The organism is Pseudomonas sp. IT-P395 (assembly GCF_949767675.1).
Lineage (GTDB): Bacteria > Pseudomonadota > Gammaproteobacteria > Pseudomonadales > Pseudomonadaceae > Aquipseudomonas.
In genome coordinates, this window is sequence record NZ_CATKPW010000022.1 from 112315 (window position 1) to 169985 (window position 57671).

Here is a 57671-nt window from a genome sequence, read left to right on the forward strand (position 1 = left end):
TGGTTGTCGGCCAACTGCCCAAGCATCAAGGAATCATCGCGTATGCGCGTTGCGATATTGGACGACGAACCCGCCGAACTGCGTCGGGTCGAGCAAACCCTGCAGCAAATGGCCGACGCTGGCGAGCAGCCGTGGTCGCTGCACAGCTTCGAGCGTGGTGAAGACCTGCTGCGACAGCTACGCCGGGAAACCTTCGACCTGCTGATCCTCGATTGGCAGTTGCCCGATCTCACGGGTCTGGCCCTGCTGCGCTGGACCCGCGAGCACATGGAGGCGCCACCGGCAGCGATCATGCTGACCAGTCGCGATGGCGAAAGCGATATCGTCCAGGCCTTGAACGCAGGCGCCGACGATTACGTGAGTAAACCGTTCCGTCCCAATGAACTGAAAGCACGCGTGGCGGCGGTATTGCGCCGGCACAGTCAACAGCGTCCAGCCGCTGCCGAAGTGCTGAGTTTCAATGACTTGGCGTTTGACGATGCGGAACTGACGGTCACCCGCGAGGGCAAGCCGATCGTCATGACCGAACGGGAATACCGTCTCGCGCGTTGCCTGTTCAGCAACCTCGGACGGCCATTGTCGCGGGACTACCTGTATGAACGGTTCTGGCCCCATGAGGAAATGGCTTCGTCGCGACCGTTGGACACGCATATCTATCGCCTGCGCAACAAGCTCGGACTGACGGCGGATCGTGGCTGGCAACTGCTGACAATTTATGGCTACGGCTATCGGTTGGAAAGTGTGGCGGCCGTCACCTGAACGGCTGAGCCGAAACTGTCAGGGGGCGCGTTATCCCCACCTGACAGTCCTGTTTCAGTTCAACACAACGTTCTTATACTTTGCTGCTCATCGTCAGACAGGAATGACTGTCGTGCTCAGTGGGCATCGGGAAACGTGGCTGATGAATGGAAGCGATATGGCGAGGAATGTTTGCCAGGGAATCCAGCGGCACCAGCCACCGTTTTGATGATTGCGCGAGATGTTCGGTCAGCTTGCCCAACAACTCGCCACTATTGCGCCAATGGTGCCAGTACAACGGCACATCGGTTGGCTTGTCGGGTATCAACTCGACCAGCAAGCCACGCTGCAGATGATCGAGAATCTGCAACTCCGGAACCAGACCCCAACCCAATCCGGCCTCTGTCAGTCGTATAAATCCTTCTGATGACGGACAGAAATGGTGCTCGAAACTTCCGAGCACGCCCAAGGCTGCGAGATAACGGTGCTGCAGAAAATCGTCGGGGCCAAACACCAGCGCCGGCGTGCGGGCAATCAACTGGGCATTGATACCGTTCGGAAAATGTCGGGCGATAAACTCCGGACTCGCCACTGCGCGGTAGCGCATGGCACCGAGCAACAGACTGCGCGCCCCCGCCATTGGCCGTTCAGTGGCACACACACAGGCCGCCACCTCACCAGCACGCATACGCCTGAGACTGACCGCTTGATCCTCGACGACCAGATCCAGCAACAAATTCTGCTCGGCGCAAAAATCGCCCACTGATCGCGCCCACCATGTCGCCAGGCTGTCAGCGTTCAGGGCGACACGCAGGCGTTCCGGGGACCCGTCTTCATCCAGAGAAGGCACATGACTCTGAAGATCACGCTCAAGTAACCGCACCTGCTGAACATGATAAAGCAGCCGCCGCCCTATCTCGGTTGGCACCGGTGGCGTCACGCGCACTAACACCGGACGGCCGACCCTGGCCTCCAATAGCTTGATTCGCTGTGACACTGCGGGTTGGGACAGACCAAGAACCTGGGCTGCTCGTTCGAAGCCTCCCTGTTCAATGACCGCAGAGAGAGCAGAAAGCAATTTGTAATCAAACATCCGTTTTCCTTATGGGTGATCAACAATATCTTTTTTACTTCGAAGCGGAATCTATTGAGAATCGATACTGCAGGCACAACCGTTAGATCCCTCACAGTTGTACTGCGCGCGATTGCTTGGCGTTATTGCCATTCATCAAACTTGATGTATTTCAGAAGCACCCGAGCTGAACAATTAAACATTCAAACCGGAGGTATTAGTTAACACCAGAGCCTGTAAAAGGTACACATAATGGAATGATTAAAAATCAACTCGATAGCTTGCCTAACGATTAGAAAATATCAGCGAAATTCTTGTTCAGTTCGACGGAGTGAGTTGTGCAGAGAACTACATTTACTAATGCCAATCGATTGGCATTGGCCGATATTCAGAGCAGGTCCAGCGATGTAACGTTTGCACTGAAATTTGCAATCTACTTAGCGCTGATTGTAACCGGTGGTTGTCTGGCACTGAGTGGTCATCCATGGGAAATCGCCATAGGCGTCATTCTTCTTGGATCAATGTTCGCCCATGGCGTGGAACTTCAACATCAAGTCCTGCACTCACAGGGATTCCGGAATAAAAAGCTTAACGAGCTGTTCGGCATACTGCTCGGTCTGCCAATGTTGGTTTCATTTGCTGATTACAAAGCCAGCCATATGCACCACCATCGTTACCTGGGCACTCCGGAAAATCGGGAGTTCTTTGATTACGGTGATCAATATGGTGAGTTATCCCTTCGTTCCATCAGCGCGCTATTAACCAGACTTTTGATGGTTTCGCACTACCCACGTTTTTTCAAAAATGTGTTCATTGCGTTTAGCTCGCAGTACCAAAACGTTTCCAGCAACGTTTCCAAACGGATCAAGCGAGATCATCTTTCGATGGTATTGATGATTGCGTTATTGGGTTTGGTCTCCTTTCAGTTCGGTTATGAAATCATCGTCTATCTGTGGATTATTCCGCTCATGTTTGTCGCGGCTCCGGTACACGCCCTGATTGAGATGCCAGAGCATTTCCGTTGCGCAACGGATTCGACAGACCCCTACGAAAACACCAGAACCATCAAAAGCAACGCATTCATGAACTGGTTCACCAACGGCAATAACTACCACGTTGAGCATCATCTGATGCCCGGATTGCCTATTGACCGTCTGCACGACCTGCACGAAAAAATTCATGAAAACTGCCGTTACCTGGAAGTCTCCTATAAAAGTTTTTACTTGGGACTGCTCCGCTCAATGCGCAAAAGCTGACCCGCGCAGCGCCTGTTGCAAGACTGAACGCTAACTCCGACGGGGCGTGGCACGTGCTCGCGTCTGGCGCCTGCTCGCCCCTGGTAAAGCAAAGGAACTGAAATGACTCTACAAGATCGTTCCACGGATCAGACGACTACGCCGCCGTCGACCATAAACTCGCTGTCGGAACAGACCGCGCTCAACTCGTTTTATCTTCGTGAACTGGCCGAACCAAGCGCTTACAAAATGGCGCCGATTCACCACGAATATACGCGCACCCATAGACTGGAAGATGAATGGAACGCCTACGAAGAAAGTCGTCTCGATAAAACCCGGTTGCCAAAGAACGCTGCCGAGTTTTTGAAGTGGTACACCCGCCTGCATTCGACTCATCGCGATGAGGTTTCAGCGTTTTTCACTTGGCTGGCTGAAGAGTCGACGCTTGAAGAACTAAGCTTTTACATCGCCATGGAAGAGCAGGTCGACGGTCGCTTCGATGACGTCATCGCCCTGGCACAATTGGGCATGACAGGCGATATGAAGTTGGCGCTTGCGGAAAACTACTGGGACGAAATGGGCCTGGGTACGCTATCCGAAATGCATACCGTGCTGTTCCGTAAATCCGCAGCAACACTGCACGAACTCATCGGCCCCCAGGCCCGCGTTCAACAAGCGCCGGCGGAGGCCCTGAAGAACGGCAATCTGCTGCTGATGTACGCATTACGGCGCCAGTATCACCCTCGTCTACTGGGCGCCCTGGCGATTCTTGAACACACTGCGCCCTACCGGTTCTCCCGAACAGTCAAGGCCATGCGTCGTCTGCACATGCCCGAAGACGTCATCTATTACCACGACATGCATATAAAGATTGATGCCAATCACGGCAAGCAACTTCTCTATCGCGTGCTGATGCCATTGGCGAAGTCATGCCCTGAAGCCATTGAAGAAATGTGTATCGGCTGCCTGATCCGATACAACGTAGCCGTCGACTATTACAAAAGCATCGAACTGGCTATGAAAAACAACAAAACGCTGTTGACGTGATACTTAGAGAACTCTTATGAAAAGCAATCTTGCCAATACTGAGCCACAGACTGTCTGGGCACTCAACAACAGCCGATTTGTTGCAGGGCACTCCGCTGAACTGCTGGGTGTGGATTTTTCCGAGATGCCCGAGTGGGCGCAATTTCAGGGTTATTGGGAAAACCTCGAACTTGATCGTTACATGAACGATGGTGGCATGTACCGCTATCGCCGTTTCGGTAAATTCAAGTGGTATGCGAACGGCAATCGCCTGGAGCAGCAGCCCCATGTACCGTATTCCCAACCGGAGTATTTCAATCCGCTGAACGGTGGCATCGACCGGCACTTCGCCCCCGTCACTGCGGAGATGGCCGACAATGAAGTGCTGAAGAAGCTTCTACTGAAACTCGCCAACACCTTCAGTGAAATCGAAGATGTCCAAGGCTGGAAGATCAACACCTATTTCAATCGTATCCTCGCCACTCCAGACATGACGGGATTGCCGGTACCCGAAGGCAAACATCGGGATGGGGTGAAATTCAGTTGCCTGTTCATGGCCGACAGAAGTGGTGTAGTCGGAGGCGAAACGACCCTGGTCGATATCATGCACCAGCAGCCTATTTATGTGGGCACGCTGGAGAAGCCTTGTCAGGCACTGTTGTTCAGGGATGACACGGTTTTTCACGATACGACAGCCATTCAGATCTGTAATGGAGCTGACAGCGGTTATCGCGATCTGCTGGTTATCGAGTTCCACTGACCGTTCTCGTCCAGTCTTATAAACGTGTCTGGGTGAGGGGGTTGCATGCACAAGGCTGAACGTATGGAGACGGCAGTGACGATCAGGGTTATGCAGAATTATGAATTGCCCATGACGCTGGCGTTGCTGTCGACTTTTTATCCGGATTTGAATAAAGGCCTGCTGTTAGAACGATTGGAAACTGTCGCCAAGTTGAATTGGCAGTGTGTTGGGGTATTCGCAGGAACCGAGTTGGTGGGCCTGACCGGCTATTGGCTGAATACCCGGATTTACTGCGGAAAATATTTATATATCGATCATTTCATCATCAAACCGGGAAACCGATCTCGTGGAGTGGGGGCACAACTGCTCAGCTACGTAAGAGCCTTGGCCGATCATTACCAGTGTGAACAGGTCTGCCTTGATACATTCGTTAGCAATTCGATGGCGCAGTCTTTCTGGACCCGACACGGTTTCTCAATCGTTGGTTTTCACTACGTCGCCAAATAAATACAAGGAGCGTTATATGCAAAATGAATATTCCCGCGAAGTCATTTACAGTCGAATGATCGGCTTGATCAGCCAGGAAGAACTGGCACTGTTAGCCAGCAAGACAATTGCAGTTCCAGGATGCGGCGGTGTCGGATATACCCACGCGGAGACACTGGTACGCATGGGCGTTGGCGGAATCAAAATTGCTGATTTCGATACCTTCGGACCAGAGAACTTCAACCGCCAATTTGGCGCAACGACTCATACAGTCGGACTGAAGAAGGCCGATGTCCTGCGTGAGCGTCTGTTGTCGATCAATCCGGCCTTGCGCATTGAACAGTACAACGGGGTGAGCGCTGAAACAGTCGATGACTTTTTGACCGGTGTGGACATGTTATGCGACGCCATGGACTACTTCGTGATTGAGCCGCGAATTCAGATGTACCAAAAGGCGCGGGAACTGGGTATCCCGGCGGTCGTTTCCTGCCCTATAGGCTTTGGCGGAACGTTGCATCACTTCCATCCGGATTCGATGTCATTCGAAGAATATTTTGCGTTGACGCCCGATATGACTGAGACGGAGAAACTGATCAATTTCGGTATGGGCCTCGACCCGCTGCATTTGCACCGTGCCTATCTGGAAGATCCGAAGCTTGATTTCGAGGAACGTAAAGTTGCCTCTCTAAGCTCTGCCTGTTTATTAGCTACAACCCTGACCTCGACGTTTACCCTGGCCAAGTTGTTGAATCGGGAAATGTTCTTTAAACCAGTACCTTATGTATATCAAATTGACTTCATGGCGGGAAAGTTCGAAGAGACATTGGTCAGTGACGGGGTAGCAGGACTAAAAAACAGTATTTCAAATAAACCTGAAAAACTGTTTGCATAAAAACGTCACCCTGCGCAGCACAGTAAAGGTGTGATAAAGTTTCAAAACACTCATTATCGTGAATTTTCGTGAACATGAAGCCACTTATTTTTATCGACGGGGAAGCCGGTACGACTGGACTTCAGATACATTCGCGTCTGAACGGTCGCACGGATATTGAGCTTTTGCAGTTGCCCTATGCCGATCGCAAGGACCCGGTAAAAAGGGCTGAAGCACTTAACACCTGTGATGTCGCGATTCTCTGCCTGCCGGACGATGCCGCTGTTGAGGCGGTGTCGTTCATCGAGAATCCAAAGGTACGTGTACTTGATCCCAGCTCTGCCCATCGCACCACACCAGGTTGGGTGTATGGTCTGCCGGAACTGACTGCAGGTCAGGCTGACATCATCACGACAGCCAAGCGTGTATCCAATCCTGGCTGCTACCCGACAGGCGCCATCGCGCTGTTGCGTCCGCTGACGGAAGCCGGTGTGGTACCCAAGGATTACCCGGTGAATGTGCATGCCATTTCCGGGTATTCCGGTTCGGGCAAATCACTGATCGACGCCTATGAAATCCCGGATCATCCGCAACACACGGACGCTCCATACCGCGGTTATGGCCTGAACCTTAACCACAAGCACGTCCCGGAGATGATGTCCGAGGCATTGCTGGATCATCGGCCGATCTTCACGCCTGGCTATGGCAAGTACCGCCAAGGCATCGTCTTGTACGTGCCGCTGCATTTGCGCTTGTTGCCCGCTGGCGCCTCGGTGCAACAGATCCACGCCTGCCTCAGCAACCATTACGCCAAATCCGAGTTCATCAAGGTGGTTCCGCTGGATCAGGTCAAGACCGTTACGCAACTGGACCCTGAATACCTGAATGACACCAATCGCCTGGACATCTATGTCTTCTCGGATGAGAAGTCAGGCCAGGTATTGCTTGCCGCGGTGTACGACAACCTCGGCAAGGGCGCATCAGGCGCCGCAGTACAGAACCTCAATTTGATGTTGAACGGTCAGGCCTGATTGCAGGCGAATCTCCCTGTCACCTGGCAAGGGCAATGGTGGCAGGGCAGATTCAAGCATTCACAGCTTACAGATGAGATGACATATTCATGCCTCCTCGCCGTTTAAAAAAATCATAGTTCACGGCATGTAACTTTAATAAAGCGCGTACTGACTTCTCGATAATTAATAGCCGTCTGATTACTGCAAAGTAACCTGGATGTTGGCGCTCGCCTGCAAACCCGTTCATAACTTCACTAGTAACTACACAACTTTTTAACAGCCTCTAGCCTTATTAAAGGATTAACAGTCAATGGCTATTCTCGCGCAGTTTGATCTGGTCAAACCAAAACATTTAAAATCTGATCCGCGCATGGACGGTTTTTATTCTTCTACCGCCTACGTAAATGGTCTAGCCGACGCGCATCCTGGTTTTATATGGCGGGAAGTTCAGGACAATCAACAGCTTCTCGATGAACTATGGGGAGAAGGGTATCTTTATACACTTTCGCTGTGGAAGAGCCCGGCGGCCTTGAAAGATTTCTTGTATAAAACACCGCACAACGACTTTCGTTTGAGAGGTGCGGAGTGGTTCCTGCCTATCAGCAAACCACGGGTTGTGATGTGGTGGGTGGATGAAGGTCATATTCCGACATTGTACGAAGCCCACCAGCGCTTGCAGTTGCTTTGGGAAATTGGACCTTCGCGCGAAGCGTTTGATTTGAAATCGAGTGAGTCTGCGATGGTTCTGAGTTGAACATTGCCTCGGCCCGCTGTAATGAATTCAGGGACCAGCGGTTTATTACTAAGAACACCCATAAAAAAGGCCCGCTGATGCGGGCCTTTTTTGTTTCGGCAACACACACCGAATTGCTTGCGCGGATCAGAAGTCCAGGTTGGACACGGCCAGCGCGTTACTCTCGATGAAGTCACGGCGAGGTTCGACCGCATCACCCATCAGGGTGTTGAAGATCTGGTCTGCGCCAATGGCGTCTTCGATGGTGACTTTCAGCATGCGGCGCACGCTTGGGTCCATGGTGGTTTCCCACAGCTGATCCGGGTTCATTTCGCCCAGACCTTTGTATCGCTGAATGGTGTGGCGCTTGGTGCTTTCAGCCATCAGCCAGTCCAAGGCTTCCTTGAACTCGGTGACCGCTTTCTTGCGTTCGCCACGCTGGATATACGCGCCTTCGTCGAGCAGGGTGCTCAGTTGAGCGCCGAGGGTGACGACGGTTTTGTAGTCGTTGCTGCCGAAGAAGTCGCGGTTGAAGGTGACGTAGTTCGACAGGCCGTGGGAGATCAGTTCGACCTCTGGCAGCCACACGCCACGTTCACGATCTTCACGCAGGCTGGCCTTGTAGACCAGACCGGATTTTTCCACGGTGCGCAGACGCGCTTCGTATTGGGCCAGCCACTCTTGCATCGCTGCGTGGTCGCCGAGCTTTTCCAGGCTTACGGCCGGCAGGTAGATGAAGTGCTCGGTCAGCTCCTGCGGGTACAGGCGCGACAGACGCTTGAGAGTCTTCATCACCATGCGGAAGTCGTTAACCAGACGTTCCAGCGCTTCACCGGAAATGCCCGGGGCTTCTTCGTTCAGGTGCAGGCTCGCATCTTCCAGGGCCGACTGCGTCATGTACTCTTCCATGGCGTCGTCGTCTTTGATGTATTGCTCTTGCTTGCCTTTCTTGACCTTGTACAGCGGCGGCTGGGCGATGTAGATGTAGCCGCGCTCGATCAGCTCCGGCAACTGACGGAAGAAGAAGGTCAGCAGCAGGGTACGGATGTGCGAACCGTCGACGTCAGCATCGGTCATGATGATGATGTTGTGATAACGCAGCTTGTCGATGTTGTATTCGTCGCGACCGATACCGCAGCCCAGTGCGGTGATCAAGGTGCCCACTTCCTGGGAAGAGATCATCTTGTCGAAACGCGCTTTCTCGACGTTGAGGATCTTACCCTTCAACGGCAGGATCGCCTGAGTCTTGCGGTTACGTCCCTGCTTGGCAGAGCCGCCCGCGGAGTCACCTTCCACCAGGTACAGTTCGGACAGCGCCGGGTCTTTTTCCTGGCAGTCAGCGAGCTTGCCTGGCAGACCGGCGATGTCCAGCGCGCCTTTGCGGCGGGTCATCTCACGGGCCTTGCGCGCGGCTTCACGGGCACGAGCGGCGTCGATCATCTTGCCGACGACCAGTTTCGCTTCGTTCGGGTTTTCCAGGAGGAAGTCGGAGAAGTACTTGCCCATTTCCTGTTCGACCGCGGTCTTCACTTCGGAAGAGACCAGCTTGTCTTTGGTCTGCGAGCTGAACTTCGGATCCGGCACTTTCACCGAGATGATCGCAGTCAGGCCTTCACGGGCATCGTCACCGGTGGTGGCGACTTTGTGCTTCTTCGCCAGACCTTCCTGCTCAATGTAGTTGTTCAGGTTACGCGTCAGTGCCGAACGGAAGCCCACCAGGTGGGTACCGCCGTCGCGCTGCGGAATGTTGTTGGTGAAGCACAACAGGTTCTCGTTGAAGCTGTCGTTCCACTGCAGGGCGATTTCCACGCCGATGCCGTCTTCACGCTGGATGTTGAAGTGGAACACCTGGTTGACCGCAGTCTTGTTGGTGTTCAGGTATTCAACGAACGCACGCAGGCCGCCTTCGTACTTGAACAGCTCTTCCTTGCCGCTGCGCTCATCCTTGAGGACGATGCCGACACCGGAGTTGAGGAAGGACAGTTCACGAATGCGCTTGGCCAGGATGTCCCAGCTGAAGTGAATGTTCTTGAAGGTTTCGCTGGAAGCCTTGAAGTGGATCTGGGTGCCGGTGGTTTCGCTGTCGCCAACGATGGCCATCGGTGCCTGAGGTACGCCGTGGACGTAGGTCTGTTCCCAGATCTTGCCGCTGCGGCGAACAGTCAGAACCAGCTCTTCGGACAGTGCGTTCACTACCGACACACCTACACCGTGCAGACCGCCGGATACCTTGTAGGAGTTGTCGTCGAACTTACCGCCAGCGTGGAGGACGGTCATGATGACCTCGGCCGCGGAAACGCCTTCCTCTTTGTGCACGTCTACCGGGATGCCACGGCCGTTGTCTTTAACGGTGATGGACTCATCCGGGTGGATGATGATGCTGATGTCGTCGCAGTGGCCGGCGAGGGCTTCGTCGATCGAGTTGTCGACCACCTCGAACACCATGTGGTGCAGACCGCTGCCATCGTCGGTGTCACCAATGTACATACCGGGACGTTTGCGTACGGCATCCAGGCCTTTCAGCACTTTAATGCTCGTTGAGTCGTACGTATTTTCTTCGCTCAATGCCTTCACTCCCGATGGTCGTGGGTCTGGGTGATACGGCCCTGTTCCACGTGGAACAGAGCGACTGGCGTTTCCGTCTGCCAGCCTTCCCTCAATAATTCGTGATCTACACAGGTGATGAACACCTGGCAGCGTAAGTCTTCCAGCAAGCGGCACAGCGCGCGACGGTGGCTCTCGTCCAGCTCGGACGGCAAGTCATCCACCAGATAAATACACTGACCGCGGCGGGCCTGGCTGACCAGATGCCCTTGGGCAATCCGCAGTGCACAGACCACCAACTTCTGCTGACCCCGGGACAAAATGTCCGCGGCGTTGTGTGCACCCAATCTAAGACGCAAATCAGCCCGTTGCGGTCCGGCCTGGGTATGACCCATTTGCTGATCCCGTTGCAGGGATCCGGCCAGTACGGCACTCAATTCCCGGTCTTTGTCCCAGCCTCGGTAATAGCTGAGCGTCAAACCTTCGAGCTCAACCAGTTCGCTCAAGGTTTGTTCAAAGACTGGTTTCAAGGCTTTGATGTAAGCGCGGCGGTATTCATCGATTTCAGCGCTGGCCTGGCACAGTTCCCTGTCCCAAACCGCTTGCGAAACGGCGTCAAGTGTACCATGCCGCAGCCAGGAGTTTCTCTGGCGCAAGGCCTTCTGCAAACGCTGCCAGGTGGCCATGAACCGCGGCTCGACGTGGAACACACCCCAATCGAGAAACTGCCGGCGAATCTTCGGCGCGCCTTCAAGCAGACGGAAGCTGTCGGGGTTGATCAACTGCAGCGGCAGGATCTCTGCCAGTTGCGCTGCGCTGCGGGCGTTCTGGCCGTCGATGCGTATCTGGAATTCGCCCTGACGGTCGCGCGAGATACCCAAAGCGCTATGCCCACCCTCGGCCAGTTCGACCTGACCGAACACGGTACAGGCGAGCTGCTCGTATTGGATGACCGGCAAAAGCCGCGTGCTACGAAACGAACGGGCAAGCCCCAGCAGATGAATGGCTTCCAGAACACTGGTTTTGCCGCTGCCGTTGGCGCCGTAAAGAATGTTGATGCGGGGGGAGGGGGAGAAGGTCACCGGGTGCAGATTGCGCACCGCGGTGACCGAAACACGACTTAAGGACATCCAGAGTCAGCTGATTACAGACGCATCGGCATGACAACGTAAGCCGAATCGTCGTTGTCCGACTCTTGCACCAGCGCACTGCTGTTGGAGTCGGACAGGATCAGGCGAACCTGCTCGGTGGTCATCACGCCCAGCACGTCGAGCAAGTAGCTCACGTTGAAGCCGATTTCCAGGGAGCCGCCGTTGTATTCAACGCCCACTTCTTCTTCCGCTTCTTCCTGCTCCGGGTTGTTGGCCTGGATCTTTAACTGACCGCTGGCCAGCTGCAGACGGATACCACGGTACTTCTCGTTGGACAGAATCGCGGTACGGCTGAACGCTTCGCGCAGCGCCTGACGATCGCCCAATACCAGCTTGTCGCCGCCCTTAGGCAACACGCGCTCGTAGTCCGGGAATTTGCCGTCGACCAGTTTCGAGGTGAAGGTGAATTCGCCGGTGGTCGCGCGGATGTGGTGCTGACCCAGCACGATGCTGACATTGCCGTCCGGCTCGGTGAGCAGACGCGCCAGTTCGAGGATACCTTTGCGCGGCACGATCACCTGGTGACGATCCGGCTGGCCGATATCGGCTTTCATCGAGCACATGGCCAAACGGTGACCGTCGGTGGCCACAGCGCGGATGATGCCCTCGGACACTTCCAGCAACATGCCGTTGAGGTAGTAACGCACGTCCTGCTGAGCCATGGCGAAGCTGGTGCGTTCGATCAGGCGACGCAGTTTGCTTTGCTCGAGGCTGCAGGTCAGCGAACCCGGGCCTTCTTCAACGGTCGGGAAATCGTTGGCCGGCAATGTCGACAGGGTGAAACGGCTACGGCCGGCTTTTACCACCAGCTTCTGCTCGTCGACCTTGATGTCGATCAGCGCGTCGTTGGGCAGGCTTTTGCAGATATCCATCAGCTTGCGCGCAGGCACGGTGATGGAACCTGTTTCTGCCGGCTCCTCGAGTTGCACACGACCGACCAGTTCGACCTCAAGATCGGTACCGGTCAGCGACAGTTGCTGGCCTTCGACTACCAACAGCACGTTGGACAGTACCGGCAAGGTCTGTCGACGCTCGACGACGCCTGCGACCAGTTGCAGGGGTTTCAACAGGGCTTCGCGTTGAATGGTGAAATGCATGGTCTAGTCCCTTGCCTTAATAAGCTGCGCTGGTGTTCATCAAGTGGTCAGTGTACGCAGCAGGTTCTTGTAGTCCTCGCGGATGTCCGCGTCGGATTCCTTAAGTTCGTTGATCTTGCGGCAGGCGTGCAGCACGGTGGTGTGGTCACGGCCGCCAAACACATCGCCGATTTCCGGCAGGCTGTGGTTGGTCAGCTCCTTGGACAACGCCATGGCTACCTGACGCGGACGCGCTACCGAGCGCGAACGGCGCTTGGACAGCAGGTCCGAGATCTTGATCTTGTAGTACTCAGCGACGGTGCGCTGAATGTTATCCACAGAGACCAGTTTGTCCTGCAACGCCAACAGGTCTTTCAGGGATTCGCGAATCAGCTCGATGGTGATGTCGCGGCCCATGAAGTGCGAGTGGGCGATCACGCGTTTCAACGCGCCTTCCAGCTCACGGACGTTGGAGCGAATACGCTGGGCAATGAAGAACGCGGCGTCGTGCGGCAAGTCGACTTTGGCCTGGTCGGCCTTCTTCATCAAGATCGCCACGCGCGTTTCCAGTTCCGGCGGCTCGACGGCAACCGTCAGGCCCCAGCCGAAGCGGGATTTGAGGCGCTCTTCAAGGCCTTCGATTTCTTTCGGGTAGCGGTCACTGGTGAGAATGACCTGCTGGCCACCTTCAAGCAGGGCGTTGAAAGTGTGGAAAAACTCTTCCTGCGAACGCTCCTTGCGAGCAAAGAACTGAATGTCGTCGATCAGCAAGGCATCCACCGAACGGTAGAAACGCTTGAACTCGTTGATCGCATTCAGTTGCAGCGCCTTGACCATGTCGGCGACGAAACGCTCGGAATGCAGGTACACGACCTTGGCATTCGGGTTCTTCTTTAACAGGTGGTTACCCACCGCGTGCATCAAGTGAGTTTTACCCAGGCCAACGCCACCATAAAGGAAGAGTGGGTTGTAGCCGTGCTTCGGGTTATCCGCCACTTGCCAGGCCGCCGCGCGGGCGAGCTGGTTGGATTTACCTTCGACGAAGTTTTCGAAGGTGAAGGTGCGGTTCAGGTAACTGGTGTGCTTGAGCGCGCCTTCGACCTGCACGGTACGCTGTTCGGCGCGGACCGGGGCTTGCTGGGAAGCGGCACCGGACATCGGGTCGAAACTGTCGCGAGACGGTTCATCGCTGACTTCTGGGCTTTTCTGCGTCGAACGCTTGGCTGCCGGCGCTGACGTCTGGGTGGGTGCCAGCGTACTCACAGGCGTGGCATTTGCCTGGGCCTGCTGGGAAACCTGCGCGGCTGCAAGCGGCGCGTTCGGTGCGGCACGCGGAGCGGAACTGCGTTTGCTGCCTATTAATAAGGAGAGCGCTGGCGCCATGCCGTTGCCATGCTCATCCAGCAGCTCAAGGACACGACCCAGGTACTTTTCGTTGACCCATTCCAGCACAAAACGGTTCGGTGCGTAGACGCGCAACTCGTCGCCTTCGGCTTCGACCTGTAGTGGACGGATCCAGGTGTTGAATTGTTGGGCAGGCAGCTCCTCGCGCAAAAGCTCCACGCACTGCTGCCAAAGTTCCACTGACACGGATATCCCCTAAGTTGAAAGCCGGTGAGGCAAAAACAAGCGGCCATTGTAGCGGCGAGCCGTCCACTTATCCACATGCAGGTTGCCCGGTGACCATGATTTATCAACGCGTTAACCGCTAAAAAAACGACCAACGGTGTGTGAATAAGCTCTGTGGATAACCGCCACTAAGGGCACTGGACAACTGGGGGTTGAACTCGGTGGATAACCTGCCTGTGGATAACATGCCATTCCACACACAGGTTATCCGACAGTGCAGCACAGGCTGAACACGGTTTTCCACTGTGGTTGTCATTCTCTGTACATCACGTCAAACAAGGGCTAATGCCACTTATCCACAGAAGACGGTGTGCCTAGCTTTTATAAGCTTTACAGAAAAGCTTTAAATAATTCCCTTCTTTATTTTTATGTATGGCGAGCAGGTGATCGGGCAAAGAACACCTCGAGATCTATTTATAAGGAAACGTTGGTTGGAAATTGACCTGAAGGCTTGCTTTCTCTAGAATCCCCGGTCTCTTAAAACGGGGGCCATTCCGGCCCGTTGTGGACGAACCAGGTAACACGACAATGAAACGTACTTTCCAACCAAGCACTATCAAACGCGCTCGTACCCACGGTTTCCGTGCTCGCATGGCTACCAAGAACGGCCGCGCAGTCCTGTCGCGTCGTCGCGCCAAAGGTCGTGCGCGTCTGGCAGTTTGATAATCCGGTACTGGAGGTGAGTCAGGACTTCAGTCGGGAAAAGCGTCTGCTTACCCCCCGGCATTTCAAGGCAGTCTTTGACTCCCCTACCGGCAAGGTTCCGGGGAAAAATCTCCTGCTCCTTGCACGCAACAACGATCTTGATCACCCCCGTCTCGGGCTGGTTATCGGGAAAAAGAGCGTAAAGCTCTCCGTTGAGCGCAATCGCCTCAAACGTTTGATGCGCGAATCATTCCGTCTGCACCAGGATTCACTGGTCGGCTGGGATATCGTTATCGTCGCGCGCAAAGGTCTGGGCGATGTAGAAAACCCCGAATTGATTCAGCATTTCGGCAAACTCTGGAAGCGTCTTGCACGCAGCAAGCCCGTTCCAGAAGTCAAAACCGAAACTGTAGGGGTAGACAGTCCAGATGCGTAAACTGGCCCTCGTTCCGATCCAGTTTTATCGCTATGCCATTAGTCCTTTAATGGCCAACCACTGTCGTTTCTACCCCAGTTGTTCCTGCTACGCGTTAGAAGCCATCGAAAATCATGGCCTTCTGCGCGGTGGCTGGCTGGCCTTTCGTCGTTTAGGTCGCTGTCATCCGTGGAATCCCGGTGGTTATGACCCGGTTCCACCTATCCCTACCTCCCGTTCTTCTTCGATGGCCGAGTAATCATGGATATCAAACGCACGATCCTGATCGTCGCCCTGGCAATCGTGGCCTACGTTATGGTCCTTAAATGGAACCAGGACTATGGTCAGGCTGCCCTGCCGACTCAGAATGTTGCTTCCAGTACGACTACATCCGGTTTGCCGGACACCGCCACTGGCAATAATGCTGCCGCCAGTGACGATATTCCGCGCGCCGCTAGCGATACCAGCGCACCTGCCGAAACGCCGGTAGCCGCCAGCAAGGATCTGATCCAGATCAAAACCGACGTGCTCGATCTCGCGATCGATCCACAAGGTGGCGATGTCGCTCAACTGACCTTGCCTCTGTATCCACGTCGTCAGGATCGTCCTGATGTGCCGTTCCAACTGTTCGATAACGGTGGCGAACGTGTTTATCTGGCCCAAAGCGGTCTGATCGGCACCAATGGCCCGGATGCAAATCCGGCCGGTCGTCCGGTCTACTCTTCGGAGAAGAAGACTTATCAACTGGCTGACGGTCAGGACCAACTGGTCGTCGACCTGAAGTTCAGCAAGGACGGCGTCAACTACATCAAGCGTTTCACCCTGAAACGCGGCCTGTATGACGTAGCCGTTTCCTACATTGTGGATAACCAGAGCGCTCAGCCCTGGAACGGCGCAATGTTTGCTCAGTTGAAACGCGACAACAGCGCTGATCCTTCGTCCACTACTGCTACTGGCACCGCGACTTACCTGGGCGCCGCCCTGTGGACAAGTTCGGAGCCGTACAAGAAAGTGTCCATGAAGGACATGGACAAGGCGCAGCTGAAAGAAACCGTCACCGGTGGCTGGGTAGCCTGGCTGCAACACTACTTCGTGACCGCGTGGATTCCGGCCAAGGGCGAAAACAACATCGTCCAGACCCGTAAAGACAGCAAAGGCAACTACATCATCGGTTACACCGGTCCGACACTGACCGCTGCTCCGGGTGCCAAAGTTGAAACCAGCGCTGTGCTGTACGCCGGTCCGAAAAGCCAGGCTGTGCTGAAAGAGTTGTCCCCAGGTCTGGAACTGACCGTCGACTACGGCATTCTGTGGTTCATTGCCCAGCCAATCTTCTGGCTGCTGCAACACATCCACGCCATTGTCGGTAACTGGGGCTGGTCGATCATCTTCCTGACCATGCTGATCAAGGGTATTTTCTTCCCGCTGTCGGCTGCCAGCTACAAATCGATGGCGCGCATGCGTGCTGTTGCGCCGAAACTGGCTGCTCTGAAAGAGCAACATGGCGATGACCGGCAGAAAATGTCGCAAGCCATGATGGAGCTGTACAAGAAAGAGAAGATCAATCCGCTGGGCGGCTGCTTGCCGATCCTCGTGCAGATGCCGGTTTTCCTTTCGCTGTACTGGGTTCTGCTGGAAAGCGTGGAAATGCGCCAGGCGCCTTTCATGCTGTGGATCACTGACCTGTCGATCAAGGATCCGTTCTTCATTCTGCCGATCATCATGGGCGCAACCATGTTCATTCAGCAGCAGCTGAACCCGACTCCTCCGGATCCGATGCAGGCGAAGGTCATGAAAATGATGCCAATCATCTTCACCTTCTTCTTCCTGTGGTTCCCGGCAGGTCTGGTGCTGTACTGGGTTGTGAACAACTGCCTGTCGATTGCACAACAGTGGTACATCACGCGTAAGATCGAAGCGGCGACGAAAAAAGCCGAGGCGTAACTTGCACTGTGGATAACACCACTCAAAACGCCCCCTAGTGGGGCGTTTTGCTATCTGCCACTTTTGTCTGGATTCCGGTTTATGAGCACACCTCGTGAAACCATCGCCGCCGTCGCCACCGCTCAGGGTCGCGGCGGTGTGGGCATCGTCCGTATTTCCGGGCCGCTGGCCAGTGTTGCAGCCAAAGCCATCAGCGGCCGTGAGCTGAAACCGCGTTACGCCCATTACGGGCCGTTTTTCAGTGACGACCAGCAAGTCCTGGACGAGGGCCTGGCCCTGTATTTCCCGGGACCGAACTCTTTCACCGGCGAAGACGTGCTGGAACTGCAAGGCCACGGCGGCCCGATCGTTCTGGATATGTTGCTCAAGCGTTGCCTGGAGTTGGGTTGCCGTTTGGCCCGTCCGGGTGAATTCAGTGAACGTGCTTTCCTCAATGACAAACTCGACCTGGCCCAGGCCGAGGCGATTGCCGATTTGATCGAGGCCAGTTCGGCACAGGCTGCGCGTAATGCCCTGCGCTCATTGCAGGGTGCATTTTCCCAACGTGTGCATAACTTGACCGAGCAGTTGATCGGTTTGCGTATCTACGTCGAAGCCGCCATCGACTTTCCGGAAGAGGAAATCGACTTCCTCGCCGATGGCCATGTGTTGAACATGCTCGACAAAGTGCGCAACGAGTTATCCACAGTACTGCGTGAAGCCGGGCAGGGCGCTTTGTTGCGCGATGGCATGACCGTGGTGATCGCCGGTCGTCCGAATGCCGGCAAGTCCAGCCTGTTGAATGCTTTAGCCGGTCGCGAAGCTGCCATCGTGACGGAGATTGCCGGCACCACGCGGGATATCCTGCGCGAACATATCCACATCGACGGCATGCCGTTGCATGTTGTCGATACTGCAGGGCTGCGTGATACCGATGATCATGTGGAAAAGATCGGTGTTGAACGGGCATTGAAGGCTATTGGTGAAGCCGATCGGGTGTTGCTGGTGGTCGATGCGACCGCTCCGGAAGCATTGGACCCGTTTGCATTGTGGCCGGAATTCCTCGAGACCCGTCCGGATCCGGCGAAAGTTACCCTGATCCGCAACAAAGCGGATCTGACGGGCGAAGCAATTGCCCTCGAAACCAGTGAAGACGGGCATGTGACGATCAGTCTGAGTGCCAAGTCGGCCGGTGAAGGGCTGGACTTGCTGCGTGACCATCTCAAAGCCTGCATGGGTTACGAGCAAACTTCGGAAAGCAGCTTCAGTGCACGTCGCCGCCATTTGGAGGCATTACGTCACGCCAGCGCCGCGTTGGAACACGGCCGCGCGCAACTGACATTGGCCGGCGCCGGCGAATTGCTCGCCGAAGATTTGCGTCAGGCCCAGCATTCTCTGGGTGAAATCACCGGGGCGTTCAGCTCCGATGATCTGCTGGGAAGGATCTTTTCCAGCTTCTGCATCGGCAAATAACAAAAGGGGCTGTGGAATATTTATCCACAGCCCCTTTTTTGCTTTACCAGTTGTAAGACACCGTCCCCAGCAAGGTGCGATCTTCGCCCCAATAACAACGACCAGCATCGTTGCATCCCGACACATATTCCTTGTCGAACAGGTTTTTCGCGTTCAGATCGACGCTCCAATTCGTATCGATCTGATAGCCGATCGCCGCATCCACCAACGTGACATCGCCGGCATCGAGCTTGCCGTACAGAGAAGGCGAGGTGTAGGCGAAGGCACTGTCGAAGTAACGCACACCACCGCCGACATACAGGCCTTTCAAGTCGCCATCGAGGAATCGGTATTTCGTCCAGACCGAAGCCTGATTACGTGGCACTCCGGTCATTTGATGGCCTTTGACCAATGACGTCGCGGCATCTTTGGTAATCCGCGCATCGGTGTAGGTGTAGGCCGCTGTCACATTGAGGTTCTGGGTCAGATTGCTGTTCAGTTCCAGTTCCACACCTTTGGAACGGCTTTCGCCGACCTGGCGGTAGGTCGCTGTCGTCGAGTCGAAGTAGGTGTCGTCCTTTTTGCGCAGGTCGTACACCGAAGCGGTAAACGCAGTATCCCAGCCGATCGGTTCGTATTTCAGACCCACTTCGTATTGGCTGCTGGTGATCGGGTCGAGCGGTGCGCCGGCATTGGAAATCTGCTGCACCGGTACGAACGAGGTGGAATAGCTGACATACGGCGTCATGCCGTTGTCGAACTGGTACATCACGCCGCCCTGATAGGTGAACTTCTTGTCCTCGGAACTGATGTCGCTCGACTGGGCGACCTTGTCGCGGAAATCACTGTCGACCCAGTCCTGACGGCCACCGAGCAGAAACAACCAATGGTCGTACTTGCTTTGGATCTGTGCATAAACACCTTTCATCTGTTGCTCGAGCAAGGTGTTTTGCACAGCAATCGGTGTCGTCGGGTCACGTAGGTACACCGGGTTATACACATCGATCGGCCCGACGATGCCAGCGTTCCAGTCCTGATTGAACGAGGTACGGTCGTAGCTGGCGCCGAACAACACGGTGTTCTCCAGACCGCCGACCTGGAACTTGCCTTCCAGCTGGTTATCCAGCGAGTACACCATCGACTTGTTGAAGCGATCGTACGCAGTCATGTTCAGGCGTGTGCCAAACCCGGCGTTGTTGAGGTTGCCCGGCCAGGTTTCGTGACGGGTAATGCGCGACTGCATGTAGCGCGAGTTCTGACGGAACTGCCAATCGTCGTTGAACGAGTGGCTGAACTCGTAACCGGTGCTCCAGGTTTCCCGTTCGAAAGTGTTCCAGTCCGGGTCGCCGAGCAGGGTGCCTTTGGATAACTTGCCGTTGGGATTTGTCAGCAAAGTACCGGCCGCCGGTAGGCCAAGTTCCATGTTGGTGTGATCCTTCTGGTAGTTGGCCAGCAGAGTCAGCGTGTTGAAATCATCGAAATTCAGGGTCAGGGATGGCGCGATGTAGATCCGGTCGTCCGGGACATGATCGGTCTGGGTGTCCGACTTGCGCCCAAGCATCACCACCCGCCCGAGAACGTTGCCGCTGTCATTGAGTGGACCGGAGACATCGACGCCGATCTGCCGGCGATTGTTCGAGCCATAACCCAATTGCACTTCGCCCTGCGGTGCAGCGGTCGGACGTTTGCTAACAAGATTGACCAGACCGCCCGGTGCGTTTTCCCCATACAACAGAGAAGACGGGCCGCGGAAAATCTCGACCCGCTCAAGTCCGTAAGGCTCGGTGCTGGTGTCATAACGATTGCCCTGTACGCGTAGTCCATCGCGCAAAAGACCGTAGCCATAATCGGTAGCGTTGAAACCGCGAATGTAGAACAGGTCTCCAGCCAGACTGTCGCCGGCGGCAAAGGGTGGCGCGAAGATTCCCGGAACGTAGCCGAGTACTTCAGTGAGTGTCTGAGATTTCTGATCTTTCATGCGCTGGGCAGTGACGACGGACACGGAACGCGGTGTTTCCGACAATGGCGTACTGGTTTTCGTACCGATCCGGCTGTTCTGCGCCTTGTATCCGACGTCGGCGGCGTAATCCAGATTCATCGGATTGGCCAACTGACCGTTAATGTTGGTCGGGGCCAATTCCAGTGCGTCGCCGTTGGGCAGTGCCTGCAAAATGTAACTGCCCGGCGCCTGTGGTACGGCTTGCAACCCCGAGCCTTGCAGCAGTTGGGCGAAACCCTGATCGACGGTGAAATCGCCGTTCAAACCGGCACTGCGCAAACGGCTGGTCTGTTGCGGCGAGAACGACAGGATTACATTCGAAGCGGAGGCGAACTGGCTCAAGGCATTGTCCAGCGGGCCGGCGGCAATGGCATAACGCTGGGCGACCGTTGCAGCGATCGCGTTATGGCTAATCACCAGGCAGGACGCAGCGCTGGTCATCAGTAGGCTGTAAGCAATGCAGTGGTAGGAAAAACGCTGACGAAACGTGGAAAGACGCATGTGTGGATTAGCCCTGAAGGTGGCAAAGAGCCGCGTTTATCGCGATTACCTGTAGGGCCGGGTCAGGGCAAAAAAAGATAACCCTGTTGTCGATTTATTTTCCCCAAGTGACATTTCGATCAAGCGCTGTGGCTGATCGAGACCCAGTAACGGGTGAAATAGCGCACGTCGATTGGCAGCGAAGCCTGAAGATTGGCCAGCACTGCATCGGTGGAGTCGAGCCGGAATGTGCCGGATACCCGCAGATCCCGCACGCGGTTATCGCAGTGCAAAACACCGCGGCGATAGCGGCCCAATTCTTCAATCACGTCGCCCAAGCGTGCATTGAGCACAATCAACTGGCCATTGGTCCACGCCACTTCCGTGGATTTGAAGGGATGAGTGAGCCCGATGTGTCGACGATCAAAGTCGGCCCCTTCGCCTGCGTTCAGAATAATTGCGGCTGTTGATAGATCAGCAGGCTGAACGCTGATCCGGTCTTCCAGCACACCGACCCGGGTAGACTCCGATAACTGATGTACGGAAAACCGGGTGCCCAGCGCTTGAATCCGGCCATCATGGGTGTCGACGAAAAAGGGCCGTTGATCGCCAAGTTTGCCGGTTTGAATCAGGATCTCGCCGGAGTGCAGGCGAATCAGCCGCTGCGTCGGATCAAAAGACACGTCAATGGCAGTGTCAGTGTTGAGCTGAATCTGACTGCCATCAGCCAATGTCAGGTTGCGACGCTGGCCAACGCCAGTTTTATAGTCGGACCAGACATTCCCCAGCGATGTGTGTTGCTGAACATTCCAGCCAACGAACCCCGTCCCCGCAGCGAGTAGCAACAACTTGAGCACCTGGCGTCGTTGCTGTCCGGTATTCAGGGCGCGACGTTTCAAATCAGGCGGCAACGTACCGAGGTGGCGCTGCAGTTGTTCCATCTGGTTCCATGCCGCCAGGTGCGCTGGATCACTGTCTATCCACAGCTGCCAGGCCTTCTGTTCGGCGAGCGTCGGCGGGTCCGCCTGAAACTGCACATACCAACTGGCGGCGGCTTCGAAAACCTGGCGATCGGGAGCGATGGCCATCAATGTTGCGCCATGATCAGGGCACATTCCGTCAGGGCACGGATCATGTGTTTCTTCACCGTGGTCAGCGAAACCTTTAGCTGCAGGGCGATCTGTTGATAAGTCCGGCCATCGATCTGCGACAGCATGAAAATCTGTTGGCTTCTGGGGCCGAGCCCCGCCAAGGCTTTATCCACAGCGACCAGAGTTTCGATGATCAGCGCCTTGTCTTCCTCGCTGATGGCGGTGGCTTGCGGTCGAGCTGCCACGGTCTGCAAATACGCAGCTTCGATAGCCTTCCTGCGATAACGATCGATCACCAGCCCGCGTGCAACAGTCGCCAGATAGTCCCGTGGTTCACGAATATGCGCGGCGTTGCGCGCCGCGAGAATCCGCACAAACGTGTCATGCGCTACATCGGCCGCATCGCAGGCGTCATGCAATTTGCCCTTGAGCCAGCCATATAGCCACGAATGGTGTTGCTCGTAGATTTGCTCGATCGCAGCAGTGTGGGCGGGTAGGGACATGGGGAAAAACTGATGAGTTAATGATAATGCCTATTATTAGCCCCTGTTACGTTCTCTCACAATAGCCCTCGCACTTCCCTCCATCGGCTTCTTTGTCGCCAGCGAACCCTCGCTGGCGTTTTTTTTTGCGCTGTGAAAAAGCCGTTGTATCGTTTTTCTGTGGATTAAGCCCTGTGAATAACTGCCACTAAGGGCAGTTGATAACAGGGCCTGAAAACTGGACATAACCGCCCCTGTGGATAAACACCCCTTTCATCCACAGGCTTAAACCGGTTATCCAAGGTCCTCATTGGCACATGGTCACAGGGTTTTGAATCTCTGTACATATTGAATATAAAGGCCTGTAGCGATCTATCCACAGAAACGTGCCTCAGTAAAAATAAACATAAAAACAAAGGTTTTATAAATTTCTCTCTTTTTTATTCTTTTAACCTCGAGTTCTCCACAGCTGGTTAAATTTTGTGCAAAGGGTTCTTTAGGAAGGGCGAAGTCCCTATACTTGTCGACCAGGTCCAGAAACCTGATCTCAAACTATTCCTGAATTACCTACTTAAGCAGGCACGAGGTGCGTGGTGGATTTCCCTTCCCGTTTTGAAGTGATCGTCATCGGCGGCGGTCATGCCGGTACCGAGGCAGCACTGGCCTCAGCACGTATGGGGGCAAAAACCCTGTTGCTGACGCATAACGTGGAAACCCTCGGAGCCATGAGTTGCAACCCGGCCATTGGTGGCATTGGCAAAAGCCATCTGGTCAAGGAAATCGATGCCCTCGGCGGCGCGATGGCCATGGCCACCGATTTGGGCGGCATCCAGTTTCGCGTGTTGAACAGCCGCAAAGGCCCAGCCGTACGGGCGACCCGTGCGCAAGCTGACCGGATTCTGTACAAAGCCGCTGTCCGTGAAATCCTGGAAAACCAGCCGAACCTGTGGATATTTCAACAAGCTGCTGACGATCTGATCGTCGAACAGGAACAAGTCCGCGGTGTTGTCACGCAAATGGGTCTGCGCTTCTTCGCCGATTCCGTGGTGTTGACCACCGGTACCTTCCTCGGCGGACTTATCCACATCGGTTTGCAGAATTTTTCCGGCGGTCGAGCCGGTGATCCACCGTCGATCGCGCTGGCTCACCGTCTGCGTGAAATGCCACTGCGGGTCGGTCGCCTGAAAACCGGTACACCGCCGCGTATCGACGGCAAGTCTGTGGATTTCTCGGTAATGACCGAGCAGCCCGGCGATACGCCGATCCCGGTGATGTCGTTCATGGGCAACAAAGAACAGCATCCACGCCAAGTGAGCTGCTGGATTACGCACACCAACGCCCGCACCCACGAAATCATTGCCGCGAACCTCGATCGTTCGCCGATGTATTCGGCTGCCGGTGAAATCGAAGGCATCGGTCCGCGTTATTGCCCGTCGATCGAAGACAAGATCCACCGCTTTGCCGACAAGGAAAGCCATCAGGTGTTTATCGAACCGGAAGGTTTGACCACCCATGAGCTGTACCCGAACGGGATATCCACAAGCTTGCCGTTCGACGTGCAATTGCAGATCGTGCAATCGATCCGCGGCATGGAAAACGCACACATCGTGCGTCCGGGCTATGCCATCGAGTACGACTACTTCGATCCGCGCGACCTGAAGTACAGCCTGGAAACCAAAGTCATTGGCGGTCTGTTCTTCGCCGGGCAAATCAACGGCACCACCGGTTACGAAGAAGCCGGCGCCCAAGGTTTGCTCGCTGGCGCCAACGCCGCACTGCGCGCCAAGGGCAAAGAAGCCTGGTGCCCGCGTCGCGATGAGGCGTACATCGGCGTTTTGGTCGACGACCTGATCACCCTTGGCACTCAAGAGCCGTACCGCATGTTCACTTCCCGTGCCGAGTACCGCCTGATTCTGCGCGAAGACAACGCCGACCTGCGTCTGACCGAAAAAGGTCGCGAACTCGGTCTGGTCGATGACGCCCGTTGGGCGGCCTTCTGCAAGAAACGCGAAAGCATCGAGCTGGAAGAACAGCGCCTGAAAAGCACTTGGGTTCGCCCGAACACGCAGCAGGGCGATGCGATTGCCGAGAAATTCGGCACGCCGCTGACTCACGAATACAACTTGCTCAACCTCTTGAGTCGTCCGGAAATCGACTACGCTGGTCTGGTCGAAGTGACCGGCAACGGCGCGGAAGATCCACAGGTCGCCGAGCAGGTTGAAATCAAGACCAAATACGCCGGTTACATTGATCGTCAACAGGACGAAATCGCCCGTCTGCGCGCCAGTGAAGACACGAAATTGCCTGTGGATATCGATTACACCAACATTTCCGGTCTCTCCAAGGAGATCCAGAGCAAGCTCGGCGCGACTCGACCAGAGACGCTGGGCCAGGCTTCGCGGATCCCGGGTGTGACCCCGGCAGCGATTTCGCTGTTGATGATTCATTTGAAAAAACGCGGCGCGGGCCGTCAGTTGGAGCAAAGCGCTTGAGTTCTAAGGTCACTTCGCAACACGCCGAAGAGTTATCCACAGGAGCCCGCGAGCTCGGTGTCAATCTCACTGAAACCCAGCACGAATTGCTGCTGGGTTATCTGGCCCTGTTGATCAAATGGAACCAGGCCTACAACCTGACCGCCGTGCGCGATCCGGACCAAATGGTTTCGCGGCACTTGCTCGATAGTCTCAGCGTGATGTCGTTCATTGAAAATGGTCGCTGGCTTGACGTTGGCAGCGGCGGCGGCATGCCGGGAATCCCGTTGGCGATTTTGTATCCAGACTCGCAAGTGACCTGTCTGGACAGCAACGGCAAGAAAACCCGCTTCCTGACTCAGGTCAAACTCGAACTCAAACTGGATAACCTGCAAGTTATCCACAGTCGTGTCGAAGCGTTCCAGCCTGCGCAGCCGTTCAACGGGATCATTTCCCGGGCGTTCAGCAGCATGGAAAACTTCACCAACTGGACTCGCCACCTCGGCGATGCCGATACACGCTGGCTGGCAATGAAGGGCGTTCATCCGGCCGATGAGCTGGTAGCATTGCCGGCAGACTTCAAACTCGATAGCGAACACGCCCTGGCCGTACCCGGTTGCCAAGGCCAACGCCATCTGCTGATACTGCGCCGCACGGCATGATTGGGAACACAAGCAAGAATGGCTAAGGTATTCGCGATAGCGAACCAGAAGGGTGGTGTGGGCAAGACCACCACCTGCATCAACCTCGCAGCATCCCTGGTCGCGACCAAGCGCCGGGTGCTGTTGATCGATCTCGATCCACAGGGCAACGCCACCATGGGTAGCGGTGTGGATAAACACGGCCTGGAAAACTCGGTCTACGACCTGCTGATCGGCGAATGCGATCTGGCCCAGGCCATGCACTATTCCGAGCACGGCGGTTATCAACTGCTGCCGGCCAACCGCGATTTGACGGCGGCCGAAGTGGTGCTGCTGGAAATGCAGATGAAGGAAAGCCGTCTGCGCAGCGCGCTGGCGCCGATCCGCGAAAACTACGATTACATTTTGATCGACTGCCCGCCGTCGCTGTCGATGCTTACGCTGAACGCATTGGTCGCCGCCGATGGGGTCATTATCCCCATGCAGTGCGAGTACTTTGCGCTCGAAGGGCTGAGCGACCTTGTGGATAACATCAAGCGCATCGCCGAACTGCTCAATCCGAACCTGAAAGTCGAAGGCCTGCTGCGGACCATGTATGACCCGCGCCTGAGCCTGATGAATGACGTTTCGGCGCAGCTCAAGGAACACTTCGGCGAGCAGCTCTACGACACGGTGATCCCGCGCAACATCCGTCTGGCCGAAGCGCCGAGCTACGGCATGCCGGCGCTGGCCTACGACAAACAATCGCGTGGCGCCCTGGCTTATCTGGCCCTGGCCGGCGAGATGGTTCGCCGTCAGCGCAAAAATTCACGCATCGCCGCCGCTCAGGCAACTTAAGGAATCCCCATGGCCGTCAAGAAACGAGGTCTCGGACGTGGACTGGATGCACTGCTGAGTGGTCCGACCGTCAGCGCGCTGGAAGAACAAGCCGCGCAGGCTGACACCCGTGAGTTGCAACATCTGCCGCTGGATCTGCTGCAGCGCGGTAAATACCAGCCGCGCCGTGACATGGATCCGCAGGCGCTGGAAGAACTGGCAGCGTCGATCAAGGCGCAAGGCGTAATGCAGCCGATCGTGGTGCGCCCGATTGGCGGTGGCCGCTTCGAGATCATCGCCGGTGAACGTCGCTGGCGCGCGAGTCAGCAAGCCGGCCAGGAAACCATCCCGGCGATGGTCCGCGATGTGCCGGATGAAACCGCAATCGCCATCGCGCTGATCGAGAACATCCAGCGCGAAGACCTCAATCCGATCGAAGAAGCGGTGGCTCTGCAGCGTTTGCAGCAGGAATTCCAGCTCACTCAGCAACAAGTTGCCGAGGCTGTGGGTAAGTCCCGCGTCACTGTGGCTAACCTGTTGCGGCTTATTGCGTTGCCGGAAGTCATCAAGACCATGCTGTCCCACGGCGACCTGGAAATGGGTCACGCCCGTGCATTGCTCGGTCTGCCGGACAATCAACAGGTAGAAGGGGCGCGACATGTTGTCGCACGCGGTCTCACTGTGCGCCAAACTGAGGCACTGGTTCGTCAGTGGTTGAGTGGCAAACCGGAGCCTGTGGAGGCGACCAAACCCGACCCGGATATCGCTCGTCTCGAACAGCGTCTGGCCGAGCGCCTAGGCTCTGCGGTGCAGATTCGCCACGGCAAGAAGGGAAAGGGTCAGTTGGTGATCGGTTACAACTCCCTCGATGAGCTTCAAGGTGTGCTCGCACACATCCGCTGAAACATTTCCTCATGTAGCGCGCAGTCGGAAATCACTACCTGACAGTTGAATAGGGGCAGAACCGCCCCTATACTCTGCGCGCATTTTGTCGGCACAAATTATGCCAAGTTATTGAATTCTGGCAGCCGACCATTGGAGAGCAAACGTGATGGAAACCCGCAAGCCAAACCGCCTGCCGTTCCATCGCCTGGCGGTTTTTCCGGTGTTAATGGCTCAATTTGTCATTTTGCTCATTGCCGCTTTGGCGCTCTGGCAATGGCATGGAGTCGTTGCCGGATACTCGGGACTTTGCGGAGGCCTGATAGCCTTGCTGCCCAATGTTTATTTCGCTCACAAGGCATTTCGGTTTTCCGGCGCCCGAGCAGCCCAGTCCATCGTCCGGTCATTTTATGCCGGCGAGGCAGGCAAACTGATTTTGACGGCAGTGCTCTTTGCACTGGTGTTTGCAGGTGTGAAGCCACTGGCGCCGATAGCTGTATTCGGCGCGTTCGTGCTGACTCAGTCGGTCAGCTGGTTCGCTCCCCTGCTGATGAGAACAAGACTTTCGAGACCTTAGGGCGTTTGAGGCAACCATGGCAGAAACAACCGCTTCGGGCTATATCCAGCACCACTTGCAGAACCTGACCTTCGGTCAGCTACCTAACGGCGGCTGGGGCTTTGCCCATACCGCAGCAGAAGCCAAAGAAATGGGCTTCTGGGCTTTCCACGTCGATACTCTCGGCTGGTCGGTCGCGTTGGGTCTGATCTTCGTACTTCTTTTCCGCATGGCGGCAAAGAAAGCGACTTCGGGTCAGCCGGGTGCTTTGCAGAACTTCGTTGAAGTATTGGTCGAATTCGTCGATGGCAGCGTGAAAGACAGCTTCCATGGCCGTAGCCCGGTGATTGCACCGCTGGCACTGACCATCTTCGTCTGGGTGTTCCTGATGAACGCCGTCGACCTGGTACCGGTCGACTGGATTCCTCAGCTGGCCATCCTGATCTCCGGCGACCACCACATCCCGTTCCGCGCCGTGTCGACTACCGACCCGAACGCGACCCTGGGCATGGCGTTCTCGGTTTTCGCACTGATCATTTTCTATAGCATCAAGGTCAAGGGCTTCGGCGGCTTCATCGGCGAACTGACCCTGCACCCGTTCGGCAGCAAGAACATCTTCGTTCAAGCCCTGCTGATCCCGGTGAACTTCCTGCTGGAATTCGTGACCCTGATCGCCAAACCGATCTCTCTGGCTCTGCGTCTGTTCGGCAACATGTATGCCGGCGAGCTGGTGTTCATTCTGATCGCTGTGATGTTCGGCAGCGGTCTGCTCTGGCTGAGCGGCCTGGGCGTTGTTCTGCAGTGGGCGTGGGCTGTGTTCCACATCCTGATCATCACGCTGCAGGCGTTCATCTTCATGATGCTGACCATCGTCTACCTGTCGATGGCGCACGAAGAAAACCATTAAGACCAGTCTCGACTAGTCTGATGTCCTTCCCGGTCAAACGGGAAGGGGCTCTTCACAGGGCACCTGAAACGATTTGTTTTACCGCTTTAATCTAAAAAACCTAAACCATACGACGTAAAAGTCGGGAGGAAAGATGGAAACTGTAGTTGGTCTAACCGCTATCGCTGTTGCACTGTTGATCGGCCTGGGCGCACTGGGTACCGCAATTGGTTTCGGCCTGCTGGGCGGCAAGTTCCTGGAAGGCGCAGCGCGTCAGCCAGAAATGGTTCCAATGCTGCAAGTTAAAATGTTCATCGTTGCCGGTCTGCTCGACGCCGTAACCATGATCGGTGTTGGTATCGCTCTGTTCTTCACCTTTGCGAACCCGTTCGTTGGTCAGATCGCTGGCTAATTACCCGGATTCTTCCGAGTAATTTGATGTGATGGACAACGTAACTGCGAGGTGTTGGCGTGAACATTAATGCGACCCTGATTGGCCAGTCCGTTGCGTTCCTGATTTTTGTACTGTTCTGCATGAAGTATGTATGGCCTCCGGTCATCGCTGCTCTGCACGAACGTCAAAAGAAGATCGCTGATGGTCTGGACGCTGCCAGCCGTGCAGCTCGCGACCTGGAGTTGGCCCAAGAAAAAGCGGGTCAGCAACTGCGCGAAGCGAAAGCTCAGGCAGCTGAAATCATCGAGCAAGCCAAGAAACGCGGTAACCAGATTGTCGAAGAGGCCGTTGAAAAGGCCCGTGTCGATGCTGACCGTGTGAAGGTTCAGGCTCAAGCCGAGATCGAACAGGAACTGAACAGTGTCAAAGACAAGCTGCGTGCCCAAGTGGGCTTGCTGGCTGTTGGCGGCGCCGAGAAGATCCTGGGTGCCACAATCGATCAAAACGCGCACGCAGAGCTGGTTAACCAACTGGCTGCTGAAATCTAAGCGAGGGCGATCATGGCAGAACTGACCACGTTGGCCCGACCTTACGCTAAGGCGGCCTTCGAGCACGCTCAGGCCCACCAGCAACTGGCCAATTGGTCAGCCATGCTCGGCCTGGCTGCAGCGGTGTCACAAGATGACACCATGCAGCGCGTGCTCAAGGCCCCGCGACTGACGAGCGCAGAAAAGGCCGCCACGTTTATTGACGTGTGCGGCGACAAGTTTGATGCCAAGGCACAGAACTTCATCAATGTCGTTGCCGAAAACGACCGTCTCCCGCTTCTGCCGGAGATTGCCGCTCTTTTCGACCTGTACAAGGCCGAACAAGAGAAGTCGGTAGACGTTGAAGTGACCAGTGCTTTTGCATTGAACCAAGAACAGCAAGACAAACTCGCCAAGGTTCTCAGTGCACGACTCAACCGGGAAGTGCGCCTGCAAGTTGCGGAGGATGCTGCCCTTATAGGTGGTGTCGTTATCCGCGCCGGCGACCTGGTTATCGATGGCTCGATTCGCGGCAAAATCGCGAAACTTGCCGAAGCATTGAAATCTTGAGTTTGAAGGGGCAGCAGAGCAATGCAGCAACTCAATCCTTCCGAAATAAGTGAAATTATCAAGGGCCGCATCGACAAGCTCGATGTGACCTCCCAAGCCCGTAACGAAGGCACTGTCGTCAGCGTATCTGACGGCATCGTGCGGATTCACGGTCTGGCCGATGTTATGTACGGCGAGATGATCGAGTTTCCGGGCGGCGTCTACGGTATGGCTCTCAACCTGGAGCAAGACTCCGTAGGTGCCGTTGTATTGGGCGCTTACCAGTCTCTGGCTGAAGGCATGAGCGCCAAGTGCACCGGCCGCATCCTCGAAGTTCCGGTTGGTAAGGAACTGCTGGGTCGCGTAGTCGACGCACTGGGTAACCCTGTTGACGGCAAAGGTCCACTGGGCAACACCTTGACCGACGCGGTCGAGAAAGTTGCTCCGGGCGTGATCTGGCGTAAGTCGGTAGACCAGCCTGTACAGACTGGCTACAAGGCTGTCGATGCCATGATCCCTGTCGGCCGTGGCCAGCGTGAGCTGATCATCGGTGACCGTCAGATCGGTAAAACCGCTCTGGCGATCGACGCGATCATCAACCAGAAAGACAGCGGCATTTTCTGCGTCTACGTAGCCATCGGTCAGAAACAATCGACCATCGCCAACGTGGTTCGCAAGCTGGAAGAAAACGGCGCCCTGGCCAACACGATCATCGTGGCTGCCAGTGCTTCGGAATCTCCTGCGCTGCAATTCCTGGCACCGTACTCCGGTTGCACCATGGGTGAATTCTTCCGCGACCGCGGTGAAGACGCGCTGATCGTTTATGACGATCTGTCCAAGCAAGCAGTGGCTTACCGCCAGATTTCCCTGCTGCTGCGCCGTCCACCAGGCCGTGAAGCTTACCCAGGCGACGTGTTCTATCTCCACTCCCGTCTGCTGGAGCGCGCATCCCGCGTTTCGGAAGAGTACGTAGAGAAGTTCACCAACGGCGCAGTGACCGGCAAAACCGGTTCCCTGACCGCACTGCCGATCATCGAAACCCAGGCTGGCGACGTTTCCGCGTTCGTTCCGACCAACGTGATTTCCATCACCGACGGTCAGATCTTCCTGGAATCGGCCATGTTCAACTCGGGCATCCGCCCTGCAGTGAACGCCGGTGTTTCGGTATCCCGTGTGGGTGGTGCCGCTCAGACCAAGATCATCAAGAAGCTCTCCGGTGGTATCCGTACCGCTCTGGCTCAGTACCGTGAACTGGCGGCATTCGCCCAGTTCGCTTCTGACCTGGACGAAGCGACCCGTAAGCAACTTGAGCATGGTCAGCGCGTTACCGAGCTGATGAAGCAGAAGCAATACGCACCAATGTCGATCGCTGACATGGCGCTGTCGCTGTATGCCGCTGAGCGTGGGTTCCTGACTGACATTGAAATCGCCAAGATCGGCAGCTTCGAACAAGCGCTGATTGCTTTCTTCAACCGCGATCACGCCGATTTGATGGCCAAGATCAACGTTAAAGGTGACTTCAATGACGAAATCGACGCTGGCATGAAAGCCGGTATCGAGAAGTTCAAGGCCACCCAAACCTGGTAAGCCGCAGCGGGAGCCGCGAGGCTCCCGCTTGCTAACCTGATAGGTGTTACATGGCAGGCGCAAAAGAGATTCGCAGTAAGATTGCGAGCATCAAAAGCACGCAAAAGATTACCAGCGCCATGGAAAAAGTGGCGGTCAGCAAAATGCGCAAGGCACAAATGCGCATGGCTGCTAGCCGTCCTTATGCGGAGCGTATCCGCCAGGTAATTGGGCATCTGGCCAACGCCAACCCGGAATACCGCCACCCGTTCATGATCGACCGCGAAATCAAGCGTGTGGGTTATGTCGTTGTGAGCAGTGACCGTGGTTTGTGCGGCGGCTTGAACACCAACCTGTTCAAGGCCCTGGTCAAGGACATGGCGGTAAACCGCGAAAACGGCGTCGAGATTGATCTGTGTGTCGTTGGTAGCAAAGGTGCGGCCTTTTTCCGCAACTTCGGCGGTAACGTCGTTGCAGCTATCAGCCACCTGGGTGAAGAGCCGTCGATCAATGATCTGATCGGCAGCGTCAAGGTGATGCTGGATGCCTACCTGGACGGCCGTATTGACCGCCTGTCCGTGGTGTCCAACAAGTTCATCAACACCATGACGCAACAGCCTACCGTGGAGCAGTTGATTCCACTGGTGGCCACCCCGGATCAGGATCTCAAGCACCACTGGGACTATCTCTACGAACCGGATGCCAAAGAGCTGCTTGACGGCTTGATGGTCCGCTACGTTGAGTCGCAGGTCTACCAGGCGGTGGTCGAGAACAACGCGGCTGAACAAGCTGCGCGGATGATCGCGATGAAGAACGCTACCGACAACGCCGGTGATTTGATCAGCGATTTGCAGCTGATCTACAACAAGGCGCGTCAGGCTGCGATCACCCAAGAGATCTCGGAAATCGTCGGCGGCGCTGCCGCGGTTTAACGGTTCAAATATTCAGAGGATCCAGCTATGAGTAGCGGACGTATCGTTCAAATCATCGGCGCCGTTATCGACGTGGAATTTCCACGCGACAGCGTACCGAGCATCTACAACGCGCTGAAAGTAGTGAGCGCGGCTGAAACCACTCTGGAAGTTCAGCAACAGCTGGGCGACGGCGTGGTTCGCACCATTGCGATGGGTTCCACCGAGGGCTTGAAGCGCGGTCTGGAAGTTACCGATTCTGGCGCAGCCATCTCCGTACCGGTCGGTAAAGCGACCCTGGGCCGGATCATGGACGTCCTCGGTAACCCGATCGACGAAGCTGGCCCGATCGACACCGAAGAGCGTTGGGGCATTCACCGTCCAGCGCCTTCGTTCGCTGAACAGGCAGGCGGCAACGACCTGCTGGAAACCGGCATCAAGGTTATCGACCTGGTTTGCCCGTTTGCCAAAGGCGGTAAAGTCGGTCTGTTCGGTGGTGCCGGTGTAGGCAAAACCGTAAACATGATGGAACTGATCCGTAACATCGCCATCGAGCACAGCGGTTATTCCGTGTTCGCCGGTGTGGGTGAGCGTACTCGTGAGGGTAACGACTTCTACCACGAGATGAAGGACTCCAACGTTCTGGACAAAGTGGCACTGGTTTACGGTCAGATGAACGAGCCGCCGGGTAACCGTCTGCGCGTAGCACTGACCGGCCTGACCATGGCCGAGAAGTTCCGTGACGAAGGTAACGACGTTCTGCTGTTCGTCGACAACATCTATCGTTACACCCTGGCCGGTACTGAAGTATCCGCACTGCTGGGCCGTATGCCTTCGGCAGTAGGTTACCAGCCGACCCTGGCTGAAGAGATGGGCGTTCTGCAAGAACGTATCACTTCGACCAAGGAAGGTTCGATCACTTCGATCCAAGCGGTATACGTACCTGCGGATGACTTGACCGACCCGTCGCCAGCGACCACCTTCGCCCACTTGGACGCCACCGTCGTTCTGTCCCGTGACATCGCTTCCCTGGGTATCTACCCAGCGGTAGATCCACTGGATTCGACTTCGCGCCAGCTGGACCCGAACGTAATCGGCCAGGACCACTACGACACCGCTCGCGGCGTTCAGTACGTTCTGCAACGTTACAAAGAGCTGAAGGACATCATCGCGATCCTGGGTATGGACGAGCTGTCGGAAGCCGACAAGCAGTTGGTAAACCGTGCTCGTAAGATCCAGCGCTTCTTGTCGCAGCCGTTCTTCGTGGCTGAAGTCTTCACCGGTGCTTCGGGTAAATACGTTTCCCTGAAAGACACCATTGCTGGCTTCAAAGGCATCCTCAACGGTGACTACGACCACCTGCCAGAACAAGCGTTCTACATGGTTGGCGGCATCGAAGAAGCGATCGAGAAAGCCAAGAAACTGTAATCCCGGCGCCCGGCAACGGGCGCTAATTTAGGTTGAGGCAATCAGATGGCTATGACAGTCCATTGCGATATAGTCAGCGCGGAAGGAGAAATCTTTTCCGGCCTGGTCGAGATGGTGATTGCGCACGGTGCACTGGGTGATCTTGGTATCGCTCTGGGTCACGCGCCGCTGATCACTAATCTGAAGCCAGGTCCGATCCGCCTGATCAAGCAAGGCGGGGAACCCGAGGTGTTCTACATCTCTGGTGGTTTCCTCGAGGTTCAGCCGAACATGGTCAAAGTGCTTGCCGACACTGTGCAACGTGCCGCCGACCTGGATGAAGCTCAGGCTCAAGCCGCTCTCAAGGCTGCTGAGCATGCTCTGCATGAAAAAGGCGCTGATTTCGACTACAGCGCTGCGTCAGCACGTCTGGCCGAGGCTGCAGCTCAGCTGCGCACCGTCCAGCAGATCCGCAAGAAGTTTGGCGGTTAATCCGTCAGCCACTTGTTGTGCGATTGATAAAAAAGGGTAGCCTCGGCTACCCTTTTTTCTTTTCCGAATTCCTAAAAACCGGTCGCAGTTGCTGACCACCCAGGATTGGTAGCCAGTCATGTCTCTTGAAATCGTTATCCTCGCGGCCGGTCAAGGCACCCGTATGCGTTCAGCCCTGCCGAAGGTGCTGCATCCGATTGCCGGCAATTCCATGCTGGGTCATGTTATCCACAGCGCCCGGCAACTTGAGCCACAACGCATTCATGTCGTGATCGGCCATGGCGCCGATGTGGTGCGTGAACGCCTGGCCGCTGATGATCTGAATTTCGTCCTGCAAGACAAACAACTCGGTACCGGTCACGCCACGGCGCAAGCGGTGCCGTTCATTACTGCTGACACTGTGCTCATTCTTTACGGTGACGTACCGCTGATCGAAGTCGAAACCCTGCAACGTCTGCTCAAACACGTCGTGCCCGGGCAGATGGGTTTGCTCACTGTCGAACTGGAAGACCCAACCGGTTATGGCCGCATCGTGCGCGATGCTGACGGCAAGGTGGCCGCGATCGTTGAGCATAAAGATGCCAGCGAAGCGCAACGCGCGATCACTGAAGGCAACACCGGTATCCTCGCTGTTCCGGCCAATCGTCTGGCCGACTGGATGAGCCGTCTGTCGAACAACAACGCGCAGGGCGAGTACTACCTGACCGACGTGATCGAGATGGCAGTCAGTGACGGTCTGGTTGTCGCCACCGAGCAACCGCACGACCCGATGGAAGTGCAGGGCGCCAACGATCGCAAGCAGTTGTCCGAGCTGGAGCGTCATTACCAGTTGCGTGCTGGCCGTCGCTTGATGGCGCAAGGCGTGACCCTGCGTGACCCGGCGCGTTTCGACGTGCGAGGCGAAGTCAGCGTGGGCCGCGATGTGCTGATCGATATCAACGTGATCCTCGAAGGCAACGTTGTCATCGAAGACGACGTGGTCATCGGCCCGAATTGCGTGATCAAGGACAGCACCCTGCGCAAAGGCGTGGTGATCAAGGCCAACAGTCATATCGAAGGCGCTGTTATGGGCGAGGGCAGCGATGCCGGCCCGTTCGCGCGTCTGCGTCCAGGCACCGTGCTTGAAGCACGCGCGCATGTGGGTAACTTCGTTGAGCTGAAAAATGCCCACATGGGCGAAGGCGCCAAGGCGGGACATCTGACTTATCTGGGCGATGCCGAGATCGGAGCGCGTACCAACATCGGCGCGGGCACCATTACTTGCAACTACGACGGTGCCAACAAGTGGAAAACCGTGTTGGGTGCTGATGTGTTCATTGGCTCCAATAATTCGTTGGTCGCGCCTGTGGATATCTCTGCCGGGGCGACCACGGCGGCCGGGTCGACCATTACGCAGAATGTGGATAACGCGCAGTTGGCCGTTGGCCGAGCGCGGCAGAGGAATATCGACGGCTGGAAGCGGCCGGAGAAGATCAAGAAGGACTGAGTTATCCACAGCGGCTTCAAGATCAAAAGATCGCAGCCTTCGGCAGCTCCTACGGGAATTGTCGGTGGTTGCGATTTTTTATGGGCGATGGGTTGACGATTTGAGAGCGATAGGTTTTGATTACTTCCGTTATCTTTCGAAACGAAACTTAAGTCCCCATGTCGAAACGCAACACGCCGCAACGCCGTCACAACATCCTCGCCTTGCTCAACGAGCAGGGCGAAGTCAGTGTGGATGAACTGGCCAAGCGCTTCGAAACCTCGGAAGTTACGATTCGCAAGGATCTGGCTGCGCTGGAAAGCCACGGCTTGTTACTGCGCCGCTACGGCGGGGCGATCACCATGCCGCAGGAACTGGTCGCGGAGACTGCGCAGAGCGTTTCCAAATACAAACAGGCGATTGCCCGCGCGGCGGTGAAACGTATCCGTGAACACGCGCGAATCATCATCGACAGCGGCAGCACCACCGCTGCAATGATTCCGGAGCTTGGCCAACAGCCCGGTCTGGTGGTGATGACCAATTCCTTGCACGTCGCCAACGCCTTGAGCGAACTCGAACACGAACCGGTGCTGTTGATGACCGGCGGTACCTGGGATCCGCATTCGGAATCCTTCCAGGGCCAGGTTGCCGAGCAGGTACTACGCTCTTACGACTTCGACCAGTTGTTCATTGGTGCCGACGGCATCGATCTGGTGCGCGGCACGACCACCTTCAACGAGCTGCTCGGTTTGAGCCGGGTCATGGCCGAGGTCGCGCGGGAAGTCATCGTCATGGTCGAGGCCGACAAGATCGGTCGCAAGATTCCCAATCTGGAACTGCCGTGGAGCAGCGTCCATACCCTAATTACCGATGATCGCCTGCCTATCGAAGCGCGCGATCAGATACAGGCCCGCGGTATCACCGTGATTTGCGCGGCTGTCAGTCAGGAGAAATAAGCATGTGTGGAATTGTCGGCGCAGTTGCTGAACGTAATATCACCGCCATCCTGCTCGAAGGCCTCAAGCGCCTTGAATACCGTGGCTATGACAGCGCCGGTGTCGCTGTCTTCACCAACGACGAAACCCTCGAGCGCATGCGGCGCCCGGGCAAAGTCAGCGAACTCGAAGCCGCGTTGGCCGAGCATCCACTGGTGGGTCGCCTCGGTATTGCCCACACCCGTTGGGCGACTCACGGCGCACCGTGCGAACGCAACGCGCACCCGCATTTCTCCGGCGACATCGCGGTGGTGCACAACGGCATCATCGAAAACCACGAAGCCTTGCGTGAACAACTGAAAGCGCTGGGCTACGTATTTACTTCGGACACTGACACCGAAGTCATCGCCCACCTGCTCAGCCACAAACTCAAGGATCAGCCAGACCTGAGCGTTGCGCTTAAAGCGACGGTCAAGGAACTGCACGGTGCTTACGGTCTTGCCGTGATCAATGCGAAACAACCGGATCGTCTGGTTGCTGCGCGCAGTGGCAGTCCGCTGGTGATTGGTCTGGGTCTGGGCGAGAACTTCCTCGCGTCTGACCAGTTGGCGCTGCGTCAGGTCACCGACCGCTTCATGTACCTGGAAGAAGGCGATATCGCCGAAATTCGCCGCGATAACGTGCAGATCTGGGACATCAACGGCTATGCGGTCGAGCGCCAGACCGTGCAGTACAGCGACGGTGCCGAAGCCGCCGACAAAGGTGAATACCGCCACTACATGCTCAAGGAAATCCACGAGCAGCCTGCGGTTGTTCAACGCACCCTCGAAGGTCGCCTGAGCAACGATCAGGTATTGGTTCAAGCCTTTGGCCCGCAAGCCGCCGAGCTGTTCGCCAAAGTCCGCAATGTACAAATCGTCGCCTGCGGCACCAGTTATCACGCCGGTATGGTCGCGCGTTACTGGCTTGAAGAGCTGGCCGGGATTCCGTGCCAAGTCGAAGTCGCCAGCGAATTCCGCTACCGCAAAGTGGTGGTACAACCGGACACCCTGTTCGTGACCATCTCGCAATCCGGTGAAACCGCCGACACCCTCGCCGCTCTGCGCAACGCCAAAGAGCTGGGCTTCTTGGCCAGTCTGGCGATCTGCAACGTCGGCATCAGCTCGCTGGTGCGTGAATCCGATCTCACTCTGCTGACCCAGGCTGGCCGCGAAATCGGCGTCGCCTCGACCAAAGCCTTCACCACGCAACTGGTCGGTCTGTTGCTGCTGACCCTGTCGCTGGGCCAAGTGCGCGGCACCCTGGCGGACGGCGTCGAAGCACGTCTGGTCGAAGAACTGCGTCGCCTGCCAACCCGTCTCGGCGAAGCCTTGGCGATGGACAGCACTGTGGAAAAGATCGCCGAACTGTTCGCCGAGAAAAACCACACCCTGTTCCTCGGTCGCGGTGCGCAATTCCCGGTGGCGATGGAAGGTGCCCTGAAACTCAAGGAAATCTCTTACATCCACGCCGAAGCCTACCCGGCCGGTGAGCTGAAACACGGCCCGCTGGCACTTGTGGATAACGACATGCCAGTGGTTACCGTCGCGCCGAACAACGAACTGTTGGAAAAGCTCAAATCCAACCTGCAGGAAGTCCGCGCCCGTGGCGGCGAACTGATCGTGTTCGCCGACGAAAAAGCCGGGATGACCAACGGCGAAGGCACCCATGTGGTGCAGATGCCGCACATCCACGACATCCTCTCGCCGATCCTCTACACGGTTCCGCTGCAGTTGCTGTCGTACTACGTGGCGGTGCTCAAGGGCACGGATGTGGATCAGCCGCGTAACCTGGCGAAGTCGGTGACGGTGGAGTAGTCGACTTGAGCGAGAAGCTGCTGCCTACCAAGTCAGCAGCATTTGCTTGGCAGATACTCGTCACGGTTCAAGTCTTTCAGGCCGCAGCGTTGTTCCGTGGCGTTCGCGAAGCGACGTAGCATTTCGATCGCCCCATCACGTGCCTCTTTCGACAAATCGCAGGCCAGGTCGCGAGCTTCACCCACCAGATCCGACCGAATACTTTCATAGATGGCCGTGCCTTCTGGCGTCACCGTGATCGCTAGGGCGCGGCCGTCAGTTGCGTCGGGCACACGGCGAACCAGCCCTTGTTTGGCAAGCGAATCGACCAGCCGACTAGCGTTGCTCTTATCGAGAAATAGCTCGCTGGCCAACGATTGAACACGAACAGGCCCTGCCTTAATCACATGCTCAAGTGCGTAGCATTGAGTGACGGATAAGCCCTCGCAGCAACTGCGATCTCTGTCACGAAACTGGTACACGCGAACCAAATGACTCAGCGCTTCATAGAGCTGTTCGGCATCCTGGTCGATCTGATCAATCTTTGGCATAGCACTCGGCTCGCAATTCCGGGGAAAACGCTAATACCACCTTAGCATTCGTAGTGACACATTTTTTTGGGCATAAGGGCCGACGAAATTGTTCCAAGATATTAGTTGCGGTGCGCAACGTATTTTGCGATTGTGAATTGGAGGCATGGCTTGCGGGATTTTCAGAGGCGGCTGCGGTAACGCTTGGAGGTACAGGGATGTTGGTAGAAACGCTTAGGACGAAAACAGGCTCCCGGTTACGAAACCTATGGAGCAGTGTTTCCATTCCTCTACCTGTAGCGATGCTACTGGGCGCGATTCTGATCCCACTTCTTGCTGGCAGTAGCAGCGGGGACGTATTCCAGTCGCTGAGCAAAGGCTTCGGAAACAACCTCGGTTATTTCGCCATCGTCATCCTGAGCGCGTTTTTCATTGCCGGGTGGATCTCGGCGCAAGGAAGTGCGTCTTTCGGAAAATTCGGTATCTCTCTTTCACCTCTGCTGGGTGCTGGGATGGTTTGTCCCGATACGGCCTACGCCTCTCTTGCTCCCATTGCGGGGCAACACAGGAAGTACATCGCGATCGGATGCTACTCAGGGTTCAAGCTGCTGATGCCCGCTGGCCCGCTGATCATCGGGATTGGGCTGGGAGCCAACACTCATGACCCAAAGTTTCTGTATCTAGGATTGCTGCTTACCGTCGTCACGTGGATTACCGGAACGATCTGGACTTACTGGACGACCCGCTCGGACTTTTCATCCACCAGTGATCCGACTGATCCAACCGCTTCTCAGGATTCGGTTATCAAAGTAATTCTGCCTCTGGCTGTATTTTTTGCACTCCTGATCGCCGGGTACACCATCACCAAGAACCAGCATTCCGTAATCGAGTTCTTCACGACTCCCGCCGGTGCGCTGATCGCCACATCGTTATTGATCGCGATTAGCTGCAAACCTGGCGAGGTTCAAGATCTGCTGTCCAAAGCAATGCGTAGAACCAGCTCGTTATTGTTCACCATAGGTTGTGCGTCTGCGTTGGGCCAAGCCCTCGGTATGGTGCTTCCCAAGGATCTGATTCAGCAGGCATTCAGCGCGTCGGGCAGCACCACGCATATTCTGGTTGGGGTGTTCCTGCTGGCAGCGGTATTCAAAACACTGAATGGTTCTTCGCTTGCGACCTTTGCTGCCATCCCACCTGTTCTCTCGCCAATCTTGGCGTCGAGCGGAGTGGATTTGATGAGCGTCACGTTCGCCGTATGCCTGGGATCCTTCGTCGCCATTCTCCCTAACGACAGCTATTACTGGTTGGTCAAAACCGACGCCTTTCCCGAATACAGCACCGGCAGGTACATGCGCCTAGTGACCGCCGGCTCAGTTCTACAAGCATTGATAGGCTTGGCAGTCCTTCTGCTGATCTCGCTTTAACTTCGAATTCCTACAAAACCATCAGTGACTCCAGTCACCGAATCGTCGTGCCTGAGCTCAAGGAGAAAGAGAATGAAGTACTTGGTCGCCAGTACATTCGAAGGGGGGTATCAACCGCTCAACGCGATATCTGCAACCACAGCTCTACTCGATGCAGATATCGAAGCGCAGTTGATCGATATCTACGTCGAGGGACTTGCCCTGGAGAGATTCAGTGACGCAGATTTGGTCTTCATCTGCGTACCGCTTTTTGACTCTCTGACTGCCGGAACGCAGTTGGCCAAGCAGCTTAAAGAAGCGAAGCCCTCCCAGAAAATTTGCTTCTTCGGTCAATACGCGACCATCAATGCAAAGAGCCTGGCCTCCAAATACGGAGACTATGCGATCGCCGGCGAGTGGGAAAAACCCATTGTCAGCTTGGCTAAACACCTGAGTGGCGAACAGGGACAAGATCTGCGCGGAGTGATCGATCGGACTCGCGGCCTTTCCAGTGAGATTGTTGTGCCTCAGTTGATACGTGACGGGTTCCGCCTGCCGCGCAGGGACCTGGCACCGCCTCTACACAAATATCCCCAACCTCAGCTGGAGAAGTTGCTCGGCGAAAAGAAAGTTGTGGGTGGGGTCGAAGGGTCGCGCGGATGTCACCATAAGTGTTCCTACTGTTCGGTGTATGCGGCCTATGACGGCAAGGTGCTTTTGGTCTCCGATGATCTCGTTGAGCGCGACGTGGCGAACCTCGTCGCACAGGGAATGACTCACCTCACCTTCACGGATGCCGATTTTTTCAATGCCAAGAAGCACGGTTTGAAAATCATCCGGACTCTGCATTCGCAATTCCCCGACCTCACGTACGACTTCACCACTCGCGTGGATCATATTTTGGAGAACAAAGACGCCATCAAGGAAATGGGGCCGCTCGGGCTTGCTTTCATCACCACCGCGCTGGAGTTCCCCAAGCAGGAAGTTCTCGATCAGGTCTTCAAGGAAATGAACGTGCCCATGATCGAGGAGGCGTTGGCGTTTCTGAAGGAGGCCGGCGTCAAGGTTAACCCGACCTTCATCACGTTCAACCCTTGGGTGAGCCTTGAAGACATGGCCGAGCTGCACGATTTCATTGCTCGCAACGAGTTGGAGAACATCGTCGACCCCATCCAGTTTGAGACTCGGCTGCATCTCTATAAAGGCTCACCGCTGCTCAACAACGACACGGTGAAGGAGTTGCAGTTGGAGGAGCACGAGTTTCACTTCGACTGGCAGCATTCGGACTCCCGCCTGGACAAGCTCTTCATGGACTCGGTCACACCGCCAGAAGAAGGTGTGTTCAAACGTTGCTGCCTGAAATGCTAAGGAGATAACAGATGTCGTCACTTACTTTGTTGCAGGCAGCTCTCAGGCTGGCCAACCAAACTGATGGTCTTCAGGTGCCGGGCCATATTGCTTGGCGTGCGCATAACGAGTCATTAAACAGAACGCTGAAGGATCGCAAGGACACGCTTTTCATTTGCTCTGCGTACCGAAATGAAGAGCTCGCCACCCAGTTAGGGCAGGGTCAGGGCAAAGCGTTCAGCCCGAACGTGCACGATGCCGACGCGACCTTGTTCGCGAACATTTATTGGGAAGGCTTCAATGCTGAGCCCGAGTTTGGCCGAATCGCGCAATCGCTCTATGAGCGACTGCAACGTCATGGTCGCTTGGTATTCCCGGCGATTCTGTCTGACGAGGAAGCCGTATCGCTCCGGGCCTTCACTGTTGAGGGGTTGGAGTGCAATAACGCGCTCACGGAGCCCGCTGTTGCCGAGCAACTCTGCGAGGCGGGTTTCCATGGCATCACCTATGAGCTCGCATCCGAGGTGCCTGTCTCCATTCAGGACGGCATTGAGTTCCGCCTGTTCACCGTGAGCGCATACAAGGGTAAAGCCGGCGTGTGCCTCGACCAGGGACATGCCGTTATCTACAAAGGCCCTTGGAAACATACCGTCGACGACGACGGCCATACGTACCAGCGCGGCATCCGTACAGCGGTGTGCGAGAAGACCTTCAATCTGCTGATGTCCGCGCCTTACCAAGGCCAATTCATCCCAGTGCGTTGCTATGTCGAGCCAGCCTTGGACAAGAGCGGCTACTTCGACTGCAACACGCCTTCAGTTCGAGATCCCAAGGTCACCAAAGGGCTTTTACCTATCGCAGGCTCTGCCGAGGAATCGTGCTGCGCTGATGGTACTTCGTGCTGCTAATCCGGAGATGTGAGTAATGACTTCTGCAATTGAAAACACAATCATCGCCGACTACACCGAGGCGTTGGGCAACGGTAACGTTGTCCTTGAATCTCAGCTGACTGAGAGCTGCTGCAGCGACGCTTATGGTGCCCAGTACCTGAAGAACATTCCAAAGCGAATCATCGAAGCCAACTTCGGTTGCGGTAACCCGACCAAGTATGTGCGCGAGGGTGATGTCGTCCTGGACTTGGGCTCAGGGGCCGGCCTGAATTGCTACGTCGCTGCCCAAATCGCCGGCAGTAAGGGTGCTGTCTTTGGTATCGACATCAACCCAAGCATGTTGCAGATCGCTCGTGAAGAAGCGAAGGCGTTTCAGAAGGCAACGGATAGCGCACCTTTGCGTTTCTACAAGGCATCCGCGAGCAACCTGAAAGTCGATCAGGAGCTGGCCGAAGAACGCCTGCGTACAGAGCCTTGTGCTGATTGGGCATCATGGAAAAATTTCGAGCAGTTCATCAGCGATAGCTCCCAGTCCAAGCCTCTTATCGACAGCCAGTCTATCGATCTGGTGATTTCGAACTGCGTGATCAATCTGGTTGGTGAGACCGAAAAGCAGAATGTTTTCGCCGAAATTTATCGGGTACTGAAACCAGGTGGCCGTTTTGCAATTTCTGACAACGTCTCAGATATCGCCATACCTGACGAATTGAAACGAGACACCAAGCTGTGGTCGGCCTGCTACTCAGGCGTGCTTCAGGAGCAGGAGTTCTACAGGCAGCTTCAGGAAGTCGGTCTCACGGGAATAAAGATTGAGGCCCGGAACGACGCCTCAACCAAGCGAATTGGCTCTGTCCGGTTCTACTCCGTCACTGTCACTGGTACCAAGCCTGAAGTTCAGAATGGGAAGTCCGTGACGGTGATCTACCGAGGGCCTGGGCTTGAACTAACCGGCGATAGCGGCAGGGTTTACAAGCGCGGTGTACCCACGGAAGTGGCCTCACAAGATGCCTACCTTTCCAAAGACGATGCGCTGTATGTCGCGGAGGGAAGTCAGCCCGTTAAGCCCAAGTCCTGCTGCTCGTAACAGCGTCTGCGGCTACGAGCCAGCTCAGTAGCCGCTCCCCCTAAAATCTCTCCTCATAGAGCCTATCCAATGAGTACTTCACGGAAGATCTTGGCTGAGTTTCTCGGTACAGCAGTTCTGCTGTGCACCGTAGTTGGTTCTGGAATCATGGGTCAGCGCCTAGCGAACGGTAACGATGCGCTAGCGCTTCTTGCCAATGCGCTGGCAACTGGCGCGAGCCTGTACGTACTGATCGTGTGCTTCTCCACTTTTTCCGGTGCGCACTTCAATCCGGTGGTCTCTGTAATCGATTATTTGCGCGGAGGACTGAGCAGTAAACAACTGGGCCCCTACGTGGCGGCTCAAACAACGGGTGCAATCTTCGGAGTATTCGCTGCGCATTTCATGTTCGAGCTGCCTGTGGTCGAGCTCTCCCATCATGTTCGTACCGGGCCGTCGCAGTGGTTCAGTGAGTACCTAGCAACGTCGGGATTGGTGCTGACAATTCTGCTGTGCGATAAATATCACAAAGCAAAAGTGCCTCAGGTGGTTGCCGCGTATGTTGTCGCAGCCTACTGGTTCACGTCCTCTACGAGCTTTGCGAATCCGGCGGTGACGATTGCTCGCGGGTTCACCGATACGTTCTCGGGGATACGGATATCAGACGTACCGCCGTTCATCATTGCGCAGTTTTTCGGTGGGTTGACGGCGCTGTTCCTGGCGAAGCTTCTCGGTGGTAAAGAGGTTGTCGTGGATATCCCGCAGCCTGGTCTCCACGAGCAGAAGCTACCAATTCAGTGAACGGTGCTCTCTGCGGTTCGTGGATGCGGTGAGCCCGTTTGAGGCAAAGTTCACGGTTCTATCGCGACATTCTGAAGGGCTTGGCCTAGGTGGTTCAGCCCTTCAAACGTGGTTCTTTAAGGGGCAGCAAGGAAAGACATGAATTATAAAGTGAGGGTTGCTACACCCGCTGATGCCTCTGACATCCAGGCTATCTATGCGCCGATGGTTTTGGACACGGTCATCTCGTTTGAGCTGACGCCACCGACTGTCGATGAGATGGCAGCACGAATAGCCGCAACACTGCCAACGTATCCCTATCTGGTAGCAGAGATGGACGGCAAGGTCGTTGCATACGCTTATGCCAGCCAGCATCGAGCCAGGGAAGCCTATCGTTGGTCGGTGGATGTCACCGTGTATGTCGACCCGGTTGTGCACCGAAAAGGGATTGGTCGTGCGCTTTATCAGCAGCTTCTACCAGTCCTAGAGAAACAGGGGTTTCATGCAGCCTATGCCGGCATCGCCTTACCCAACGCGGGAAGCATAGGTATCCATGAAGCGCTCGGGTTCACCCACATCGGCACCTACCCCGAGGTTGGGTTCAAGCACGGCCAATGGCATAGCGTGGGTTATTGGCGCAAACCACTTTGTGCGGCGGCGCCGCCAATAGAAATCATCCCGTTCAGTGAGATAAAGGGAGAGTAGAGGAACGAGGTTTGATATGACCTAACTGCTATTCGTCGCCATCGGTACCAGGCGATTCGCTGGGAACTATGCTGAAGGATGTTTCTCATTCGAATCGGTTTTTTGATCGGCCGGAGGAACGAATGAATTTGGTAGGGTTTACCTCACTGCTTTCTGCAGGGGAGAAAACAAGCGGGTGCCAACTCGCCAACCCAGATGCAGTGGCCCTCGCCAATCTGCACTTTCCTTCCCGTGCCTACTGTCTTGTTGCTGATTGGGCAATATTGGACATCGAAGTTACAACACGTCAGAGAAAAGCCATCACCGATAGAGGGTTAATCCCTGCTCTGGTTTACGCTTTGACCGTTATCCAAGATAGCAAAGGCCGCTTCCCACCTGGCGATTGGGTTCGAACAACGTTGGCGGTTTCTTTCACTCATGGGTGTCTGTTTGAGACGAAAAATACGATTTATGTATTGATGGGGTTCGGTCGAAGGCTTCGCACAGATCTCGATATAGCGCTTAGCCTGTGTTGAGCCGTTGCAACAGTGAGTGCTCATAAGTCAGCTGGTTTCAATGCACATGTGCTCGTTCGATAGGATGTGCTGGAGCGCATTGGAATTTAAACTTGAGTTTAAATTGATCAAAAAACAGGCAAAAATCCACGTCTCAAGTCGATCTCAAATTAACTAATCAGTTTGCCTAAATCTTCATATTTAACAAATAGATACGTAGATTATGATGAGCGCCTCTATCTAGATAGCAGCTGCGCTTGGCGTTAACGTTTCTCCTGTAGCCATTTTTTTTGAGGTTCCAGGCAATGAATTCCGTCCTGTTTGTGATTGATAAAGCGCTCTCGGCTGATCCGTTGAAGCTAGCGTTGTGCTGTATCTTGCTTCTGAGTGCTGGTTTGCTGATGCATGCGTGGAGGTCGAAATGAGCGAAGTCGAAATGGGTCGTGCTGTGTCTGAATGGGCCAAAATGCCTGTCGATTGGATACGTGCAGGCGAGCTAGTCAACTTTGCGGATGAGTCCTATTCGGTAAAGTCGATGTGGTTGAAGGAGGATAAGTCCGCAAGAAACGCATGCATTTCCTCGCTCAAGCTTTACCTAGCGCTGTGCTGTCGGGCAGATTTCATAACTGGAAATGCGAGCGTGACTTATGAGGAGCTGATTCGGCTCACTGGCTTGTCTCGGCCAACTGTTGCGAAGGCGTTGACGCGACTAGAAGTAGAGGGGCTTATTCAGCGAAAAGCACAGGCCCTCAGGAAGGGGTCGAGCATCCTGATTTGCGGCTGGCTTGAAAGTAAAAGCTGGGCGAAGATCCCGAAACGCTGGCTTTACGATGGCTCGTCTGGAGCGAAAATTCTCATGCTTACTGAGTTCAACTTCAGCAGAGCGTCATTGTCGGCATTAAAGGTGTACGTAGCTTTACTTGCGTACAGGGACTCAAATCGAGGTGGCATCGCTATGCTGTCCTATGACCGGTTAGCGCTGATTACCGGTGTTAAGAGACACCACATCGCGGATGCCATTACTCGATTGTACGATCTGAGAATGATTTCATTCAGACAGGGTGACTTTTCAGAGGCATCTGATTTTTCTAGAACGAACCGCTATCTGGTTCGCGGACTCGGAGTTCGGTGGACTAAGGCAGACGAATTTGAGATACCTCAAAGCTCGACTCATAAAAATCGTCCAGGTGCTGCTGACATTGCAGCAGCTAATCGTTTTGTCTCAACCTCACCTAAAGTTACGTAGTGCTAGGGGCTAGTTCTCGTTTAAAGCTAACTCCTCTCGAACGGAGAAAGGAGGAAGTGTCATTGCTCTCGGAAGTTGTACTAGTACCAGACACTGGTGCTTTGCTCTGGTAACGGCATTGTAAAGTAGCCGTCTCTGCTGCTCGTCATTTCCACGAATTGCCGCAGGCCAAAGCACAATCACTAGATCAAATTCTCTGTTTTTTGCTCCATGAACGGTTAGCGCTCGAATACCTGGCCCATCTCGTGAGCTTAGACGTCGTTGGTTTGAAAATGAGTGCCGTATTGTGTCCTCCATTTCTTCGCGAAGGACATGAGTCCTTCCCTTAGTCCGACGCTGTTTCTCTAGCCAACGCACGAAGTCTTGAGCAATCGGTGCAGGTTTTTCCGCCATCAATGCGAAAGCTTCCGCCAATGTGGCTTGGTCCGGCAAAGCCAGATCGTCAACGAATGTGTCGGCAAGCTTGGTCTCTGACTCTTCCAGAATTATGTTGTAGGGGCCGTTTCCTCTGCCTGTTGTTCGGGTGGCGACCCACGTGAGGATGCCGTGGGCAAATTGCCCCATTGTTGGGGTGATAATCGCGACCCGATTCCCCCCTCTATTCCAACCAATGCCATTAGAAACGTAAGAAGCGGCGAGAGCTGGTGTGGGTGTGTGGAAAATCTTAAAGAGCCCATTTGATGCTGGAGCCTGTGCTGATCGGATAGCAACGGCGGCGGCAAGGAGATTACGATCTGAGGTGCGCCTAGGCTGCTGAAGAAGTGCGTCGTGGCCAACAGCAGTTAACCAATCGCAGGCTGGATTAGGACGTAGTTCCTCGATGAGACATTGAAACTCATCTGCAGCAATTAGAAGGTCCACATGGGGAGCCATTGCCTGCACTATCCGCAGTCGGTTTGGCGTGAGATCTTGTGCTTCATCCACGACCACAACGGGATATGTCGCGGCAATCCAGCGGACAACGATATCGTGAGAAAGGAGATCCGCGGCGACCTGACACACCGCTTCATAATCATTGACTCTTGGATGTCCCATTTCTAATTGGGTTATTAGTGCTTGCCATCTACTGACGATTCGCCAAGCGAATCCATCGATTGTTGTGCACTCGTACTGTCGGCGCAGAAGAGCAACACCGCTCAGCCGATCGTCCAAGCGACGGCGCGACCCATGCATAAAGGTTAACGCCAAAACTTTCTGAAACGCCTGTAGAGGATGTCTTTCTAATCTCGTGGCTAGGTTTGCCATCAACTGATGAGTTTTTCCACAGCCTGCCGCGCCTGAAAAAGATTGAATTGTCATGGCTGGAACACCCAGACACCCTCTGGGTCGGCGACGAAATGTGCACTAGCAGTTCCCGCGCACGCCATAGCCAAACAGCTGAACAACTCTGCTGCTCTGGCACGGCAGAGAGGTGAGTTAACTATCGCGTCTGCCACCGACTCGTAGCAGATCACGTCCACTTTTTTATTTTTTAAGTGGGTGACGATGTCGGACACAGTTGAGGGGGCAACCTCCGTCAACTCCGTAAGCCTCCCAACTACGTCGTCTTCATCCGCAGCCAAAATCCAGCCTATGGCGTCTTCGATCATTTCGTCGTCAGCCCACCGTATTACTGATGAGGGAGCAGTGGGCTCTGCTAGAAGGCTTGTGATGTAGCGTTTACCGTCTCTGTCGCCGTCCACCAGGCAGCAGACCTTGTTATGAGTGGCTGACAGTAACTGGAACGTCTCGACCACTTTGGCATCCTCAGTGGGTACGACGCCGACCTCCAATCCAAACATAGATGGCATGCTCGTGGACCAACCCTCGGACAACATCAAAGGTCGTAGCACCGTTTTCAGTAACAAGAAATCAGCACGGCCTTCAGGCACCAATACACACGGGTGCATTAAAGCCGACAGGACGTCCACACGACTTTGCTGAAAAAACTTCCTCTTCCAATTCTGGGCATTTGGTAGCAACGGCTGTGATAAAAAAGGAAGGGCCGAGAGATGACCGTCGACATTTCGGAGAATCAATACAGAGGTTGGATCTGATACCGCAGCAATCAATGGGGAATGCGTAGTAATGAAGGTTTGGGTCGAAAGTGCTTGCACTCGTTGTACCAGCTGTTGCTGACCTGCTGGGGGCAGGTGAAGCTCGGGCTCCTCTAAGGCCATTAGAAATCCTTCACCTGCGGCTGCACGTCCTCGACCTAGTTCCAGTAGTAGTAACAAACCTTGCAGTGAAACCAAGCCGCTGCCCTGTCTGGCGGCGGGTACGCCCAGTCCTCCGACTACAGCGAAATGTGCTGCGACAGAGTCGAGGAGTGATCGACTATCAGTACTCGTCACCCGCAGTTGAACATGGGGTGCGTTCGGTATGCATCTCGCTAACTCAGCGTTGACGTTCTGGATCAGCGGTGAAATTCGATCATCGTTCTCGATTGGGGCCTCCGGACGCCTGAGCCGATCGCGCTCAGCTAAAATGGCTTCGGACGGTTGGGCTGCGGCTGCTTGCAGCGTACGCCGGAAAAGCTCACTCCCCCATGTAAAAACCTTGTCCCAGGTACGGCTCGCTCGCACGAGATAAAACCCAATTTCTTTTATCAAGCGTGGAGGAACGCCCACGGGCGAGTCGTCGGCGAAGGGATCCATCGGACTATCGTGATCGTGGAAGTAACGAACCATCTCGACCGAGAGCGAGTCGCGGTCGAAATAAGCTTGAGCGCCAATTTGGCAGCATAGCTTCGATGCCTCCTCGGTTCGAACCGCGCTGATCGTACCGTTGGCTTCGTCCAACCATTTAGGCACGCCTCTGCCGTCTCTAAACCAATCGGTATTCTGATAAGGGTCTTCGGAAGGAAAATCTGTGATTGTGGCTACAAGCTTTATTCGGTCGGCAGGCTGGGGATCTGAACCGTAAAAGTCATGTTCCGTGAGTTCCCTGATCATCCGCTCCCTTCCTAGAAGAAGCGTCAGTGCCTCTATCACCGTAGTTTTGCCGGTGTTGTTAGCCCCGATCAGCACAGGATGGTCTTTAAAGTGAACGCTTCCTGCACGGATACCGCGGAAATTTTGGATATCCAAGATCGCTACTCTCATCACATTTCCTTTGGACTGAACGAGCTAACAGAGAAAATTTCCTTTCCAGCAGTCGAGCCATGCCGACCCCCGAAGTAGTCAATATAGGAGAGATTCGGAGTAGCCCTTCCCGCAATTGGTGGCCATTTTGGGGGCGCGTGTCTGAATCGGCTTTGCATGCGTCACGTTTGGCCGATATGTTAATGAGCTGACAATGGAGGGGAAGCATGGAATTTGGTCAACAGTTACTTCGAGTAATGCTAGGGAACCTGCCTAAGATTGCCGGGCTTCTGCCTGAAAAGTTTAAAAAAAATGTGAAGGCGAGGTTTAACGATTTTAATATCTTTGCCACGCTGGGAGCCAATGACGACCTGAAACGTGCGCTGCGTTTGGCATGGATTGAGGCTGCCCTAAAGGTTGATAAATCAGCAAAGGATGCTTGTGCATCACCCGATTGGATGTCCAAAGCTTTAGACGTCGAAAATTTCTCACCTGTACTGCGTAAGCGGCTGAAAGCACTCCGTTACGCCGCCTTCGATCGAACTATTCCTCTTTCTGATTCACCGATCGATCAGCATTTGCAAAAGGTTATTAGTAAAACCCCTGCTACTTTGACAGGTGAGCAAGTGGATACCGGCTTAGCGATATCCAAAGCATTTCAAAAGATCACTGCAGACATACTGGGTTGCGAGTTAAGCGACATACCAGGCCCGTATCAGCACATAGCTGAGCGAGGTTTGATTGCTCCTGGCGGCGGGTCTATGTATAGCTTTGGAGATATGGTTCTTATCGTCTTCACGGAGTTGATTCAGGATCCCAAACGTTACCCACAAGCGGGAAGCGCTTTTGAGCTTGCGTTTAGTAACCTTGGCATTGAGCTGGGTCAGCAGTGTTTGAAGTTGTTGGAGGGGCAGGAGAGGCAGTTTGATCAACTGCTTGAGTCTTTAGATGTCACGCCAGATGGGAGTGGACTTGGGGAGTGGCTAGGTCGTGTCGATACAGCTTTGGCGTCAGGTTTCGAAAAACTGATTCTCGAACTGAACGGCTTAAACGCAAAAATCGATCAGAATACGGGGGCGGTAAAACAAGTTGATACAAAGGTGGCTCGGCTTGAGTTGCTCTTGGCAGAGGTTTACAAAAAACTTGGAGGCAACCAGGATCCGAGAGCACATCAAATTATTATTGATCAGGCACAGCTTCTGCTTCCTGACGAGCTAATAGATTTTCCACGTGCAGTACAAGAAATTGAATACGCCGTGTGTGCTGCTCTAGACATAATTAGTAAGGGTGGTACCGACCTTTATAAAGATCGATTTCTAGATGATGCCCATGCCAGCGTAATCCGATCAATTGAAACAGGCCAGATTGATCAAGGATCGCGAACTATTGATCAAGCCCTTGCAGAACTTGACCGGCGCGAGGAGTGTGAGCGTGAGATTGCAAAGCGTCAACGAAAGCAGCTACTCGAGCTATCGATTAAGCATGGAGCTGTAGCCCACGCCCCCGAGCGAGTTGCAGACGCTGAGGAAAAATTACTGGGAATTGAGCACCCAGATTGCCCCGTCATGAGCGAAGAATACCGATTACGATTTGTGCACTACTTTCAGGAAGGTGAGATGCATGACGTTAACTTCCTCCTGGATGTGGCGGTAGCTCTGGCGCGTAAGAGAGTCGAGCAAGCGGGTGACAGTCGCGAAAGTGGTGAGGCCCTGAGTTGGCTGGGTAAGTCCTTTGCGCGACTTGGCGAGCGAGCACCATCCAAAGATTTACTTCTGCGAGCGGAGGAAGTTTTTCGAGAGGCGTTAGACGACAGCTTCCAAACCGCTATGCCCATTGATTGGGCTATGGCCCAGAACGGTTTGGCCAACGTATTGCAGATCTTGGGGCGTCGTGAAAATAGCAGCGATAGATTTGTTGAGGCGGTAAGGATTTATCAAGCAGTGCTGTCAGTTTTTGTACAGGAGAATCTTCCTCTAGAGATTGCTGAGGTGCGTGCCAATCTAGGCGCTGTGCTGTTGGCTATTGGTGAGCGTGAAGCTAATCCTGGTCAGCTTCACGAAGCGGCCCAATCTCTCAGAGTCGCACTTGAGGAGCCAGCGCTTGAAGGCTCTTCTCTTGTGTGGGCAATGGCAAAGAATAATTTGGGTACTGTTTTACGGATAACCGGTGAACGAGAGGGGAACGACGAACTCCTTCGAGCGGCAGTCAACGCTCACCGAGCCGCATTGCAAAAGCGCACGCTTGAGGTCACGCCATTTCTTTGGGCTACATCGCAGAGCGATTTGGGCGCTGCGCTCCTGACTTTAGGTGAGCGTGTAGGAAATACAGATTTGATAAGGGAAGCGATTGACGCCTTTCAAGCTTCATTATCGGGACGTGCGCGTAATTCAGCACCTTTGGAGTGGGCCACAACACAGCATAATTTAGGCGTAGCATGCTGGAAAATCGGAGAGCTGGAAGGCGATATCGCGATGTTGACTCAAGCGAACAAGGCCTTCGAGCTCGCGCTGCAGGAGCGGACACCGCTGCGCGGGTTGAACCGCTGGGCAAGCACCATGAGCTCTTTGGGTAACGTTCTCCTCGAAATCGGTGAGCGTGAGAATAGCCCTGAAAAGATATTGAAGGCCAAGCAAACTTATGAAAAAGCATTAGATAAGCTCTCGCACGAGCTAGCACCTTGGGATTGGGCCTTGATAAAGCACAACCTTGGTAACGCCTTTCTAAGCCTCGCTGAACACGAAGATGGTTCTGTGAGCCTTCAGGCAGCTATTAGAGCATATCAAGATGCCTTACTAGTTAGAACCCTCGATCGCGGGAGAGCAGCTTGGGGAAGGACTAAGCTTTCACTAGGCAATGCATTTCTTTTCCTTGGGGAGCGCGAAGCAGATACTCAGTATCTAGATCGAGCGATTCAAGAGTATCAATGCGCGTTACCCCAACTGAGTCTGCAACATCGACATAGAGCGGAGCGCAGCATTGCGATCGCACAAGAAATTATTTACGAACTCCGTGGCTCAGAAGCGTGAATTACTGGTTTCGTTGGTGCCCTAGCGTCTTTGGCTTTCTACATTTTTTGTACACGCTTGCTTGAACAGTGCTTTTGCAGATTGCTGAGGGCTTTCGTTGCGACCTCTCAGTACACTCGATGTACATAGAGGGCGGTGTCAAAACATATGTCGAAAATTAGTACCGGCTTGGTGAGATTGCTTCTTCGGTGTCAAAATACTCACGTCAGCCGACGTATTCTGTTGGTTGGTTTCGCCCAGAATTTGCTGAACCGCTAGTGTCAGAATATTTTGTTTGGCACCAACTTGATTTAAAGAATCTAAACTGTCGCTAGCTAATTAAAACTGTCGCAGCACAGGGGAGCGCTCGCTGGCTCCATTGATGTCGCGACAGGCTTCTCCCGCCCGGTTCCTAAATTGGCACCAATGCACCGGCGTTTCCGATGCTCTTGCAAATACGATCTGATGAGTCACTTACTTCCTTTGTAATGCGAAACCTCCTTATCAACAGGTATGCATCCGATATGGAGGTCTTTATAGAGCTGGCAAAGCGTGCCTCATTCAGTAGAGCCGAGGTAAAGAAATTGGCGTCGGCTATAGGATGGGGGTATGCGCCAGGCATAATGTCTTGCGTGATTAAACCAACTGCCACTTATGCGGAAGAAGATGCTCTATCTCTCTCGCCCGGTGCGTCGGAAGGCGCTTGAGGATCCTGCCGTGTTAGCAAAAGAATCGATCCATGTGAGCTTTGCCATATGTACCGAGCTGATGATGGCCGCTGCGGTCTTTGTCCACTTGAACGGCTTGGCTGAATGCTCGTTATGAGCAGTAATGAACTGGCGGATCGCGACTTTCAGATCAGTAACACTGGTGAAGACACCTCGATACAGTGCGCGTCTCTCCAGCTGTGAAAACCAGCCTTCCACCGCTTTTAGCCAGGACGCACTGGTCGGCGTGAAGTGCAGCTTGAAGCGCGGATGTTTTTCCAGCCAGGCCTTGATCGCTGGGGTTTTGTGGGTCGAACTGTTATCCAGGATCACATGGAGGTCCAACTCGGCAGGCGTGTTCTTATCAATCTGCCGGAGGAAATCCAGGAACTCCTTGGCCCGGTGCCGCTGGGTAATCCGGCCCATTACTTCACCGGTCATGATGTCGAACGCGGAGTACAAGCTCGCCGTGCCATGGCGCTTGTAATCATGGGTTCGCCGCTCGATCTGCCCAGGCCGAAGTTGCAGCATTGGCTGATTACGATCCAGCGCCTGGATCTGAGTTTTCTCGTCAAGCGACAGCACCATGGCGTTGTCCGGAGGGCTCAGGTACAGCCCGACCACATCGATGACCTTTTCAGCGAAGTGCGGATCGTTGCTGACCTTGAATGTTTTCAGTCGGTGCGGCTTGAGATCCGACGCAGCCCATATCTGCCGGACTTGCCAGGTGGTAACGCGAGCGTACTTGGCCATCAACCGGACGCTCCAGTGCGTTGCTTCCTTGGGAACCCGGTGCGTTGTCAGGGTCAGGATTTCTTTGACTTTCTCAGCACCCAGCTTCAAAGGCTGACCGCTACGCGGCAGGTGGTTCAGGCCATCGATGCCCGACTCCAGATAACGCTTTCGCCACTTGAACACGGTCGGTGTCGTGATCAGTAACTGCCCACAGATGGCAATGGGCGTCACCCCTTCATTGAGCAAAAGCAGTATCCGCGCCCGCTGAGCAAGGCTCTGCTCCAGCGTACTCATGCGCAGCCAACCTTGAAGCGTAAGAACGTCGGCGGGCTGCAGTGCAAAGGGAGCAATTGGACGAGGCATGCCTGGAACCATCTCGGGGCGAGGGGGGCACGGTATATCGTTGTACGTTAGAAAATAAACTAACCGCTCACGACACCAGTATAAAACTTTCAAAGGTGGTTCATTGTTGTTGATATCAAATTATCTTTGAATTATGCTTGACGTGAAAGGCGGTAGTAGAATTTTTTAGTGTGATTTTAGCGCTTCATCCTCAGGCAAATATTTATTTTGCAAGGAGCTTTCTTTGAGCTTGGTCGCAACAAAAGTCTCAGCGGATGTATTATATGACATGTTTGAAATAGTTGAGGCTCAGACTTGGGTCAGAGCGTATTTAGATGAATTTACAGATCTGTGGAATATCTGTGATCATCGAAGCGAACAAGTATTTTTGAAAGAGCTGATAAAAGAATTTGTGATCCTGGACTCGGAAAAAGAGCGAAAGGCATACAGAGATCTCAGTGCTAAAATCACAGCTTGGGGGTTGAGTCCAGAAACCACGTGGATAGTTGCAGCCTGTAACGATAAGGAAATTGATGGCTCTGTAGCAGCCATGCAAAAGCTTAAGAATAAGTTAGATCCTTGTGATGATTGGCACCTTCGGATGTTACCTAGCATTCCTAGTGGGGTGAAGCATATACAGAACGGTGACCTCGTCGTGCTTTTTGATGACTTCATTGGTAGCGGTGGAAAGCTAATCGCAAAGGCAAAATGGCTGGCCAAAAACCTTTCGGCAATTGGAGTTGAAGATTTTACTCTTTATTATATGTCTGTAGCAGGTATGCGGTTTGGATGCGATCGGATTGCGGATGAAACCGGACTCGAAGTATTTACAGCAATATCTCTAGATCGAGCTATTTCAGACAAGTATGAGGCTAAAGTGGCTGATGAATATAAGCTACTTATGCTTGGACTGGAGCAGAAACTGCACGAAAACTATAAAAATAAAAAATTAAAAGACTTCAGCTTAGGGTTTTCCCAAAGTGAAGCGCTGTACTGCGTAGCAAATGATAATTGCCCTAACAATGTCTTCCCTGTGTTTTGGTGGGCAAAGTTGAAAAGTGGGGATAGCTTTAAAACCCTCTTGAGTCGAGCGGGCTGATCAATGAGCTCAAAAAGAACAGCGCTTAAAGAGTTTATTGAATTTATTTCTGATCGGAAGTGGCACGAAATTTATGATTTTCACTTTCAGTATGGCGTCTCCCCTCTGCTAATTATAGAAGTCATGGATTTTATGATCCGTAATGATTTAATTGTTAGGGAGGGTCGAAGCGTTAGACTTTCACCAGATCTATCTAATGCTAAGATCGCGTTGCTAAACAGGCTCCGTAAAACTCAACGGCCTAGTGTGTTGGATGAGTACACTCCTAAAACCTTGACCGGAGCACATCGTTATGTATAATGCCCGCGTTGGGGTCGGCTCTAGTAATCGAAGGTGTATCCGCCTTTATCATTCAGGCTGATTTTAGCCACGAATGAATTCAACTCTATCGCTCCACTCGCTTCGCTCGCTCCTCGATAGAGTTAAATCCATTCACTACGTGAATGAATTTAAGTGAAAAGAGCAAGCTGGTAGGGTCGGCCTTCAACACTACGTAGGTTTTCTATGCAGATAGATTCGCACGTACATATGCTCCTTGGTATTTCCACCGAGGAGGAGCTTTCTGTATTGTCACGTATTATAGCAAGCCCATCGAACTTCTATAGAAAATTCAAAATTCCAAAAAAAAGTGGTGGAACTAGGACAATAAGTTCTCCATACCCTTCCTTAGCGATTATACAGAGCAATATTCTGAATAATTTGTTTTTTCCTTTTGAGGCTAATTCCTCTGCCTCTGCCTATGCATATGTGAAGGGTAAGAGCGCGATTGATCATGCTCGTATTCATGTTAATGGTAGTGAGTTATTGAAGCTTGATATAAAGAACTTTTTTCCTAGTATTTCTAGGCAAATGGTCTTCGAAGCTCTTCAGAGAAATGGGGCTAAAGCTGATGTGTGTTTTTATACTTCTCTTATTTGTATCTTGGATAATGGCCTTCCACAGGGCGCATGTACAAGTCCCGCACTTAGTAATTTAGTGTTCAGCCCGATAGATGTCAGACTTACCGGACTGGCAAATTTTTTTGGTTTAAAATATTCTCGTTATGCAGACGATCTGGCATTTTCAGGGGAGTTTATACCTAGGGATTTGGCGTCATTGGTAGGTGAGATTTTATTGGAGTATGATTT

General features: G+C 54.5%; 52 protein-coding genes (1 of these 52 running past the window's edge). 40 read left to right on the top strand and 12 right to left on the bottom strand.

Annotated elements, in window-relative coordinates; translation table 11 throughout:
* Positions 1 to 42 precede the first annotated feature (42 nt).
* A complete protein-coding gene (locus ACM6IN_RS15770) occupies positions 43 to 759 on the top strand; it encodes a response regulator transcription factor (protein WP_007911873.1) in 717 nt (238 codons plus the stop codon).
* A 73-nt stretch (positions 760 to 832) separates the two neighbouring features.
* Here the strand turns inward: ACM6IN_RS15770 and ACM6IN_RS15775 are convergent, their stop codons facing one another.
* On the bottom strand, positions 833 to 1831 hold the full coding sequence (locus ACM6IN_RS15775; RefSeq protein ID WP_007911875.1) for a LysR family transcriptional regulator ArgP: 999 nt from the start codon (positions 1829 to 1831) through the stop codon (positions 833 to 835).
* A gap of 317 nt (positions 1832 to 2148) precedes the next feature.
* Between ACM6IN_RS15775 and ACM6IN_RS15780 the strand changes: the two genes are divergently transcribed.
* From ACM6IN_RS15780 to ACM6IN_RS15810, 7 genes are all read left to right on the top strand, one after another.
* Entirely contained in the window at positions 2149 to 3066 is a 918-nt protein-coding gene (locus ACM6IN_RS15780; protein ID WP_095113130.1) for a fatty acid desaturase family protein, read from the top strand.
* Between the two features lie 102 nt (positions 3067 to 3168).
* On the top strand, positions 3169 to 4092 hold the full coding sequence (locus ACM6IN_RS15785; protein WP_007911878.1) for an iron-containing redox enzyme family protein: 924 nt from the start codon (positions 3169 to 3171) through the stop codon (positions 4090 to 4092).
* A gap of 16 nt (positions 4093 to 4108) precedes the next feature.
* Entirely contained in the window at positions 4109 to 4831 is a 723-nt protein-coding gene (locus tag ACM6IN_RS15790; protein WP_007911880.1) for a 2OG-Fe dioxygenase family protein, read from the top strand.
* A 45-nt stretch (positions 4832 to 4876) separates the two neighbouring features.
* Positions 4877 to 5320 carry a GNAT family N-acetyltransferase gene (locus ACM6IN_RS15795; RefSeq protein WP_414916333.1) on the top strand — a complete coding sequence of 148 codons (444 nt, stop codon included), beginning with the start codon at positions 4877 to 4879 and terminating at the stop codon, positions 5318 to 5320.
* A 16-nt stretch (positions 5321 to 5336) separates the two neighbouring features.
* Positions 5337 to 6191 (top strand): ThiF family adenylyltransferase, encoded by an 855-nt coding sequence (locus ACM6IN_RS15800; RefSeq protein ID WP_007949984.1) that lies wholly within the window; start codon positions 5337 to 5339, stop codon positions 6189 to 6191.
* Between the two features lie 74 nt (positions 6192 to 6265).
* A complete protein-coding gene (argC, locus tag ACM6IN_RS15805; RefSeq protein ID WP_123376033.1) occupies positions 6266 to 7201 on the top strand; it encodes an N-acetyl-gamma-glutamyl-phosphate reductase in 936 nt (311 codons plus the stop codon).
* A gap of 292 nt (positions 7202 to 7493) precedes the next feature.
* Complete coding sequence (locus ACM6IN_RS15810; RefSeq protein ID WP_007911884.1) at positions 7494 to 7937, top strand: DUF3291 domain-containing protein; 444 nt, start codon at positions 7494 to 7496, stop codon at positions 7935 to 7937.
* 126 nt (positions 7938 to 8063) lie between these two features.
* On the opposite strand, the gene gyrB is transcribed toward ACM6IN_RS15810, so the two are convergent.
* Genes gyrB through dnaA form a run of 4 tightly spaced genes read right to left on the bottom strand, consistent with a single transcriptional unit; the run spans position 8064 to position 14277 of the window.
* Complete coding sequence (gyrB, locus tag ACM6IN_RS15815) at positions 8064 to 10481, bottom strand: DNA topoisomerase (ATP-hydrolyzing) subunit B (RefSeq protein WP_007911885.1); 2418 nt, start codon at positions 10479 to 10481, stop codon at positions 8064 to 8066.
* Positions 10482 to 10486: 5 nt separating this feature from the next.
* Complete coding sequence (gene recF / locus ACM6IN_RS15820; protein WP_007911886.1) at positions 10487 to 11590, bottom strand: DNA replication/repair protein RecF; 1104 nt, start codon at positions 11588 to 11590, stop codon at positions 10487 to 10489.
* 14 nt (positions 11591 to 11604) lie between these two features.
* On the bottom strand, positions 11605 to 12708 hold the full coding sequence (gene dnaN, locus ACM6IN_RS15825; protein WP_007911887.1) for a DNA polymerase III subunit beta: 1104 nt from the start codon (positions 12706 to 12708) through the stop codon (positions 11605 to 11607).
* A gap of 39 nt (positions 12709 to 12747) precedes the next feature.
* Entirely contained in the window at positions 12748 to 14277 is a 1530-nt protein-coding gene (gene dnaA / locus ACM6IN_RS15830; RefSeq protein WP_414916334.1) for a chromosomal replication initiator protein DnaA, read from the bottom strand.
* 567 nt (positions 14278 to 14844) lie between these two features.
* On the opposite strand from dnaA, the gene rpmH reads away from it, so the two are divergent.
* The 5 genes from rpmH to mnmE all read left to right on the top strand — a co-directional run bounded on the left by rpmH (position 14845) and on the right by mnmE (position 18772).
* The gene (gene rpmH, locus ACM6IN_RS15835) at positions 14845 to 14979 is read left to right on the top strand and encodes a 50S ribosomal protein L34 (protein ID WP_003213577.1); all 135 of its coding nucleotides are present in this window, start codon (positions 14845 to 14847) and stop codon (positions 14977 to 14979) included.
* A 16-nt stretch (positions 14980 to 14995) separates the two neighbouring features.
* Positions 14996 to 15397: a ribonuclease P protein component gene (gene rnpA, locus ACM6IN_RS15840; protein WP_042704971.1), complete on the top strand. Its 402-nt coding sequence runs from the start codon at positions 14996 to 14998 to the stop codon at positions 15395 to 15397.
* Complete coding sequence (gene yidD / locus ACM6IN_RS15845) at positions 15390 to 15635, top strand: membrane protein insertion efficiency factor YidD (RefSeq protein WP_077430980.1); 246 nt, start codon at positions 15390 to 15392, stop codon at positions 15633 to 15635. The genes rnpA and yidD overlap by 8 nt, the downstream gene beginning before the upstream one ends.
* 2 nt (positions 15636 to 15637) lie before the next feature.
* Positions 15638 to 17320: a membrane protein insertase YidC gene (gene yidC / locus ACM6IN_RS15850; RefSeq protein WP_007911890.1), complete on the top strand. Its 1683-nt coding sequence runs from the start codon at positions 15638 to 15640 to the stop codon at positions 17318 to 17320.
* Between the two features lie 81 nt (positions 17321 to 17401).
* Positions 17402 to 18772: a tRNA uridine-5-carboxymethylaminomethyl(34) synthesis GTPase MnmE gene (mnmE, locus tag ACM6IN_RS15855; protein ID WP_007911892.1), complete on the top strand. Its 1371-nt coding sequence runs from the start codon at positions 17402 to 17404 to the stop codon at positions 18770 to 18772.
* 43 nt (positions 18773 to 18815) lie between these two features.
* Here the strand turns inward: mnmE and ACM6IN_RS15860 are convergent, their stop codons facing one another.
* From ACM6IN_RS15860 to ACM6IN_RS15870, 3 genes are all read right to left on the bottom strand, one after another.
* Positions 18816 to 21251 carry a TonB-dependent siderophore receptor gene (locus ACM6IN_RS15860; RefSeq protein WP_414916335.1) on the bottom strand — a complete coding sequence of 812 codons (2436 nt, stop codon included), beginning with the start codon at positions 21249 to 21251 and terminating at the stop codon, positions 18816 to 18818.
* 119 nt (positions 21252 to 21370) lie between these two features.
* On the bottom strand, positions 21371 to 22318 hold the full coding sequence (locus ACM6IN_RS15865; protein ID WP_414916336.1) for a FecR domain-containing protein: 948 nt from the start codon (positions 22316 to 22318) through the stop codon (positions 21371 to 21373).
* Positions 22318 to 22824, bottom strand: coding sequence for a sigma-70 family RNA polymerase sigma factor (locus tag ACM6IN_RS15870; RefSeq protein WP_095113137.1), 507 nt, complete (start codon positions 22822 to 22824; stop codon positions 22318 to 22320). Before ACM6IN_RS15870 ends, ACM6IN_RS15865 begins: the two co-directional genes overlap by 1 nt.
* Positions 22825 to 23396: 572 nt before the next feature.
* Between ACM6IN_RS15870 and mnmG the strand changes: the two genes are divergently transcribed.
* The 16 genes from mnmG (at position 23397) to glmS (ending at position 39157) form a co-directional block, all read left to right on the top strand.
* Positions 23397 to 25295, top strand: a complete 1899-nt coding sequence (gene mnmG / locus ACM6IN_RS15875; RefSeq protein ID WP_007911904.1) for a tRNA uridine-5-carboxymethylaminomethyl(34) synthesis enzyme MnmG — start codon at positions 23397 to 23399, stop codon at positions 25293 to 25295.
* Positions 25292 to 25936 (top strand): 16S rRNA (guanine(527)-N(7))-methyltransferase RsmG, encoded by a 645-nt coding sequence (gene rsmG / locus ACM6IN_RS15880; protein ID WP_414916337.1) that lies wholly within the window; start codon positions 25292 to 25294, stop codon positions 25934 to 25936. Before mnmG ends, rsmG begins: the two co-directional genes overlap by 4 nt.
* A gap of 18 nt (positions 25937 to 25954) precedes the next feature.
* Positions 25955 to 26752 (top strand): ParA family protein, encoded by a 798-nt coding sequence (locus ACM6IN_RS15885; protein WP_007911909.1) that lies wholly within the window; start codon positions 25955 to 25957, stop codon positions 26750 to 26752.
* 9 nt (positions 26753 to 26761) lie between these two features.
* Positions 26762 to 27634, top strand: a complete 873-nt coding sequence (locus ACM6IN_RS15890; protein ID WP_034152184.1) for a ParB/RepB/Spo0J family partition protein — start codon at positions 26762 to 26764, stop codon at positions 27632 to 27634.
* A 148-nt stretch (positions 27635 to 27782) separates the two neighbouring features.
* A complete protein-coding gene (locus ACM6IN_RS15895; protein WP_003229783.1) occupies positions 27783 to 28190 on the top strand; it encodes a F0F1 ATP synthase subunit I in 408 nt (135 codons plus the stop codon).
* 16 nt (positions 28191 to 28206) lie between these two features.
* Entirely contained in the window at positions 28207 to 29076 is an 870-nt protein-coding gene (atpB, locus tag ACM6IN_RS15900) for a F0F1 ATP synthase subunit A (protein ID WP_007911917.1), read from the top strand.
* A 133-nt stretch (positions 29077 to 29209) separates the two neighbouring features.
* On the top strand, positions 29210 to 29467 hold the full coding sequence (gene atpE, locus ACM6IN_RS15905) for a F0F1 ATP synthase subunit C (RefSeq protein ID WP_003097235.1): 258 nt from the start codon (positions 29210 to 29212) through the stop codon (positions 29465 to 29467).
* A gap of 59 nt (positions 29468 to 29526) precedes the next feature.
* Positions 29527 to 29997: a F0F1 ATP synthase subunit B gene (locus ACM6IN_RS15910; protein WP_003229781.1), complete on the top strand. Its 471-nt coding sequence runs from the start codon at positions 29527 to 29529 to the stop codon at positions 29995 to 29997.
* 12 nt (positions 29998 to 30009) lie between these two features.
* A complete protein-coding gene (locus ACM6IN_RS15915; RefSeq protein ID WP_007911956.1) occupies positions 30010 to 30546 on the top strand; it encodes a F0F1 ATP synthase subunit delta in 537 nt (178 codons plus the stop codon).
* 21 nt (positions 30547 to 30567) lie between these two features.
* A complete protein-coding gene (gene atpA, locus ACM6IN_RS15920; protein WP_007911958.1) occupies positions 30568 to 32112 on the top strand; it encodes a F0F1 ATP synthase subunit alpha in 1545 nt (514 codons plus the stop codon).
* A gap of 50 nt (positions 32113 to 32162) precedes the next feature.
* Positions 32163 to 33023: a F0F1 ATP synthase subunit gamma gene (gene atpG, locus ACM6IN_RS15925; protein WP_007911960.1), complete on the top strand. Its 861-nt coding sequence runs from the start codon at positions 32163 to 32165 to the stop codon at positions 33021 to 33023.
* A gap of 27 nt (positions 33024 to 33050) precedes the next feature.
* A complete protein-coding gene (gene atpD / locus ACM6IN_RS15930) occupies positions 33051 to 34430 on the top strand; it encodes a F0F1 ATP synthase subunit beta (protein ID WP_007911961.1) in 1380 nt (459 codons plus the stop codon).
* A gap of 45 nt (positions 34431 to 34475) precedes the next feature.
* Positions 34476 to 34901, top strand: a complete 426-nt coding sequence (locus ACM6IN_RS15935; RefSeq protein WP_007911962.1) for a F0F1 ATP synthase subunit epsilon — start codon at positions 34476 to 34478, stop codon at positions 34899 to 34901.
* A 118-nt stretch (positions 34902 to 35019) separates the two neighbouring features.
* Complete coding sequence (gene glmU / locus ACM6IN_RS15940) at positions 35020 to 36387, top strand: bifunctional UDP-N-acetylglucosamine diphosphorylase/glucosamine-1-phosphate N-acetyltransferase GlmU (RefSeq protein WP_095113138.1); 1368 nt, start codon at positions 35020 to 35022, stop codon at positions 36385 to 36387.
* A gap of 158 nt (positions 36388 to 36545) precedes the next feature.
* Complete coding sequence (locus tag ACM6IN_RS15945; protein WP_007911964.1) at positions 36546 to 37322, top strand: DeoR/GlpR family DNA-binding transcription regulator; 777 nt, start codon at positions 36546 to 36548, stop codon at positions 37320 to 37322.
* A gap of 2 nt (positions 37323 to 37324) precedes the next feature.
* Positions 37325 to 39157, top strand: a complete 1833-nt coding sequence (glmS, locus tag ACM6IN_RS15950; RefSeq protein ID WP_414916338.1) for a glutamine--fructose-6-phosphate transaminase (isomerizing) — start codon at positions 37325 to 37327, stop codon at positions 39155 to 39157.
* A gap of 32 nt (positions 39158 to 39189) precedes the next feature.
* Here the strand turns inward: glmS and ACM6IN_RS15955 are convergent, their stop codons facing one another.
* Positions 39190 to 39687, bottom strand: a complete 498-nt coding sequence (locus tag ACM6IN_RS15955) for a MarR family winged helix-turn-helix transcriptional regulator (RefSeq protein WP_095113139.1) — start codon at positions 39685 to 39687, stop codon at positions 39190 to 39192.
* Positions 39688 to 39884: 197 nt separating this feature from the next.
* Between ACM6IN_RS15955 and arsQ the strand changes: the two genes are divergently transcribed.
* From arsQ to ACM6IN_RS15995, 8 genes are all read left to right on the top strand, one after another.
* Positions 39885 to 41090: an arsinothricin export permease ArsQ gene (gene arsQ / locus ACM6IN_RS15960; RefSeq protein WP_095113140.1), complete on the top strand. Its 1206-nt coding sequence runs from the start codon at positions 39885 to 39887 to the stop codon at positions 41088 to 41090.
* A 72-nt stretch (positions 41091 to 41162) separates the two neighbouring features.
* Positions 41163 to 42437 (top strand): arsinothricin biosynthesis radical SAM protein ArsL, encoded by a 1275-nt coding sequence (arsL, locus tag ACM6IN_RS15965; protein WP_095113141.1) that lies wholly within the window; start codon positions 41163 to 41165, stop codon positions 42435 to 42437.
* A gap of 11 nt (positions 42438 to 42448) precedes the next feature.
* On the top strand, positions 42449 to 43324 hold the full coding sequence (locus ACM6IN_RS15970) for a methyltransferase type 11 (RefSeq protein WP_414916339.1): 876 nt from the start codon (positions 42449 to 42451) through the stop codon (positions 43322 to 43324).
* Between the two features lie 16 nt (positions 43325 to 43340).
* The gene (gene arsM / locus ACM6IN_RS15975) at positions 43341 to 44390 is read left to right on the top strand and encodes an arsinothricin biosynthesis methyltransferase ArsM (RefSeq protein ID WP_414916340.1); all 1050 of its coding nucleotides are present in this window, start codon (positions 43341 to 43343) and stop codon (positions 44388 to 44390) included.
* Between the two features lie 69 nt (positions 44391 to 44459).
* Positions 44460 to 45170 (top strand): aquaporin, encoded by a 711-nt coding sequence (locus ACM6IN_RS15980; RefSeq protein ID WP_414916341.1) that lies wholly within the window; start codon positions 44460 to 44462, stop codon positions 45168 to 45170.
* Positions 45171 to 45308: 138 nt separating this feature from the next.
* Entirely contained in the window at positions 45309 to 45854 is a 546-nt protein-coding gene (locus ACM6IN_RS15985) for an arsinothricin resistance N-acetyltransferase ArsN1 family B (RefSeq protein WP_414916342.1), read from the top strand.
* A 122-nt stretch (positions 45855 to 45976) separates the two neighbouring features.
* Complete coding sequence (locus tag ACM6IN_RS15990; RefSeq protein WP_330212567.1) at positions 45977 to 46369, top strand: DUF6957 family protein; 393 nt, start codon at positions 45977 to 45979, stop codon at positions 46367 to 46369.
* A gap of 400 nt (positions 46370 to 46769) precedes the next feature.
* Complete coding sequence (locus ACM6IN_RS15995; RefSeq protein ID WP_414916343.1) at positions 46770 to 47594, top strand: MarR family transcriptional regulator; 825 nt, start codon at positions 46770 to 46772, stop codon at positions 47592 to 47594.
* Positions 47595 to 47603: 9 nt separating this feature from the next.
* Here the strand turns inward: ACM6IN_RS15995 and ACM6IN_RS16000 are convergent, their stop codons facing one another.
* Together ACM6IN_RS16000 and ACM6IN_RS16005 are read right to left on the bottom strand one after the other, a co-directional pair.
* Positions 47604 to 48893, bottom strand: coding sequence for an ATP-dependent helicase (locus tag ACM6IN_RS16000; RefSeq protein ID WP_330212565.1), 1290 nt, complete (start codon positions 48891 to 48893; stop codon positions 47604 to 47606).
* Complete coding sequence (locus ACM6IN_RS16005; RefSeq protein WP_330212564.1) at positions 48890 to 50677, bottom strand: ATP-dependent nuclease; 1788 nt, start codon at positions 50675 to 50677, stop codon at positions 48890 to 48892. The genes ACM6IN_RS16000 and ACM6IN_RS16005 overlap by 4 nt, the downstream gene beginning before the upstream one ends.
* Positions 50678 to 50883: 206 nt before the next feature.
* On the opposite strand from ACM6IN_RS16005, the gene ACM6IN_RS16010 reads away from it, so the two are divergent.
* Positions 50884 to 53682, top strand: coding sequence for a tetratricopeptide repeat protein (locus ACM6IN_RS16010; RefSeq protein ID WP_330212563.1), 2799 nt, complete (start codon positions 50884 to 50886; stop codon positions 53680 to 53682).
* Positions 53683 to 54332: 650 nt separating this feature from the next.
* Here the strand turns inward: ACM6IN_RS16010 and ACM6IN_RS16015 are convergent.
* On the bottom strand, positions 54333 to 55466 hold the full coding sequence (locus tag ACM6IN_RS16015; protein WP_320395761.1) for an IS630 family transposase: 1134 nt from the start codon (positions 55464 to 55466) through the stop codon (positions 54333 to 54335).
* 223 nt (positions 55467 to 55689) lie between these two features.
* Here ACM6IN_RS16015 and ACM6IN_RS16020 point away from each other — a divergent pair, with 223 nt between their 5' ends.
* Entirely contained in the window at positions 55690 to 56544 is an 855-nt protein-coding gene (locus ACM6IN_RS16020) for a hypothetical protein (RefSeq protein ID WP_320395760.1), read from the top strand.
* Between the two features lie 567 nt (positions 56545 to 57111).
* Positions 57112 to 57671, top strand: the 5' portion of a protein-coding gene (locus tag ACM6IN_RS16025; RefSeq protein WP_414916344.1) for a reverse transcriptase family protein. The gene runs 334 nt beyond the window's last position; the window shows 560 of its 894 coding nt (coding positions 1-560); it begins with the start codon at positions 57112 to 57114; its stop codon lies beyond the right edge, outside the window.

Bases quoted from the DNA above. Each gene is read 5' to 3' on its own strand.
- ACM6IN_RS15770 (WP_007911873.1), top strand. From the start codon at position 43: ATGCGCGTTGCGATATTGGACGACGAACCCGCCGAACTGCGTCGGGTC.
- ACM6IN_RS15775 (WP_007911875.1), bottom strand. From the start codon at position 1,831: ATGTTTGATTACAAATTGCTTTCTGCTCTCTCTGCGGTCATTGAACAG.
- ACM6IN_RS15785 (WP_007911878.1), top strand. From the start codon at position 3,169: ATGACTCTACAAGATCGTTCCACGGATCAGACGACTACGCCGCCGTCG.
- ACM6IN_RS15790 (WP_007911880.1), top strand. From the start codon at position 4,109: ATGAAAAGCAATCTTGCCAATACTGAGCCACAGACTGTCTGGGCACTC.
- ACM6IN_RS15795 (WP_414916333.1), top strand. From the start codon at position 4,877: ATGCACAAGGCTGAACGTATGGAGACGGCAGTGACGATCAGGGTTATG.
- ACM6IN_RS15800 (WP_007949984.1), top strand. From the start codon at position 5,337: ATGCAAAATGAATATTCCCGCGAAGTCATTTACAGTCGAATGATCGGC.
- argC (WP_123376033.1), top strand. From the start codon at position 6,266: ATGAAGCCACTTATTTTTATCGACGGGGAAGCCGGTACGACTGGACTT.
- ACM6IN_RS15810 (WP_007911884.1), top strand. From the start codon at position 7,494: ATGGCTATTCTCGCGCAGTTTGATCTGGTCAAACCAAAACATTTAAAA.
- recF (WP_007911886.1), bottom strand. From the start codon at position 11,590: ATGTCCTTAAGTCGTGTTTCGGTCACCGCGGTGCGCAATCTGCACCCG.
- dnaN (WP_007911887.1), bottom strand. From the start codon at position 12,708: ATGCATTTCACCATTCAACGCGAAGCCCTGTTGAAACCCCTGCAACTG.
- rpmH (WP_003213577.1), top strand. From the start codon at position 14,845: ATGAAACGTACTTTCCAACCAAGCACTATCAAACGCGCTCGTACCCAC.
- yidD (WP_077430980.1), top strand. From the start codon at position 15,390: ATGCGTAAACTGGCCCTCGTTCCGATCCAGTTTTATCGCTATGCCATT.
- yidC (WP_007911890.1), top strand. From the start codon at position 15,638: ATGGATATCAAACGCACGATCCTGATCGTCGCCCTGGCAATCGTGGCC.
- mnmE (WP_007911892.1), top strand. From the start codon at position 17,402: ATGAGCACACCTCGTGAAACCATCGCCGCCGTCGCCACCGCTCAGGGT.
- ACM6IN_RS15860 (WP_414916335.1), bottom strand. From the start codon at position 21,251: ATGCGTCTTTCCACGTTTCGTCAGCGTTTTTCCTACCACTGCATTGCT.
- ACM6IN_RS15865 (WP_414916336.1), bottom strand. From the start codon at position 22,318: ATGGCCATCGCTCCCGATCGCCAGGTTTTCGAAGCCGCCGCCAGTTGG.
- ACM6IN_RS15870 (WP_095113137.1), bottom strand. From the start codon at position 22,824: ATGTCCCTACCCGCCCACACTGCTGCGATCGAGCAAATCTACGAGCAA.
- ACM6IN_RS15885 (WP_007911909.1), top strand. From the start codon at position 25,955: ATGGCTAAGGTATTCGCGATAGCGAACCAGAAGGGTGGTGTGGGCAAG.
- ACM6IN_RS15890 (WP_034152184.1), top strand. From the start codon at position 26,762: ATGGCCGTCAAGAAACGAGGTCTCGGACGTGGACTGGATGCACTGCTG.
- ACM6IN_RS15895 (WP_003229783.1), top strand. From the start codon at position 27,783: ATGGAAACCCGCAAGCCAAACCGCCTGCCGTTCCATCGCCTGGCGGTT.
- atpB (WP_007911917.1), top strand. From the start codon at position 28,207: ATGGCAGAAACAACCGCTTCGGGCTATATCCAGCACCACTTGCAGAAC.
- atpE (WP_003097235.1), top strand. From the start codon at position 29,210: ATGGAAACTGTAGTTGGTCTAACCGCTATCGCTGTTGCACTGTTGATC.
- ACM6IN_RS15915 (WP_007911956.1), top strand. From the start codon at position 30,010: ATGGCAGAACTGACCACGTTGGCCCGACCTTACGCTAAGGCGGCCTTC.
- atpA (WP_007911958.1), top strand. From the start codon at position 30,568: ATGCAGCAACTCAATCCTTCCGAAATAAGTGAAATTATCAAGGGCCGC.
- atpG (WP_007911960.1), top strand. From the start codon at position 32,163: ATGGCAGGCGCAAAAGAGATTCGCAGTAAGATTGCGAGCATCAAAAGC.
- atpD (WP_007911961.1), top strand. From the start codon at position 33,051: ATGAGTAGCGGACGTATCGTTCAAATCATCGGCGCCGTTATCGACGTG.
- ACM6IN_RS15935 (WP_007911962.1), top strand. From the start codon at position 34,476: ATGGCTATGACAGTCCATTGCGATATAGTCAGCGCGGAAGGAGAAATC.
- glmU (WP_095113138.1), top strand. From the start codon at position 35,020: ATGTCTCTTGAAATCGTTATCCTCGCGGCCGGTCAAGGCACCCGTATG.
- ACM6IN_RS15945 (WP_007911964.1), top strand. From the start codon at position 36,546: ATGTCGAAACGCAACACGCCGCAACGCCGTCACAACATCCTCGCCTTG.
- glmS (WP_414916338.1), top strand. From the start codon at position 37,325: ATGTGTGGAATTGTCGGCGCAGTTGCTGAACGTAATATCACCGCCATC.
- ACM6IN_RS15955 (WP_095113139.1), bottom strand. From the start codon at position 39,687: ATGCCAAAGATTGATCAGATCGACCAGGATGCCGAACAGCTCTATGAA.
- arsQ (WP_095113140.1), top strand. From the start codon at position 39,885: ATGTTGGTAGAAACGCTTAGGACGAAAACAGGCTCCCGGTTACGAAAC.
- arsL (WP_095113141.1), top strand. From the start codon at position 41,163: ATGAAGTACTTGGTCGCCAGTACATTCGAAGGGGGGTATCAACCGCTC.
- ACM6IN_RS15970 (WP_414916339.1), top strand. From the start codon at position 42,449: ATGTCGTCACTTACTTTGTTGCAGGCAGCTCTCAGGCTGGCCAACCAA.
- arsM (WP_414916340.1), top strand. From the start codon at position 43,341: ATGACTTCTGCAATTGAAAACACAATCATCGCCGACTACACCGAGGCG.
- ACM6IN_RS15980 (WP_414916341.1), top strand. From the start codon at position 44,460: ATGAGTACTTCACGGAAGATCTTGGCTGAGTTTCTCGGTACAGCAGTT.
- ACM6IN_RS15985 (WP_414916342.1), top strand. From the start codon at position 45,309: ATGAATTATAAAGTGAGGGTTGCTACACCCGCTGATGCCTCTGACATC.
- ACM6IN_RS15990 (WP_330212567.1), top strand. From the start codon at position 45,977: ATGAATTTGGTAGGGTTTACCTCACTGCTTTCTGCAGGGGAGAAAACA.
- ACM6IN_RS15995 (WP_414916343.1), top strand. From the start codon at position 46,770: ATGAGCGAAGTCGAAATGGGTCGTGCTGTGTCTGAATGGGCCAAAATG.
- ACM6IN_RS16000 (WP_330212565.1), bottom strand. From the start codon at position 48,893: ATGACAATTCAATCTTTTTCAGGCGCGGCAGGCTGTGGAAAAACTCAT.
- ACM6IN_RS16005 (WP_330212564.1), bottom strand. From the start codon at position 50,677: ATGAGAGTAGCGATCTTGGATATCCAAAATTTCCGCGGTATCCGTGCA.
- ACM6IN_RS16010 (WP_330212563.1), top strand. From the start codon at position 50,884: ATGGAATTTGGTCAACAGTTACTTCGAGTAATGCTAGGGAACCTGCCT.
- ACM6IN_RS16015 (WP_320395761.1), bottom strand. From the start codon at position 55,466: ATGCCTCGTCCAATTGCTCCCTTTGCACTGCAGCCCGCCGACGTTCTT.